At 62.1% G+C, this 54,946-nt stretch carries 59 protein-coding genes and 2 tRNA genes (1 of these 61 cut by a window edge); 26 read left to right on the top strand and 35 right to left on the bottom strand.

All coding sequences use genetic code 11. The annotated features are described in order from the left end of the window. Positions 1–349, bottom strand: partial view of an MBL fold metallo-hydrolase gene (locus ACSSVY_RS14445; protein WP_454270297.1) — the beginning only. Its footprint begins 563 nt before the window's first position; only the first 349 of its 912 coding nucleotides appear in the window; its start codon is at positions 347–349; the stop codon falls past the left edge of the window. Positions 350–388: 39 nt separating this feature from the next. On the opposite strand from ACSSVY_RS14445, the gene ACSSVY_RS14440 reads away from it, so the two are divergent. Beyond that, entirely contained in the window at positions 389–1,675 is a 1,287-nt protein-coding gene (locus tag ACSSVY_RS14440) for an ATP-binding protein (protein WP_454270295.1), read from the top strand. 123 nt (positions 1,676–1,798) lie between these two features. Here ACSSVY_RS14440 and ACSSVY_RS14435 read toward each other — a convergent pair whose 3' ends face one another. The 11 genes from ACSSVY_RS14435 to ACSSVY_RS14385 all read right to left on the bottom strand — a co-directional run bounded on the left by ACSSVY_RS14435 (position 1,799) and on the right by ACSSVY_RS14385 (position 13,828). Further along, on the bottom strand, positions 1,799–3,346 hold the full coding sequence (locus ACSSVY_RS14435) for a DEAD/DEAH box helicase (protein WP_454270293.1): 1,548 nt from the start codon (positions 3,344–3,346) through the stop codon (positions 1,799–1,801). A 197-nt stretch (positions 3,347–3,543) separates the two neighbouring features. Further along, positions 3,544–4,512, bottom strand: a complete 969-nt coding sequence (locus tag ACSSVY_RS14430; RefSeq protein WP_454270292.1) for a glycosyltransferase family 2 protein — start codon at positions 4,510–4,512, stop codon at positions 3,544–3,546. Between the two features lie 41 nt (positions 4,513–4,553). Next, complete coding sequence (locus ACSSVY_RS14425) at positions 4,554–4,997, bottom strand: MaoC family dehydratase (RefSeq protein WP_009819049.1); 444 nt, start codon at positions 4,995–4,997, stop codon at positions 4,554–4,556. A 100-nt stretch (positions 4,998–5,097) separates the two neighbouring features. Next, the gene (locus tag ACSSVY_RS14420; RefSeq protein WP_454270290.1) at positions 5,098–5,970 is read right to left on the bottom strand and encodes a TIGR01459 family HAD-type hydrolase; all 873 of its coding nucleotides are present in this window, start codon (positions 5,968–5,970) and stop codon (positions 5,098–5,100) included. 113 nt (positions 5,971–6,083) lie between these two features. After that, the gene (locus ACSSVY_RS14415) at positions 6,084–6,587 is read right to left on the bottom strand and encodes a flavin reductase family protein (RefSeq protein ID WP_454270288.1); all 504 of its coding nucleotides are present in this window, start codon (positions 6,585–6,587) and stop codon (positions 6,084–6,086) included. A gap of 193 nt (positions 6,588–6,780) precedes the next feature. Beyond that, positions 6,781–8,175: a TRAP transporter large permease gene (locus ACSSVY_RS14410; protein ID WP_454270287.1), complete on the bottom strand. Its 1,395-nt coding sequence runs from the start codon at positions 8,173–8,175 to the stop codon at positions 6,781–6,783. Then, positions 8,175–8,855 (bottom strand): TRAP transporter small permease, encoded by a 681-nt coding sequence (locus ACSSVY_RS14405; RefSeq protein ID WP_454270285.1) that lies wholly within the window; start codon positions 8,853–8,855, stop codon positions 8,175–8,177. Before ACSSVY_RS14405 ends, ACSSVY_RS14410 begins: the two co-directional genes overlap by 1 nt. 116 nt (positions 8,856–8,971) lie before the next feature. Beyond that, positions 8,972–9,973, bottom strand: a complete 1,002-nt coding sequence (locus tag ACSSVY_RS14400; RefSeq protein ID WP_454270283.1) for a DctP family TRAP transporter solute-binding subunit — start codon at positions 9,971–9,973, stop codon at positions 8,972–8,974. A gap of 252 nt (positions 9,974–10,225) precedes the next feature. Further along, the gene (locus ACSSVY_RS14395; protein ID WP_454270281.1) at positions 10,226–11,455 is read right to left on the bottom strand and encodes a sigma-54-dependent transcriptional regulator; all 1,230 of its coding nucleotides are present in this window, start codon (positions 11,453–11,455) and stop codon (positions 10,226–10,228) included. Next, on the bottom strand, positions 11,452–13,221 hold the full coding sequence (locus tag ACSSVY_RS14390; protein ID WP_454270279.1) for a sensor histidine kinase: 1,770 nt from the start codon (positions 13,219–13,221) through the stop codon (positions 11,452–11,454). Before ACSSVY_RS14390 ends, ACSSVY_RS14395 begins: the two co-directional genes overlap by 4 nt. A gap of 52 nt (positions 13,222–13,273) precedes the next feature. Continuing rightward, complete coding sequence (locus ACSSVY_RS14385) at positions 13,274–13,828, bottom strand: YqgE/AlgH family protein (protein WP_454270478.1); 555 nt, start codon at positions 13,826–13,828, stop codon at positions 13,274–13,276. A gap of 156 nt (positions 13,829–13,984) precedes the next feature. On the opposite strand from ACSSVY_RS14385, the gene ACSSVY_RS14380 reads away from it, so the two are divergent. After that, on the top strand, positions 13,985–14,794 hold the full coding sequence (locus tag ACSSVY_RS14380; protein WP_454270277.1) for a protein-disulfide reductase DsbD domain-containing protein: 810 nt from the start codon (positions 13,985–13,987) through the stop codon (positions 14,792–14,794). Positions 14,795–14,803: 9 nt separating this feature from the next. Here the strand turns inward: ACSSVY_RS14380 and ACSSVY_RS14375 are convergent, their stop codons facing one another. From ACSSVY_RS14375 to ACSSVY_RS14365, 3 genes are all read right to left on the bottom strand, one after another. After that, on the bottom strand, positions 14,804–15,634 hold the full coding sequence (locus tag ACSSVY_RS14375) for an arginyltransferase (protein WP_454270275.1): 831 nt from the start codon (positions 15,632–15,634) through the stop codon (positions 14,804–14,806). 87 nt (positions 15,635–15,721) lie between these two features. Then, positions 15,722–16,171 carry an RDD family protein gene (locus ACSSVY_RS14370; protein ID WP_009819038.1) on the bottom strand — a complete coding sequence of 150 codons (450 nt, stop codon included), beginning with the start codon at positions 16,169–16,171 and terminating at the stop codon, positions 15,722–15,724. 63 nt (positions 16,172–16,234) lie between these two features. Further along, positions 16,235–16,702, bottom strand: coding sequence for a YbaK/EbsC family protein (locus ACSSVY_RS14365; RefSeq protein ID WP_454270274.1), 468 nt, complete (start codon positions 16,700–16,702; stop codon positions 16,235–16,237). A gap of 79 nt (positions 16,703–16,781) precedes the next feature. On the opposite strand from ACSSVY_RS14365, the gene ACSSVY_RS14360 reads away from it, so the two are divergent. The 8 genes from ACSSVY_RS14360 (at position 16,782) to ACSSVY_RS14325 (ending at position 24,658) form a co-directional block, all read left to right on the top strand. After that, positions 16,782–19,568 (top strand): bifunctional [glutamine synthetase] adenylyltransferase/[glutamine synthetase]-adenylyl-L-tyrosine phosphorylase, encoded by a 2,787-nt coding sequence (locus ACSSVY_RS14360; protein ID WP_454270272.1) that lies wholly within the window; start codon positions 16,782–16,784, stop codon positions 19,566–19,568. A 3-nt stretch (positions 19,569–19,571) separates the two neighbouring features. Further along, positions 19,572–19,856 carry a hypothetical protein gene (locus ACSSVY_RS14355; protein ID WP_454270270.1) on the top strand — a complete coding sequence of 95 codons (285 nt, stop codon included), beginning with the start codon at positions 19,572–19,574 and terminating at the stop codon, positions 19,854–19,856. Positions 19,857–19,990: 134 nt separating this feature from the next. Then, entirely contained in the window at positions 19,991–20,620 is a 630-nt protein-coding gene (locus tag ACSSVY_RS14350) for a DUF6778 family protein (protein WP_454270268.1), read from the top strand. A 43-nt stretch (positions 20,621–20,663) separates the two neighbouring features. Continuing rightward, a complete protein-coding gene (locus ACSSVY_RS14345; protein WP_454270267.1) occupies positions 20,664–21,860 on the top strand; it encodes an RSP_2647 family RNA methyltransferase in 1,197 nt (398 codons plus the stop codon). Beyond that, the gene (locus ACSSVY_RS14340) at positions 21,857–22,402 is read left to right on the top strand and encodes an RSP_2648 family PIN domain-containing protein (protein WP_454270265.1); all 546 of its coding nucleotides are present in this window, start codon (positions 21,857–21,859) and stop codon (positions 22,400–22,402) included. The genes ACSSVY_RS14345 and ACSSVY_RS14340 overlap by 4 nt, the downstream gene beginning before the upstream one ends. Before the next feature lie 110 nt (positions 22,403–22,512). After that, complete coding sequence (locus tag ACSSVY_RS14335) at positions 22,513–22,827, top strand: hypothetical protein (protein WP_454270264.1); 315 nt, start codon at positions 22,513–22,515, stop codon at positions 22,825–22,827. A gap of 222 nt (positions 22,828–23,049) precedes the next feature. Next, a complete protein-coding gene (locus ACSSVY_RS14330; RefSeq protein ID WP_454270262.1) occupies positions 23,050–23,394 on the top strand; it encodes a hypothetical protein in 345 nt (114 codons plus the stop codon). A 76-nt stretch (positions 23,395–23,470) separates the two neighbouring features. Then, the gene (locus tag ACSSVY_RS14325; RefSeq protein ID WP_454270261.1) at positions 23,471–24,658 is read left to right on the top strand and encodes a PqqD family peptide modification chaperone; all 1,188 of its coding nucleotides are present in this window, start codon (positions 23,471–23,473) and stop codon (positions 24,656–24,658) included. On the opposite strand, the gene ACSSVY_RS14320 is transcribed toward ACSSVY_RS14325, so the two are convergent. The 4 genes from ACSSVY_RS14320 to ACSSVY_RS14305 form a co-directional block, all read right to left on the bottom strand. Further along, the gene (locus ACSSVY_RS14320) at positions 24,648–25,832 is read right to left on the bottom strand and encodes a vWA domain-containing protein (RefSeq protein WP_454270259.1); all 1,185 of its coding nucleotides are present in this window, start codon (positions 25,830–25,832) and stop codon (positions 24,648–24,650) included. The two genes, ACSSVY_RS14325 and ACSSVY_RS14320, sit on opposite strands and share 11 nt — an antisense overlap. A gap of 6 nt (positions 25,833–25,838) precedes the next feature. Then, a complete protein-coding gene (locus ACSSVY_RS14315; RefSeq protein ID WP_454270258.1) occupies positions 25,839–26,006 on the bottom strand; it encodes a hypothetical protein in 168 nt (55 codons plus the stop codon). A 3-nt stretch (positions 26,007–26,009) separates the two neighbouring features. Next, positions 26,010–27,383 (bottom strand): DUF2927 domain-containing protein, encoded by a 1,374-nt coding sequence (locus tag ACSSVY_RS14310; RefSeq protein ID WP_454270256.1) that lies wholly within the window; start codon positions 27,381–27,383, stop codon positions 26,010–26,012. Between the two features lie 279 nt (positions 27,384–27,662). Further along, positions 27,663–28,502, bottom strand: coding sequence for an AAA family ATPase (locus ACSSVY_RS14305; protein ID WP_454270254.1), 840 nt, complete (start codon positions 28,500–28,502; stop codon positions 27,663–27,665). Between the two features lie 158 nt (positions 28,503–28,660). On the opposite strand from ACSSVY_RS14305, the gene dksA reads away from it, so the two are divergent. Further along, entirely contained in the window at positions 28,661–29,116 is a 456-nt protein-coding gene (dksA, locus tag ACSSVY_RS14300) for an RNA polymerase-binding protein DksA (protein WP_454270252.1), read from the top strand. 91 nt (positions 29,117–29,207) lie between these two features. Then, a complete protein-coding gene (locus ACSSVY_RS14295) occupies positions 29,208–30,380 on the top strand; it encodes an FAD-dependent monooxygenase (RefSeq protein ID WP_454270477.1) in 1,173 nt (390 codons plus the stop codon). 80 nt (positions 30,381–30,460) lie between these two features. Here ACSSVY_RS14295 and xth read toward each other — a convergent pair whose 3' ends face one another. Together xth and ACSSVY_RS14285 are read right to left on the bottom strand one after the other, a co-directional pair. Beyond that, the gene (gene xth / locus ACSSVY_RS14290; protein ID WP_454270250.1) at positions 30,461–31,243 is read right to left on the bottom strand and encodes an exodeoxyribonuclease III; all 783 of its coding nucleotides are present in this window, start codon (positions 31,241–31,243) and stop codon (positions 30,461–30,463) included. A 61-nt stretch (positions 31,244–31,304) separates the two neighbouring features. Continuing rightward, entirely contained in the window at positions 31,305–31,628 is a 324-nt protein-coding gene (locus ACSSVY_RS14285; RefSeq protein ID WP_009819020.1) for a HesB/IscA family protein, read from the bottom strand. 78 nt (positions 31,629–31,706) lie between these two features. Here ACSSVY_RS14285 and ACSSVY_RS14280 point away from each other — a divergent pair, with 78 nt between their 5' ends. The 7 genes from ACSSVY_RS14280 (at position 31,707) to ACSSVY_RS14250 (ending at position 38,498) form a co-directional block, all read left to right on the top strand. Next, a complete protein-coding gene (locus tag ACSSVY_RS14280) occupies positions 31,707–32,876 on the top strand; it encodes a deoxyguanosinetriphosphate triphosphohydrolase (protein ID WP_454270249.1) in 1,170 nt (389 codons plus the stop codon). A gap of 101 nt (positions 32,877–32,977) precedes the next feature. Then, positions 32,978–34,723 (top strand): arginine--tRNA ligase, encoded by a 1,746-nt coding sequence (gene argS / locus ACSSVY_RS14275; protein WP_454270247.1) that lies wholly within the window; start codon positions 32,978–32,980, stop codon positions 34,721–34,723. A gap of 74 nt (positions 34,724–34,797) precedes the next feature. Continuing rightward, a complete protein-coding gene (locus ACSSVY_RS14270) occupies positions 34,798–35,742 on the top strand; it encodes an SPOR domain-containing protein (RefSeq protein ID WP_454270245.1) in 945 nt (314 codons plus the stop codon). Beyond that, positions 35,718–36,746, top strand: a complete 1,029-nt coding sequence (gene nagZ / locus ACSSVY_RS14265; protein ID WP_454270243.1) for a beta-N-acetylhexosaminidase — start codon at positions 35,718–35,720, stop codon at positions 36,744–36,746. Before ACSSVY_RS14270 ends, nagZ begins: the two co-directional genes overlap by 25 nt. After that, on the top strand, positions 36,739–37,527 hold the full coding sequence (locus tag ACSSVY_RS14260) for a segregation and condensation protein A (protein ID WP_454270242.1): 789 nt from the start codon (positions 36,739–36,741) through the stop codon (positions 37,525–37,527). Before nagZ ends, ACSSVY_RS14260 begins: the two co-directional genes overlap by 8 nt. Positions 37,528–37,531: 4 nt before the next feature. Next, positions 37,532–38,191: an SMC-Scp complex subunit ScpB gene (gene scpB, locus ACSSVY_RS14255; RefSeq protein WP_454270241.1), complete on the top strand. Its 660-nt coding sequence runs from the start codon at positions 37,532–37,534 to the stop codon at positions 38,189–38,191. Between the two features lie 130 nt (positions 38,192–38,321). Beyond that, positions 38,322–38,498, top strand: a complete 177-nt coding sequence (locus ACSSVY_RS14250; RefSeq protein WP_454270240.1) for a hypothetical protein — start codon at positions 38,322–38,324, stop codon at positions 38,496–38,498. Here the strand turns inward: ACSSVY_RS14250 and ACSSVY_RS14245 are convergent. The 8 genes from ACSSVY_RS14245 to ACSSVY_RS14210 all read right to left on the bottom strand — a co-directional run bounded on the left by ACSSVY_RS14245 (position 38,495) and on the right by ACSSVY_RS14210 (position 44,113). After that, the gene (locus ACSSVY_RS14245; RefSeq protein ID WP_454270239.1) at positions 38,495–39,568 is read right to left on the bottom strand and encodes a 2'-deoxycytidine 5'-triphosphate deaminase; all 1,074 of its coding nucleotides are present in this window, start codon (positions 39,566–39,568) and stop codon (positions 38,495–38,497) included. The two genes, ACSSVY_RS14250 and ACSSVY_RS14245, sit on opposite strands and share 4 nt — an antisense overlap. A 78-nt stretch (positions 39,569–39,646) precedes the next feature. Next, positions 39,647–39,723: transfer RNA gene (locus ACSSVY_RS14240), tRNA-Pro, on the bottom strand. Positions 39,724–39,790: 67 nt separating this feature from the next. Then, entirely contained in the window at positions 39,791–40,639 is an 849-nt protein-coding gene (locus tag ACSSVY_RS14235) for a MerR family transcriptional regulator (protein WP_454270238.1), read from the bottom strand. 14 nt (positions 40,640–40,653) lie between these two features. After that, entirely contained in the window at positions 40,654–40,998 is a 345-nt protein-coding gene (ihfA, locus tag ACSSVY_RS14230) for an integration host factor subunit alpha (RefSeq protein ID WP_296430493.1), read from the bottom strand. A gap of 68 nt (positions 40,999–41,066) precedes the next feature. Beyond that, a complete protein-coding gene (locus ACSSVY_RS14225; RefSeq protein ID WP_454270237.1) occupies positions 41,067–42,041 on the bottom strand; it encodes a beta-ketoacyl-ACP synthase III in 975 nt (324 codons plus the stop codon). Next, positions 42,038–43,156: a phosphate acyltransferase PlsX gene (gene plsX / locus ACSSVY_RS14220; RefSeq protein ID WP_454270236.1), complete on the bottom strand. Its 1,119-nt coding sequence runs from the start codon at positions 43,154–43,156 to the stop codon at positions 42,038–42,040. Before plsX ends, ACSSVY_RS14225 begins: the two co-directional genes overlap by 4 nt. 23 nt (positions 43,157–43,179) lie before the next feature. Beyond that, complete coding sequence (gene rpmF, locus ACSSVY_RS14215) at positions 43,180–43,386, bottom strand: 50S ribosomal protein L32 (RefSeq protein WP_008281050.1); 207 nt, start codon at positions 43,384–43,386, stop codon at positions 43,180–43,182. Positions 43,387–43,549: 163 nt separating this feature from the next. Then, positions 43,550–44,113, bottom strand: coding sequence for a YceD family protein (locus ACSSVY_RS14210; protein ID WP_454270235.1), 564 nt, complete (start codon positions 44,111–44,113; stop codon positions 43,550–43,552). A gap of 88 nt (positions 44,114–44,201) precedes the next feature. Here ACSSVY_RS14210 and ACSSVY_RS14205 point away from each other — a divergent pair, with 88 nt between their 5' ends. The 4 genes from ACSSVY_RS14205 to ACSSVY_RS14190 all read left to right on the top strand — a co-directional run bounded on the left by ACSSVY_RS14205 (position 44,202) and on the right by ACSSVY_RS14190 (position 48,158). After that, positions 44,202–44,657 (top strand): outer membrane protein assembly factor BamE, encoded by a 456-nt coding sequence (locus ACSSVY_RS14205; RefSeq protein WP_454270234.1) that lies wholly within the window; start codon positions 44,202–44,204, stop codon positions 44,655–44,657. 78 nt (positions 44,658–44,735) lie between these two features. After that, positions 44,736–45,473, top strand: coding sequence for a GNAT family N-acetyltransferase (locus ACSSVY_RS14200; protein ID WP_454270233.1), 738 nt, complete (start codon positions 44,736–44,738; stop codon positions 45,471–45,473). Positions 45,474–45,514: 41 nt separating this feature from the next. Continuing rightward, a complete protein-coding gene (locus ACSSVY_RS14195; protein ID WP_454270232.1) occupies positions 45,515–47,332 on the top strand; it encodes an ABC-F family ATP-binding cassette domain-containing protein in 1,818 nt (605 codons plus the stop codon). A 43-nt stretch (positions 47,333–47,375) separates the two neighbouring features. Further along, positions 47,376–48,158 (top strand): ion channel, encoded by a 783-nt coding sequence (locus ACSSVY_RS14190; protein ID WP_454270231.1) that lies wholly within the window; start codon positions 47,376–47,378, stop codon positions 48,156–48,158. Between the two features lie 7 nt (positions 48,159–48,165). Here the strand turns inward: ACSSVY_RS14190 and ACSSVY_RS14185 are convergent, their stop codons facing one another. The 4 genes from ACSSVY_RS14185 to ACSSVY_RS14170 form a co-directional block, all read right to left on the bottom strand. Next, entirely contained in the window at positions 48,166–48,921 is a 756-nt protein-coding gene (locus ACSSVY_RS14185) for an SDR family NAD(P)-dependent oxidoreductase (protein WP_454270230.1), read from the bottom strand. Between the two features lie 105 nt (positions 48,922–49,026). Further along, positions 49,027–50,079, bottom strand: a complete 1,053-nt coding sequence (locus ACSSVY_RS14180; RefSeq protein WP_454270229.1) for an AbrB family transcriptional regulator — start codon at positions 50,077–50,079, stop codon at positions 49,027–49,029. 44 nt (positions 50,080–50,123) lie between these two features. Next, positions 50,124–52,364 (bottom strand): xanthine dehydrogenase family protein molybdopterin-binding subunit, encoded by a 2,241-nt coding sequence (locus ACSSVY_RS14175; protein WP_454270228.1) that lies wholly within the window; start codon positions 52,362–52,364, stop codon positions 50,124–50,126. Between the two features lie 3 nt (positions 52,365–52,367). Beyond that, the gene (locus ACSSVY_RS14170) at positions 52,368–52,829 is read right to left on the bottom strand and encodes a (2Fe-2S)-binding protein (RefSeq protein ID WP_454270227.1); all 462 of its coding nucleotides are present in this window, start codon (positions 52,827–52,829) and stop codon (positions 52,368–52,370) included. Positions 52,830–52,942: 113 nt separating this feature from the next. Between ACSSVY_RS14170 and ACSSVY_RS14165 the strand changes: the two genes are divergently transcribed. Together ACSSVY_RS14165 and ACSSVY_RS14160 are read left to right on the top strand one after the other, a co-directional pair. After that, positions 52,943–53,842: a hypothetical protein gene (locus tag ACSSVY_RS14165; RefSeq protein ID WP_454270226.1), complete on the top strand. Its 900-nt coding sequence runs from the start codon at positions 52,943–52,945 to the stop codon at positions 53,840–53,842. A 66-nt stretch (positions 53,843–53,908) separates the two neighbouring features. Beyond that, a tRNA-Thr gene (locus tag ACSSVY_RS14160) sits at positions 53,909–53,984 on the top strand. 89 nt (positions 53,985–54,073) lie between these two features. Here ACSSVY_RS14160 and ACSSVY_RS14155 read toward each other — a convergent pair. Both ACSSVY_RS14155 and ACSSVY_RS14150 read right to left on the bottom strand, forming a co-directional pair. Further along, positions 54,074–54,247, bottom strand: coding sequence for a hypothetical protein (locus ACSSVY_RS14155; RefSeq protein WP_454270225.1), 174 nt, complete (start codon positions 54,245–54,247; stop codon positions 54,074–54,076). After that, positions 54,244–54,534: a hypothetical protein gene (locus ACSSVY_RS14150; protein WP_454270224.1), complete on the bottom strand. Its 291-nt coding sequence runs from the start codon at positions 54,532–54,534 to the stop codon at positions 54,244–54,246. Before ACSSVY_RS14150 ends, ACSSVY_RS14155 begins: the two co-directional genes overlap by 4 nt. Positions 54,535–54,620: 86 nt before the next feature. On the opposite strand from ACSSVY_RS14150, the gene ACSSVY_RS14145 reads away from it, so the two are divergent. Continuing rightward, a complete protein-coding gene (locus ACSSVY_RS14145; RefSeq protein ID WP_454270223.1) occupies positions 54,621–54,851 on the top strand; it encodes a helix-turn-helix domain-containing protein in 231 nt (76 codons plus the stop codon). Positions 54,852–54,946 lie beyond the last annotated feature (95 nt).

Raw genomic sequence — 54,946 nt, 5'->3', positions numbered from 1 at the left:
GGCGTTGCATCACAGAGCTCCGGCCAGCTCTTGCGTCGCCATAAGCGAAGACCGGTGCACCCGTTTCGTCCGAGAGACGCGCTGCCAAGGGCGAGTGATCGAGATGTGCGTGCGTGACGAGGATATGGCTGACGCTCTGTCCGGGGCCAATCGCACGCAGAATGGCCTGCAAATGCGCGGTATCATCTGGGCCAGGGTCGATTACGGCCAAGTGTCGGGTACCCAGCACGTAGGTATTAGTACCCCAAAACGTCATCGGTGACGGGTTGGGCGCAAGAATTCTCCGGAGGTCGCTCCCAAAATCTTGCGCTATGCCTACGGGGGGTCTTTTTTCTTGGTCCGTCTGCATGGCTCTTCCTTCTGGCAACCCACGCAGCTAGATTTAACCATGTCGGTTCGATGGCTCAAACCCTATATGCCCCGAAGCCTTTATGGGCGCGCGGTTCTTATCCTGCTTTTGCCGGTTATAACGCTGCTTTTGGTCGTATCTTTGGTATTTACACAAAGGCTCTTCGACGACGTCACACAGCAGATGGTAAAGACCGTGGCGCGAGAGATTCGGCTGGTGTTGGCCGAACCTGAGGGGAGCTCGGTTGCCGACATACTTGAGATCGAGCGGCGGCGCGTACCAATGTCAGAGATTCCTCTTGCAGATGAGTATGACTGGTTCGATCTGTCTGGGAATGTGGTCATCCGTGAGTTGCGAGAGTATTTCGATGATTTGGAACGCGTTTCATTGGCCGATAGCAGGTATGTCATCTTGTATTTTCAACGAGACGAGTCGGCTATCGAACTTGTATTCGACCGTCGTCGAGTATCAGCGCGCAGACCCTATCAAGTTCTTGTAAATCTTGCATTTTATGGGATTTTGATGACAGTTGTTTCGTATGTTTACATGCGCAAACAACTGCGGCCAATCACGCGCCTTGCAGAGGCGGCAGAGGCGTTTGGGCGCGGCCGGCATGTAGCCTACCGCCCGGCAGGTGCCATAGAGGTGCGCGCTGCGGGCAACGCGTTTCTTGATATGCGCGCTCGGTTGGAACGACAGATCGAACAACGCACCTTAATGCTGTCGGGCGTCAGCCACGACTTGCGCACCCCGTTGACCCGACTTCGGTTAGGCCTTGCGATGTTGGATCACGAAGAAGCCGCGCCAATGTTGCGCGATGTGGTGGATATGGAGAGATTGCTCGATGGCTTTTTGGCCTTTGCCCGTGGTGCGCATGAAGGCGAAGCTGAGCCCGTCGATCCAATTGATCTCGTGAGGCAAATTGTCGAGGATGCGCGACGGGCGCAGGTTCCTGTGACGCTGGTTGAGACGCGCGGAGAGGGAAATATTGCTCTGCGGCCAGCGAACATCCGAAGAGCTGTTGAAAATCTGATCAACAATGCTGTGCGCTATGGGTCGCGAGCCGAGGTTTCTGTCGTTATGACAGAAAAATCCCTGCGCATCCGGGTGGAAGATGATGGACCTGGTATTCCGCCTGATAGCCGGGGCGACGCCATCAAACCGTTTACGCGTCTGGAGCCTGCGCGCAATCAGAATCGTGGCATGGGAGTCGGCTTGGGTTTATCAATTGTTTTGGATGTGGCGCGGGCACATGGTGGTACGTTGCGATTGGGCGAAAGTGTGCGTTTGGGCGGCTTGTGCGCTGATATTGTGATCGCTCGGTGACGCGCAATCGGGACGGATCATAGTTCATTCTGAAATGAATCAAATTCGATGCAGACCATCCACACCATAGGTGGCGCTTGACGGGCCACCTATGCCGATAGAAAATCTTTTAATATAAGTAGGTTAGCTTGCGCGCCGCTCATCGAAGCTGAGTGCGATAAAGCTAGGCAGATGATCGCCCAAGCCCACAACACGAGGACCACCAGCTTGATCCTGCCGTCCACGACCACCGCTGTTCCCACCGCCTTGCCGCGGGCCTCGCTCTTGCGGGCGCTCGCTCTGGCGTTCTTGTGAACGTTCGGGTTGACTCTCTTGGCGAGGAGCCGGTCGTTCCGAGATTGTCGCGCGCTGCTCGGGTTTGACAGCCATCACTTCCGCGACAGGCTCTGCAGGATTTAGCGCGGGCAGGGGGGCGTTGTCGGACTTTCCTTTGCTGCGGCTCGCAGTACGCGACCGGCGGGGCTTGGCGGGGCGCTCGTCACTGCCTTGCGGAGGCTCTGCGTTGGTTGTCGGTGCGCCCAGGGTAACGGGGCTCTCAACCCGAGGAATTTCCTTTTGAAGCAAGGCTTCAACGCCTGCGAGGTTCTTTTCGTCACGCGGGTTACAGATCATCAACGCCTTGCCGGCGCGACCGGCGCGGCCGGTGCGGCCGATGCGGTGAACGTAGTCTTCGGCATGGCTGGGGACGTCAAAGTTGAAAACATGGCTGACGGCGGGGACATCGAGTCCACGCGCGGCGACATCCGATGCAATGAGAAAACGCAAGGTGCCAGCACGGAAGCCGTCAAGGGTGCGTGTGCGTTGGCTCTGTTCCAGATCGCCGTGGATGGGGGCTGCGTCATAACCGTATTTCATCAAGGACTTAGCGACCACATCTACATCAACCTTGCGGTTGCAGAAGATGATTGCATTGCTACAGGCCTCGCCTTCACGGTCAATCAATGCGCGCAGAAGCCTGCGCTTTTCGCTATCTGCGTTCTCGCGGCGTGTCGGCTTGAACATGACCACGCCCTGTTCGATGGTCTCGGACGCGGTGGCCTGTCGCGCAACCTCGACGCGGGCGGGGTTCGACAGGAAGGTATTGGTGATGCGCTCGATCTCAGGCGCCATCGTGGCCGAAAAGAAAAGCGTCTGGCGCGTGAAGGGTGTGAGGCTGAAAATCCGTTCAATATCAGGGATGAAACCCATGTCGAGCATGCGGTCGGCCTCGTCTACGACCATGATTTGGACACCGGTCAGCAAGAGCTTGCCACGCTCGAAATGATCGAGCAGGCGGCCCGGTGTAGCAATCAGAACATCCACGCCCTTGTCGATCAGTTTGTCCTGTTCCTTGAAGCTGACACCGCCGATAAGCAGCGCTTTTGTGAGCTTTAAGTGCTTGGAATATGTATTAAAATTCTCAGCCACCTGGGCTGCGAGTTCGCGTGTCGGGCACAGAACCAGACTGCGTGGCATCCGGGCGCGGGCGCGGCCGCGGGACAGCAGTGACAGCATCGGCAGCGTGAAGCTGGCGGTTTTGCCGGTGCCGGTTTGGGCGATCCCTAGGACGTCGCGGCCTTGCAGCGCGTGGGGGATGGCTTCGGCCTGAATGGGGGTCGGGGTCTCGTAACCAGCCTCTTCGATGGCTTTAAGGACCTTGGGATTCAGGTTCAGATCAGAAAATTTTGTCATGTGTATCCGTGGTTTACGGACACAATCCTGGCCCGTACGTCTGGCGCGGGTTCGGGCCCCTCATGGGCCTGTGGTTCTCCACATGGATGACCCGCTGCGCAGCACTTACCTGAGATCGGCGCCAGCGTCAATGCATCGCATTTTCTTGGCAACAATACCGGGGTTCAAACCGGAGATTATGATTTTAATGGAAACACTTACGCATGGTTTGGAAAGTGGCGCGCGCGTTTGGTGTCGAGGTCGAGAATGATCGAGTGCAGGTGTCCAAAAGAGGCAAGTCGATGTCGCAGATCCGGGGTGGCGGTGCAGACTTCGGTGAAGAAGCGACGGAGGGCCAGTTCACCGCCATCAGCCTCCAGCATCTGAAAAAACTCATGCATATTAAAGGCATAGCCGTCGGAGTGGGGGGCGGGCTTCAATTCGGCGCGATAAGAGCCTTGGGCGAGACGGTAGCGATAGGCGGCGAGCCAGTGATCCCATGTGGCTGCATGGTGATGGCAGAGACGCAGTTCATGTAATTCCTCAGCTTTGTCGTCCATCTCTTTGTTTATAAACGCATTGTGGATACGAAGACTGATATCGGGTAGGCCTGTGCGGACAAAGACCTTGCCTGCGACATGGCTGAGAAACCCGCCATTCAGGTAGGGGCCATAGGTGGGATAAATGGCGTTGGTTTGCGCCCGTCTTTCGGCCTGAGAGAGGGCGCAGGACTTGTAAGCTCTGTAAGGTTCGGCGTCGATTTTGTAAGGTTCAGGGGCGAGCGCCTCGACCGGGCGGACGCGGGCGCTGAGCCGGTTCGGCGCGACCCGCGCCAGACGGTCCGCGATGGGGATTTCGGACCAGAGGAATTCGTCGACGTCGATATGCGCCAGCCAATCGACCTGCGGGCGTTTGGTGAGGCAATGGGTGGCGTTGAGGCTCTGGCGCGGTTGGTGTTTCTCGGGGCGACCCTGACGCGACCTGCGCCGCCAGTAGTCATCATCACAGAGGATGACCCGGCATTTGGGATGGGCGCGCAGAACGGCCTCGGCCTGTGGGTCGGGGGCGTCGAGATAGACATGCACGCGGTGCGCGCCCAGATCGAGATGATGGGCGGCGAAAGTGAGGATGTCACGGGTGGGGGCCTTGATCGTGGCGACCACGCCCCAGGTGGGTGCTGCGTTCATGCGCGCAGAATGCTGTCAGCGCGTAGCGCGCGCAAGGGTCGTTAATCGAACTTGCGCGAGGGGGCGAGAACCGTGGCTTCGCCGATCAACACCTTTTTGCCATTCACCAGACAGCGGCAGTCGAGTTGCACGCGACGTTTGCCGTGGTCGATGCCGATCACTTCAACCTCGGCATGGACCATGTCGCCGGGGCGCACGGGAGCGAGGAATTTAAGGGTTTGACCCATGTAGACGGTGCCGTGTCCCGGAAGTTGCTCGCCGATCACCGCAGAGATGAGGCCAGCGGTCAGCATGCCATGCGCGATGCGTCCCTCGAAGATCGTGTCCTGAGCATAGGCGTCATCCAGATGCACCGGGTTTCGGTCAGTCGAGACTTCGGCAAACAGCTCGATGTCGCGGTCAGTCACGACTTTGCGCAGATGGCGGGTCATGCCCATCTCGATGTCTTCGATACAGATCGTGCCGCGCGGCATATTGTCCAACATTCGCCCCTCCAACAGGTTTGGTGCGTAATTATCAGGCTGTATTGTGCCTCAAGTTGGAATTTTATTACTTTGCGGATGCAGAAAGATCAAGTGTTTTCTCTCAGCGCAAGAATCCGATTGTGAAGGTGGGTGAGGATTTTTCCTTTGCAAGATAATCGGTTAGCGCTGATTCATCCGGTTGGTGCGACGTTTTGGTCTCAGTCGCGGCCAATCCGCCGGAGATGAAGAGAGAATCGATGTCCTCACCCATGGCACCGGCCACATCGGTATGCACCCCGTCGCCAATGGCGAGGATGCGGGCATTCTCGACATCGCGGCCAAGGGCCAAAAGGCGGCGGCGGGCGAGGTCATAGATGGGGGGATGCGGTTTGCCGAAATAAAGGCTCTCACCGCCCATTTCGGTATAGAGCCGGGCCAGAGCGCCCGCACACCATTCCCGCACCTCACCACGATCCACCACGATATCGGGATTGGCGCAGAGGAGTTTCAGGCCCTTCTGTTTGGCATAGAGGAACTGTGGGCGCATCTCGGCGGGATCGGCAAGCGGATCGAAGGGGCCGATGCAGACGATGCCTTCGGCCTCTTCCAAGGGCACGCGGGCGATGGGCACGGGGTTTTCGATGAGGTGCAGCGGATCGAAAAAGCGATCATCGAAGGGCTGACCGATGAACCAGACCTTTTCTCCGACCGCGCCCTGAAACATCGCAGCGCGGGCGCTGTCGCCGGAGGTGGCAATGCTATCCCATGCGTCGCGGGGTACGCCGAAGCCATCGAGTTGTTTTTCCACGCCGCCGCGCGCGCGGGGCGAGTTGGTGACGAGCACCACGGTGCCGCCGTCTGCACGGTAGGATTGAAGGGCGGCGACGGCCTCCGGCAGGGCGCGCACGCCGTCATGCACGCAGCCCCAAAGATCGACAAAGAGCGCGTCATACTCTGTGGAAATGTCGCTGAGGGCGGTGATGATGCGGGTCATGGGCGGCTCCTTGTCTGCGGTCGGTGGCTGAGGTCGGCGCAGATATGGCAGGGCGCGTGCGCTTTGGCCAGCGGCGGCGTTGAGTATTATGACCAAGAAAAAGCGGGGGCGCCTTAGAGCCCGTGCGGGCGCACGATGTGGTAATCGCCGCTGAGATAGGTGAGTGGCTTCTGTCCGGCGTTGGTGAGGGCCATGACGGTGCCGATGCAGATGGCGTGGCTGCCATGGGTGATGCGATCTGTGAGCCGGCAGGAGAAGGCGGTGGCGCGCGGCAGCACAGGGCCTTCGGGCCGGGGGGTGTAGTTGAGGCCGAGAAAGCGCTCGGCGGGATTGTCGGGCGACGGTCCGGCAAAGGCACGCGCCACTTCGACCGCATCCTCGGACAGGACATTGACGCAGAAGGCCGCATTCTCGATGACGCTGCGTGCGATCCGGCTGTCGGAGCGCAGGCAGATCAGGACCGAAGGCGGATCGGCGGAAAGCGAGGAAAAGGCGCTGACCGTGGCCCCCGCGAGGCCTGCCACCCCGTCCGTGGTCACGACGGTGACTGTCGCCGCCACCTGTCGCATGGCGGCGAGAAAGGCGTCGCGCTCAACGCTGAGGGTGTCTGAAGTCACGCGCGTCTCTCCTGTCGGGGTCCGGGGTCTTTGGGTAACGCCGAAATGTGGCGGGGTAAAGGAAATCCCGTGCCCGGGGATCAGGTAGCGTGGTGTTACCTGCTTTCAAACCGCACCGGCGACGGGACATGAAAAAACCACGCAAGCCGGGGCCTGCGTGGTCAGGGGGACGGTTGGTCCGTCCTTGGTGTGTCTATTTTATGATGGTCTCTGGACCCATGACCGCATTGGGCAGGACGGTCGAAATCCAGGGCACATAGGTGATGATGATCAGGAACACGAAGAGCACGGCGAGGAAGGGCAGGGCGGCGCGCACCACCGCCATCATCGGCATGCCGGCCACGCCGGAGGTCACGAAGAGGTTGAGACCGACGGGGGGCGTGATCATGCCGATTTCCATGTTCACCACCATGATGATGCCAAGGTGAATGGGGTCGATGCCCAGTTCGATGGCGATGGGAAAGACGAGCGGGGCGACGATCACCAAAAGGCCCGACGGTTCCATGAACTGTCCGCCGATGAGCAGGATCACGTTGACCACGATGAGGAAAGTCACAGGCCCCAGTCCCGCGCCGAGCATGGCGTTGGCGATGTGTTGGGGGATCTGTTCCTCGGTCAGCACATGTTTGAGGATGAGCGCGTTGGCGATCACGAACATGAGCATCACGGTCAGTTTGCCCGCATCGAGCAGCGTCTTGCGGGTGTCACGGTGGAAGAAGGCGGTGACGAGCGCCGTGGGGCGTTGGAGGAGCGTGAGCGGGGCTTGCCCGTCGCCACGCGCCAGCGGGCCCATGTCGCGGTAGATGAAGGACGCGACGAAGAAGGCGTAGACTGCGGCGACCGCCGCCGCCTCGGTCGGGGTGAAGATCGCGCCGGTGAGGCCAGGGATGCCATAGATCCCCACCATGATGATGACGATCAGCAAGAGGCCCCAAGCCGCGTCGCGGAAGCTGTCGAAAATCTCGCGCCAGCCGCGCCATTCGCCCTGTGGCATGTTCTTGATCTTGGCGATGACATAGATGGTGATCATCAACATCGAACCCGCCAGAAGCCCTGGCAGAACGCCGGCGAGGAACATCCGACCCACCGAGACATCGGTGGCGCTGGCGTAGACCACCATGACGATAGAGGGAGGAATGAGGATGCCAAGCGTGCCCGCGTTACAGATTACGCCAGCGGCGAATTCCTTGGTGTAGCCCATCTGGCGCATGGCGGCTATGACGATTGTGCCGATGGCGACCACAGTGGCGGGTGACGAGCCCGAGAGGGCGGCGAACATCATGCAGGCCAGCACCCCGGCGATGGCGAGGCCGCCGGGCAGGTGCCCGACGCAGGCGATGGCAAAGCGGATGATGCGTTGCGCCACGCCGCCGGTGGACATGAAGGAGGACGCCAGCACGAAGAACGGGATCGCGAGCAGAGTGTAGTGACCGACGAAGGCGTTGAGCAGCGTGCCCGCAATCGAGGCCAGAGAGGTGTCGGAATAGATCAGCATGAAGAGCGTGGAACTGAGACCGAGCGAGATGGCGATTGGCACGCCGATCAGCATCAGGCCGACAACCATGGTGAAGAGCAGGGCGACATCCATCAGTTGTGCCCTCCATCGGCGTTACGCGCATGGGCGGCGCGGAGTTCCTCGATCTCGTCTTCGACCTCGTGGCTGGCAATCAGGCGGTCGCTCTTGCCGGTCCAGATGGCGATGGCGGCTTGGGTAAAGCGCAGCACGAGCAGGAAGGCCGAGAGCGGCAGCACGAGATAGGGCACCACTTTGGGCAATTTCTTGTAGGTGTCGCCGTAGTTGATCAGGTCTTCGAGAAAGCGGAAGACGGAGAGCATGGGCACGTCCTGTACCTCGTAAAAGCTCTGGGAGCGGGCGGTGGTGTCAAAGCCGGTCGGAACCCAGCGCCCGGAGGTGGGGGGCAGGTCGGCGAAGACCGCCCAATAGTCATAGCACCCCTTGAGGAGCAGCAGCGAGAACGCAAGGCAGGACGCGACCGCAAGCAGGCCCACGAGGCGCCGCGCGGGGACCGAGAGCAGGTTGATCACGGCGTCAACGCCCAGATGCGCATGTTTTTTGACCGCGTAGGAGGCGCCCAAGAGGACGAGCCAACCGAACATGAACACGGTCAGTTCGAGCGCCCAGAGAATATTCATGTTGAACACATATCGCGCGACGACATTGGCAAAGGTTAACAACGTCATCATTCCCAGGAGCGCGGCGATCACCGTCTCCTCGATATGGTCGATTAGCCCAGTCTTGTGCTGCATCGTCCCATTCCCAAATTTTCTGAGTGTGTCGCACTTCGGGCGGGTCATTCAAAAACCCGCCCGATGCGCCTAGCGGTCCGCCCGGCAGAGGGGCGGGCCGCACAATTCAAGCCGGATCAGGAGCTTTCGTTCGACGCCACAGCGGCGTCGATGTTCTGCTGACCGACATCTTCCTTGAACTGCTCCCAAACCGGTTTCATGGCTTCAACCCATTTGTTGCGCTGTTCCGGGGTCAGTTGCCGCACCACGCCACCGGCGTCGACGATGGCCTGTTTGGCCTCTTCATCAACCCGGGTGGACTCGGCGTTACGCAGAGTGGTCACCTCAGCCACGATGGTCAGGAACTGGTCGCGAACATCGGCATCTAGGCTATCGAGGAAATCGACGCTGGCCACGACGAGATAGTCGATGATGCCATGGTTGGTCTCGGTGGTGCCGTCCTGCACCTCAAAGAACTTTTGCCCGTAGATGTTGGACCAGGTGTTTTCCTGGCCGTCCACAACGCCCTGCTGAAGCGCGCCGTAGACCTCGGAAAACGCCATTTTCTGCGGGCTGCCGCCGATGGCTTCCATCTGAGCGACCAGCACGTCAGAGGACTGCACACGGAATTTCAAGCCGTTGGCATCCGAGGGTTCGATCAGGGGCTTGTTGGCCGACATCTGCTTCATGCCATTGTGCCAATAGGCCAGACCCTGAAGGCCGCGGCGCTGCATCGAATCGAGCATTGCCTGTCCAGTCTCGGAGGCCTGAAAGCGGTCAACGGCTGCCACGTCGGTGAAGAGGAAGGGCAGGTCGAAGAGACTGAATTGCGTGGTGAACTTCTCAAACTTCGAGAGCGAGGGCGCGGCGAGTTGCACATCGCCCTGAAGCATCGCCTCAAGCACCTTGTCATCGTCATAGAGGGTGGAGTTGGGGAACACCTCCATGCACATCTTGCCGTTCATTTCCTCGTTGACGCGGGTTTGCAGCAAGGAGGCGGCGATGCCTTTGGGGTGCTTGTCGGTGTTGGTGACGTGGCTGAACTTGACGACGATTTCGCCATCTTCGCAGGACGCCATGGCGGCGCCTGCGCCTACGGTCAGGGCCAATGCCGAGACGGCAGCGGTCAGGAATTTCATGTGGGTCTCCTCCCAAGTGGTCATGTTTTGGACTGCGCCCAAGCGGGGCACGGTGGTGACATGGTGAGAGAAAGCGGTTTCCCGCTCAAGGATTTGTATGATTCCTGAGCGTGATGCCTGTTTTATGACGGATTTACAGAGGGTTGTGCGGCATTATCGGGGTAGCGGGTTTGCGCTCTGTGCATGGCTTGTGCGAAATTTCGCACAGGCAATTCGGACGTTGTGCGGAATTTCGCACAGATTCCGTCGGGTTCAGCGCCGGTAATCCTCGGGGCGAATCCCGTATCGTGTCAGCTTGTCGTAGAAGGTCTTGCGCGGCAGTTTGAGCGCCTGCGCCGCCTGTGCCGCGCGCCCGTTCTGACGCCCCAAGGCGGCGATCAGGAGCGAGCGTTCAACCCGCGCCATCTGTTCGGCCAATCCCAGTTCGGCCGCCTCTGCGGCGCTGTCGGGCATGCCCAGCACAAAGCGCATGGCCGCAGACATGAGGGAGCGGGCATTGCCCGGCCAATCCTGCGCCATCAGCGCCGCCAGATGGTCCGGACCGATTTCGGGGGCGGAGAGTCCGGCCTGTTCGGCGGCTTGCGCGACATAGTGGCGAAAGAGCACGGGGATATCCTCGGGGCGTTCCGAGAGCGCGGGGATGCGGACGCGCATGACCTCGAGCCGGTAGTAGAGATCGGCATTGAAGCGGCCGGCGCGCGCCGCCTCTTCGAGATCGGCGGTGCTGCCAGCGATGAGCCGTGTCTCGGAGCCGGATTCCATCCGGTCGAGGAGGGCATATTGGCTGTCCATCGGCAGGGCCGGGATTTCGTCCAGAAAGAGCGTGCCGCCGTGTGCCTCGTGCAGGGCCGTATCGAGGTCGCGGGGGTCGAGCCGGGCCGCCGCACGTTTCACAAAGGAGCCACCGGCGCGCGGTGACATCAGATGAATGACCTCGGCCACCTTGGAGACACCCGCGCCCGGCGGGCCGATCACCAGCACTTCGGTGCCTGTGCGGGCCGCCTGCCGCACGGTCTGGCGCATGTCCTCGGCGATGCGCGAGGTGCCAAAGAGCATCCGCGCCGCCGGATCACCGGTTTCAAGCTGGGCCTTGAGTCGGCGGTTTTCCAGCACCAGCGCGCGGTTCTTCAAGGCGCGGTCCAACACGGGGATGAGGGCATCGGGCGCGCAGGGCTTTTCGAGGAAATCAAAGGCCCCCTGACCCATCGCCTTGACGGCCATGGGAATGTCGCCCTCGCCGGTGAGCAGGATCACCGGCAGTTCGTCATCAAGCGCGCGGGTATGGGCCAGCAGGTGAAAGCCGTCGCGCCCCGGCATGCGGATGTCCGAGAGGATCACACCTGCGAAATCGCGGCTGATGTGATCCTTGGCCTCGATGAAGGAGCCGGCGGCGCGCACGGAGTATTCAGCCAGGTCCAAGGTCTGACAGAGGGCCTCGCGGACGGGTTTGTCATCATCGACCACCAGAACCTTGCGGATCATGCGGCACCTTTCTTGACTTGGGCGTGGTCCGTCCATGGCTCCAATGCCACGGTGAATTCCGCGCCGGTTTCGGTGTTGCGGCCTGTGATCTGTCCACCGAAACTCTGAACAAGCCCGTAAGAGATCGACAGGCCAAGTCCCATGCCTTCGCCATCGCCCACGAGTTTGGTGGAATAGAAGGGGTCGAAGATCTTTTCCGGTTCCTGAATGCCGGGGCCGGTGTCGCGCACGCAGAGGGTGACGGGGGCACCGGGGATGAGGGTGAGGGTGAGGCGTTTGTCGGTGCTCTTGGCCATGGCGTCGGCGGCATTGGTGATGAGATTGACCATCACCTGACCCAGCCGCACCTCGCCGCCGCGCACCCAGACGGGGGCGGGGGGCGTCTGCCAGTCGAGGGTGATGGCATCGGCCGTGAGGCGTGCGCTGGTCATCTCGAGGGCGGTGTCGATCACGCGGGCCATGTCGACGCGGCCCATCGGTTCGTTTTCATTGCGCACGAAGGCGCGCAGGTTGCGGATGATACGGCTCATGCGGTGGGCCATCTCGTCGATGCGGCTGAGGTTCTCGGCGGCGCGGTCGGGTTCCCCGCGGTGCAGGAACGCGCCGCCATTGGCAGCGAATTGGCGGATCGCCATCAGGGGCTGGTTGAGTTCGTGGCTGATGCCCGCGCTCATCTTGCCCAGGGCGCTGAGCTTGCCCGCCTGCACCAGTTCGGCCTGCGCGCGTTTGAGGGCGGCCTCGGCCTCTTGGCGCTCGCGGATTTCGTGGCGCAGTGCAAGATTGGTGCGGGTGAGGGTGGCGGTGCGCTCGGCCACGCGCCCCTCAAGCTGGGCATTGGCGCGGGCGAGCGTTCGGCGGCGTTCCTGTGCGAGATAGAGCAGCGCGCCAAAGAAGAGGAGCACGCCCGCCACCGCGCCCGCCTGAAGCCCCGCGATGCGGCGGGCGGGGGCGACATTCACCAGCGCTGCACCGGTCATGCCGATGCGCGGCAGGGTCTGGCTGACCTGAAGGGCGCGGCGTGGCAGATAGGGGCCAAGGTCGATCTGCCAGATTTCATACCCGGTCGTGAGGCTGCGGGAAAAGGGGATGGGTGCGCCATTGAGGGGGACCAGCACCGTGTCTTGGGGCACCTTGCGCCAGCCCAAAAGTTCCGAGCGGTTGGACATGAAGACCCGCCCGCGGTCGTCGACCAGAAACACCGCCGTTTGCAGCCCGCGCCATCCGAATTCGACATTCTCGGCGTCAGCAATGGCGACGAGCGCGCCGCGCACCTTGCCATCGGAGCCGAATGAAGGAGCGGCGAAGTGAAACAGCCGCTCGGTGCCATCGGCGCTCATGGTATGGGCAGTTCCAAGCGCGCCGTCCATGGCGCGCAGGAATGGCGCGGACGTGGCCAGCCCCTCGGGCAGGCGCGTGCCGGTGCCCGCCAGCAGATTGCCGCCCCGGTCGACGTAATAGAGCCCGGCGGCACCGGTGCGGTCGGCGGAGGCGGTGAGCAGGCGGCGGGCGGCGGAATCCTGATGCCGGGCATCGGGGCGGTTCAGGGCGGTCAAGGTGGGATGATCGGCCAGCGCCACCGCCTGATCCCGGTAGCGTTGGAGGTCCGACACAAGCCCGCCCAGCACCAGCGCCATATCGGCGCTGCCGCGTCGCGCCAGATCGGAGAGCGCTGCGCGATAGCCATAATGCCAGAGCGTGCCGCTGATCAGGACGACCATCAGCAGGAAGGGCGCGACAATCACGATGAGGGGCGACTTGGGAAACATGGCGTGCAATCTACCAGCGCCCCCAGGCTGTTGACCAGCGGGAATACCTGTTTCAGGCGTGCCCGGCCTCGGATGAGAGCATCAGGGGTGAGATGCCCAATCGGGTGAGCGCCGTTTCCCATTTGGCCGCGTCGGGCGTGTCAAACACCAATTGTGAGTCGGCATCACAGGTGAGCCAGCCGTTTTGCGCCAGTTCGGATTCGAGCTGCCCCGGCCCCCAGCCCGAATAGCCGAGCGCCAGCAGCGCGCGTGCGGGGCCTGCGCCGCGGGCCATATCCTCTAGAATGTCGAGCGTGGCGGTCATCGCGAAGTCATCGTTCACGTCGAGCGAAGAGATGGGTGACCGATAGCCCGGGTCATGCAGGACAAAGCCGCGCCCATGTTCAACCGGGCCACCGAAATGTACCGGCAGGTTGCGAGTCTGGCGGGTGTGGGAAATCGAGAGTTGCTCGAGAAGGTCGCGCATTCTGAGATCCTGCGTCGGTTTGTTGACGATCAGGCCCATCGCTCCGTCTGAGGAATAGGCGCAGAGCAGCACGACGGAATGCGCAAAGCGCGGATCGCCCATGCCGGGCATGGCGATGAGCAATTTCCCTGTCAGATCCATATCCGGGTGGGCATGTGTCACGGGCGGCCTCTGTGCTGTCCTCCCTTGAAAATGGGGTGAGCGGGCAAGGGGTGCAAGCAATCTCTTCACAGTCTGGCAAGAATTCTCGCTCGATTGTGAGTTGGCAATTGGCGCAGAATACCCCATTTCAAAGTCATGATAAAATCTATCGCTCTCTTTTTCATGGCAAGCCTGTGGCTCGTCCTGCCTCTCGACCGGGCGCGGGCGCAGGACAATATGGTGAGTGTCAGTGTCTTGCCGGGATGGCAGATGGCTGATGGCACCCATATTGCGGCGCTCAAATTCGTGCTGGCGGATGGGTGGAAGACCTATTGGCGTGCGCCCGGAGAGGCGGGGATTCCGCCGCAGTTCGATTGGCGCGGGTCAGCGAATCTGGCGCGGGCCGAGATCGAGTGGCCCACGCCAAAGCAGACCGTGACCAATGGCATGCGCACCATTGGATATGAGCATGTCTTGGTTTTGCCCGTACGCCTGACACCGGCGCGTGTTGGGCAACCGATCACATTGAGCGCGGAGATGGACATTGGGGTTTGCAGCGATATTTGCGTGCCAATGAGCCTGTCAGTGTCGCAGCGATTGGACGGGGTCGCGAAGCAACCCGATCCGCAGATCGCAGCGGCCTTGGCTGCGCGGCCCTATACGCAGTCCGAGGCGGGCGTGGGGCGCGTGGTGTGCAAGGTGTCGCCGATCGAAGGGGGCGTTCATCTGGTGGCCGAAGTCGATGTCTCTGCGATGGGATCGCAGGAATTGGTCGTGGTCGAGACCGGCAATCCCGCTCTGTGGGTGACACAGGCGACACATGAGCGACGCGGCAACCGTCTGCGGGCCGAGATGGATATATTTCACGCGGAGGGCCGTGGGTTCATGCTTGATCGAGGTGGCCTGCGGCTTACGATACTGAGCACGGGCGATGCGGTGGATATTCAGGGCTGTCCGGCGGGATAGGGGCGGTCTCTAGACCGAGCGCGCGCGCAGCGGGCGGCCATCGGGCAGCGAGATATTGGCCACCTGCTCGGAAATCGGATCATTGACCAGAGGATGCGCCTGCGCGCGGAACTCTTGGGGGTCGCGCATTTTCTGCCAGCGGTTGCCGACATAGACTTCGAGCCCGGTGAAGGCGGCCTTGTATCCCATTTTCGAACTGCCGGGCACCCAATAGCCCAAGTAAACATAAGGCAGGCCGTTTTCGCGTGCGATTTCGATGTGATCGAGGATCACATAGGTGCCAAGCGACTCGCGGGTGCGGTCAGGCTCGTAGAAGGAGTAGACCATGCTGACCCCGTCATCGAGAATGTCGGTGAGGCACACGGCGATCAGCGCGCCGGTCTCGGCCTCGGTATATTCCACGACGCGTGTGCGGATCGGGGTTTCCTCGACCATTGCGGCGAATTCGAACGTATCCATATCAGCCATGCCGCCAGTCGCGTGGCGGCTTTCGAGGTAGCGGCGAAAGAGGCTGTATTGATCCTCGGTTGCCCAAGGTGAGGTGGCGCGGCGTCTCAGGCCCTCGTTGCGGCGCAGGGTGCGGCGCTGGCTCTTGGAGGTGGTGAACTCTGCCACGTTGATCCGTGCCGAAAGGCAGGCGGCGCAATCGGCGCAGGACGGGCGGTAGAGCACGTTTTGCGAGCGTCGAAAGCCTTGTTTGGAGAGCCCGTCATTCAGACGCTGCGCGCCCTCGCCTTGCAGGGCGGTGAACAGCTTGCGCTCCATCCGGCCCGGCAAATACGGGCAGGGTTGCGGTGCCGTCACATAGAATTGGGGCGCGATGGGAAGTGTGTGCCGCATGGTCGATCCGCTGTCTGTCTTAGGCGGACGATAACAATGATATCGGCCCCCGCCAAGGGGCTTGTCACGGCTGCGTTACACAGCGCGCTATGCGGCGGCGCGGCGGTTGATCGCGACTGATCCAAGCACCCGGTCGGTGAGGCCCTGCGCACGGTCACCGGTAAGCATGAGCACGACTGATACGACTTGAAGAATAGGAATGGCGAAGGAAACCGTGAGGCCAAGGGTGTGCAGAAAAGCCTGCGAAAGATCAAAGCGCGCACCTGTGGCGTCGCGGAACTCGATGGCCGTGAGGCGCATGCCCCAAGTGGCAGAGCCGCGCGCAATGGTCGCGACGCGGTATGCAAAGCCCACCACGGCCATGAGAATAGGAAAGAAGAAGAGGCCGGTGAACGCCGTGAAGGGCACAATCAGCAGGCTGATCCCTATGATCACGACCGTATCCACGACAAAGGCCACAAGCCGTTTGACCGGCACATCGGCGTAGAACTCCGGTTGGGTGTCTGGGTTGGGCAGATGCCAGCTTGTGTCGGTCATGGTCGTGATACGGGTCCTTGTTGAGCCCTCAAGGTTGGGGGCGTGGGCGCGGTTTGCAAGGGGTCAGGTGGTGAAATCCGCCAGATCGCCACCGCTGAGGCGCAAGAGGTCCCGAGGATCTATGCCGAAGAGGTGGCGCGGTGTACCGGCGGCGGCCCAGACCTGTGGAAAGGTCAGGAGATGCGGATCAAAGAATGCGCGTGGAGCGATGAGATGGCCCAAAGGCGAGACGCCACCGATGGCAAAGCCGGTTTGCGCGCGGATGAGGGCGGCGTCGGCCTTGCCCAGAGGTTCGTCTGCCAGCGTGGAGGCGCGGGTATCGCACACGCGGTTGGCGCCAGAGGTGACAAAGAGCAGCGCCGCGCCGCTGGTCTCGCCGCGAAACATGATGGATTTGGCGATCTGCGCGATGTCACAGCCCACGAGGTCGGCGGCCATCTGCGCCGTCGTGGCGTCGCCGATCTCAACCGGTGTGATGTCGAGCCCGGCGGCTTGCAGGGCCATGGTCACGCGTTTGAGGCTCTTGCTCATGATCTTCTCCGGATTTTTTCACAGTATTTCAGGCGCGTGGGGCATTGACCAGCCTTGCGCGGCTTGTATCACTCGGACCATGAGTTTTAGCAATCGCCTGACCCGCCTGCCATATGCCTTTGATCCTGCCGAGGGAGAGGAGGCGCGTGCCGCCTTGCCCGACCTTGACCCCAAGCTGTCGGATCTGGTGGCGGGGGCGGCGGGGTGCAGTCCGTTTCTCAAATCGCTGATCCTGCAAGAGGCGGGGTGGCTGGAGAGGGCATTTGACGATCCTGAAGCGGCCTTGGCCGAACTCTTTGCGGCGTTGAAGGATACCCCGGCGGAGCGTCTGGGGTCTGCGTTGCGCGAGGGCAAGCGGCGGGTGGCGCTGATCACCGGGCTGGCCGATCTGGGGGGCGTTTGGCCCTTGGAAGGGGTGACGGGCCATTTGACGGATTTTGCCGATCTGGCCTGTGATCTGGCGCTGAAAGCGGCACTGGCGGCAGAAATCAAGCGCGGCAAACTGCCGGGGATGTCCGAGGCGGATATTGCCACGGGTGCCGGGATGGTGGTGCTGGCGATGGGCAAGATGGGCGCGCATGAGCTGAATTACAGCTCTGATATAGACCTCATTTGTCTCTTTGATGAAACGCGGCTGGAGCGTGAGGATTTCCACGAGGCGCGCGCGTCGTATGTGCGGGCCACGCGCAAGATGTCGGCCATGCTGAACGACCGCACCGCCGAGGGGTATGTGTTTCGCACCGATCTGCGGCTGCGCCCTGATTCGGGCGTCACACCCGTTTGCATGGCGATGGCGGCGGCAGAGACCTATTACGAGAGCCTAGGGCGCACATGGGAGCGGGCGGCCTATATCAAGGCGCGGCCCTGTGCGGGGGATATCGAGGCGGGAGCGCGGTTTCTGCGCACGCTCAAGCCCTTTGTCTGGCGCAAGCATCTGGATTTTGCCGCCATCGAGGATGCCCATAACATGCGGCTGGCCATTCGCGAGCATAAGGGGCTGGGCGGCACGCTCTGCCTTGAGGGGCATAACATGAAGCTGGGGCGCGGCGGGATTCGCGAGATCGAGTTCTTTACGCAGACCCGGCAGTTGATCGCGGGCGGGCGCGATGCCGATCTGCGGGTGCGAGGCACGGTCGAGGGGCTGGCGCGGCTGGCCGAGAAAGGCTGGGTGCCGGAGGCGGCGGCGGACACGTTGACGGGGCATTACCGCTTTCACCGCGAGGTCGAACACCGGGTGCAGATGTTGCGCGATGCACAGACGCATTTGCTGCCCAATTCGGCGGAGGAGTTTGATCGGCTGGCAGCCTTTATGGGGCGAGAGACGGCCGAGTTGCGCGCCGAGATCGTGGCGCGGCTGACCGAGGTGCATGATCTGATCGAAGGGTTTTTTCGCCCCGAAGAAGCGCCCGCGACGCCCGAGGCGGCAGAGGCGCTCAATGGCGATGTGATTGCCCGCTGGCCGAGTTATCCGGCGCTGCGGTCTGATCGGGCGGTGCAGATTTTCAAGCGGCTGAAGCCGGATATTCTGGGGCGGCTGGCGCGCACAGCGCATCCCAATGAGGCCTTGTTGGCCTTTGATGGGTTTTTGTCGGGCCTGCCCGCCGGGGTACAGGTGTTTGCGCTTTTTGAGGCCAATCCGCAGTTGATTGATTTGCTGGTGGATATTGTCGGCACGGCACCGGCCCTTGCGGCGCATCTGTCGCGCAATGCGGGCGTATTCGATGCGGTGATTGCGGGTGATTTCTTTGCCGAGTGGCCGGGGCAGGCGGCGCTGGAGGCGGAGTTGACGGCGCGGCTGGCGGCGGAGAGTGACTATGAGCGCGCGCTCGACGCGGCGCGGCGTTGGCGCAAGGAATGGCACTTCCGGATTGGGGTGCATCATCTGCGTGGGTTGACCGGGGCGGATGCCGCCGCGCGGAAGTACGCGGATCTTGCCGGGGCGGTGATTGCAGGCGTCTGGCCGATGGTGGTGGCGCAATTCGCTGAGAAGCATGGGGCACCGCCGGGACGGGGGGCTGTGGTATTGGGCATGGGATCGTTGGGGGCGGCGCGGCTGAACGCGGGCTCTGATCTTGATCTGATCGTGATTTACGATGCGGCGGAGTCCGAAGGCTCAGACGGGCGCAGGCCTCTGGCAGCACGCCCTTATTATGCGCGGCTGACACAGGCGATGATCACGGCGTTGACGGCACCGATGGCCGAAGGACGGCTCTATGAGGTCGACATGCGGCTCCGCCCGTCGGGCAATCAGGGGCCGGTGGCGACAAGCTGGCCAAGTTTCCAGAGCTATCAGCAGAATGAGGCCTGGACCTGGGAGCATCTGGCGCTGACGCGGGCGCGAGTGATCACCGGCGAGGCAGAGTTGGCACGCGATGTCGAGGCGTTCCGTGAGCGGTTGATTGCGGAGAAGGGCGACCCCGAGTCCGTTTTGGAGGCCGTGGCCGAGATGCGCGCGCGGGTCGCGAGTGCCAAGGCGCCGGCCGGACCTTGGGATGCCAAGCTGGGGCCGGGGCGGCTCTTGGAATTGGAGTTGATGGCGCAGGCGGGCAACCTGATGGCGGGGCAAGCCGCGCGCGATGTGGCGGCAGGCCTTGAGGCCGGTGTCGCAATCGGTTGGCTGAGTGACGGGGATGGCGCAGCACTGTCAGAGGCTTATGCGCTTTGCTGGCGGTTGCAGATGGTGGCGCGGTTGATCAGTGACAAACCGCTTGATCCGGAGCGCATGGGCGAGGGCGGCGCGGCATTTCTGCTGCGCGAGACAGGTCAGGAGGATCTGGGCATGTTGCAGGACCGGCTGGAGACACGCTGCCGCCGGGCGGCGTCGGTGATGGATGCGGCGCTGATGCGTCTGCCCAAGGGGTGCTGAGATATGGCGCGTGATCCGTTGGACCCCAAAGGGCTGATTTACGAATCCTACCGGATTGACGGCATCACTGATCCGGAATGCCGGTCGGTTTTCCTCGATTGGGCGCTGTCGCTGCCTGCGGGGCAGGAGGTGCCGGGAGCGCTTGCCGAGATGATCGTGCGCTATGGGACAGATCATCCCGAGCATCCGATGACGCAGGTTCTGCGCGAAGGTACGGTCAGCGCGGGTCCGGCGCGCAGGCGGGGTGGCTGGCGGTCACGGCCGCGTGGGTCTGATGGCACATCTTAGGATAGCCTGTTGCCGTTATGTAATGCGCCTTTGCTCGGACGGTTGACACGGTAAAACACTGAGTTTGTCTCAAATGCGCCCTAATCGGGCGTCATCCATAGGGTGCGACACGAAGCAGGCCCATGGAGGAAGACATGAGCAAACTGAAATTGATGGCTGCGATGATGCTGGGATTGGGTCTGTCGGCCTGTGGCAGCGCGGATACGGCCACCCGCAATGCGCCGCTCGAGGCACCCGCGCTGCGGGCCGCACCGATTTCGTTGAATGTGCAGCAAATTCGGGTCAGTGTTCCCAAATCGCTCAAAGCCTCTGAGGCCAACAGCTATTACCCGATGGGTGATATCGTCTGGCGCGAGGATGCGCCGGGAGATCGCCATGCTCAGGTCAAGACGATCATGGAAGAGGCTCTGGCGACTGGCGTGGCAGGATTGCAGCCCGGCACGATCCCGGTGGTTCTCGATGTCGAGGTGACGCGGTTCCACGCGTTGAGCGAGAAGGCGCGGTACACCATTGGCGGTATGCATACGATCCACTTTGCCATGACCCTCCGCAATCCGGTGACGGGTGAGGCTTACGGCGCGCCGAAACCGGTCAAGGTCAGCTTCAAGGCGCTTGGAGGAAGTGCAGCGGTTGCCGCCGAGCAACGCGGCATCACGCAGAAAGTTCGGATCTCTGAGCGTTTGGCCAGTGTGATCCAGACCGAATTGGGCATGCCCGTGCGCACGGACGCCGATCAGGTCGCGGCGCTGAGCGTGACCGAGTAAATCTGATCTTTTCCACAGACAGCAATGGGCGTAAGGGGACGGTATGACACCGTCCCCTTATCCTGTGATCCGCCTCCGCCCGAATGTCGAGCCGCGCGCCATCCGTCATGGTGCGCCTTGGGTATTCGATAATGAAATCGTGACCGACCGGCGCACCAAGGCGCTGCAGGCGGGCACTATCGCCATCTTGGAGGATGCCGAACGCGCGCCTCTGGGGCTGGTGGCGGTCAATATGGCCTCAAAAATCATGGCGCGGATGATGGAGCGCGATGTGAGCGTTGCCATTGACCGCGACTGGCTGGTGGCGCGTCTGACCCGTGCCCATGAGATGCGCGCGCGGCTGCATGACGCGCCGTATTACCGGCTGGTGCATGCCGAGGCGGATGGGTTGCCCGGTGTGGTGATCGACCGCTTTGACGATATTGCGGTCATTCAGCCCAATGCGGCCTGGGCCGAGGCGATGCTGGCCGATCTGGTGTCGGCTGTACAAGAGGTCACGGGCGTGGGCACCGTGCTCAAGAACGCTGGCGGCCGGGCGCGGGGTCTGGAAGGGCTCGACGATCAGAGCGCGGTTCTGGTGGGCGAGGCCCCGACTGCACCTGTGCCGGTGGCGATGAACGGGGCCATCTATATGGCCGATCTCCTGGGGGGGCAGAAGACCGGGCTTTTCTATGACCAACGCCCCAACCATGCCTTTGCGGCGCGGTTGTCCAAGGGCGCGCGGGTCTTGGATATGTTCAGCCATGTGGGCGGGTTTTCTCTGGCGGCCTTGGCGTCGGGTGCGGACCACGCTTTGGCGGTTGATGGGTCAGAGCCTGCTTTGAGCCTGGCTGCCGACGGGGCGGCCCGGATGGGGGCCTCGGAGCGGTTCACCACGCGGCGCGGCGATGCGTTCGACGTCATGGAGGCGTTGGCCGCCGAGGGCGCGCAATTCGACGTGGTGATCTGCGATCCGCCTGCCTTTGCGCCGACCAAACAGGCGATGGAAAAGGGGCTGCGCGCCTATGAGCGGGTGGCGCGGTTGGCGACCCCGTTGGTGGCTCCGGGCGGCTATCTGATCTTGTGTTCCTGTTCGCATGCGGCGGATTTGAGCAAGTTTCGCTCGGCCTGCACGCGTGGCATTGGGCGCGCGGGCCGCATGGGACAGTTGATCCATACAGGATTTGCCGGGCCGGATCACCCCTTGCACCCAAATCTGGCCGAGTCGGGCTATCTCAAGGCGCTGTTTTACCGCCTATGAAGGTGCTCTTGGACACTTGCGTCATCTACCCCACGGTGATGCGCGAGATGATCCTTGGCGTGGCTGAGGCCGGAGCCTTCACGCCGCTCTGGTCCGAGCGCATCCTAGGCGAATGGCGGCGCGCGGTGGTCAAGTTGGGACCGGAGGCCGAGGCGCAGGCGGCAGGCGAGGCCGCAGTGATGACGGCACGGTGGCCGGGGGCCTGTGTCAGCTATGCGCCCTCTCTCGAGGCGCGGCTGTGGCTGCCGGACCCGGCTGATACGCATGTGTTGGCAGCCGCGATTGCCGGGTCGGCCGATGGAATCCTCACGTTGAATGCGCGCGATTTTCCCCGCAACACGCTGGCGGAAGAGGGGTTGTGGCGGGCTGATCCCGATGCGTTTCTGCACGGTATCTGGCGGGCACAGCCGGAGATAGTGGCGGATGTGGCGCAGGTGGTTCTGGACAAGGCGCGGCATCTGTCGGCGGGCAGTTGGGAGATGCGCCCGCTCTTGAAAAAGGCGGGGTTGCCGCGTTTGGCGAAGGCGCTCGGGTCCGTTTGACGGACGGGTGCGCAAAAAATTCACGGGTTCGCGGAATAAACCCTGATCCTCGGCGTTTATCTTATGTCCGCCCACGCGGCGGTGTTCAGGTAAATGAGAGGAGAACGATCATGACAGAGATCAATAGCATGGTCCTCACACGGCGGCGGGCCTTGGCGCGATTGGGGCTGGTGACCGGGCTGGCCTATATGGCGCCGGTGATGATGCATCTGAGCGCGGCGCATGCCTCGGGTGCCGGTGGGGATGGCGGCGGTGGTGACGGCGGCGGCGGATCAGGCGGTGGGGGGTCCGGTGGCGGTGCCTCTGGCGGTGGGGCCTCTGGTGGTGGCGCTGGCGGTTCTGGCGGTGGTGCCAGCGGTGGGCGCGGCTCTGGCCCATCTGGGCGTGGGGCGGATGGCCGTGGGTCCGGTCCCTCGGGACGGTGACGACGAGCACGCGCGGCGTTTGCGACGCTGCGCGTGGCGTTTGCCTGATCCGCTCATGTCTTGCCCAAGTGTCGGAACGCGAGCCCGTCCGATGTCGGCAAAACCTCGCGCATCCTGCTTGCCAGAGAAGAATAGCAGGTCATTTGCGGTAAATTGCAACGTAGAACGTCGTCCATTTATTGGCACTTTGCGTCAACAGGAAACACGCGACAGGAGAATGACATGACACAGGAAGATAGGGTACAGGAAGATACAAAGGCTCTGACGCGGCGGCGGTTGTTGACGCGATTGGGTCTGGCGACCGGGTTGGCGTATGTCGCCCCGGTGATGATGCATCTTGGGGCAGCGCATGCCTCGGGGGCCAGTGGGCGTGGATCACGCGGCTCGCGGGGGTCTGGAGCCTCTGGGCGAGGGTATCATCGGAACGGGTATTATTACGAGCGGGGGTCCAAGAGAGGCTCTTATGGCTCGGGGCCGTCAGGCAGGGGCCGCCGTGATCGCGTAAGCACGGGTCAGGTGGTCGATCAGATCATCGGCACGTTGGATGATCTGGGGGCGTTGCGCTGAGATGCGCGTGGAGCCGCCGCATTTGAGGTCGCTCGGGCCGCGTCGATGGGCGGCGCCGGGCAGGACCAAGACCCGGTTGAGCTGTGCCGAAGCGCCGCAGGTGGTGGAGCTTTGCGGGGCAGAGGCGGTGGGCCGCGCGTTGGACACGGTGATGCCGGATTGGGGTCTGCGGGCGGTGAAAGACCCGGTGCCGCCCGGTGCCCCCGTGACGGTGATCACGGATACGGCGCCCAAGGGCTATAGTTTTCAATCCTGGTGGTCGCGAACGCCGCTAACAACGCTGGGCCTCGCCGGGGCGAGTTGTGGCGTCGTGGCGGATCTGGTGCAGAGCTATTGCGATGCGCGGCCAGACACGCTTGGGCTGCATTGCGGGGCGGTTGAGGTGGGCGGGCATCTCCTAGCCTTTACCGGGCCGTTCCGGGCGGGCAAGACGACACTGGTCACTCGGTTGGCGGCGGAGCCGGGCGTGCGGCTCTTTTGCGACGATGTGCTGCCGGTGCGGCCGGACGGGCAGGCGGTGGCGCTTGGGATTCAGCCGCGCCTGCGGCTACCGTTGCCAGACGGCGTGTCGGATGGGTTTCGCCGCTATGTTGCGGATCATCTGACGGTGCAGGACGGTCGCTATGGGTATGTCGAGAGTCCCGAACAGGCGCGCACCGGCACGATGGCCCCTTTGGCGGCGTTGATTGTGCTCAGGCGCGAGGAGGGTGCGCGGGCGCGGTTTCACCGGATGCGGTCGGCAGAGGCCGCAGCGCATCTGATCCGCCAGAACATTGCCGATCCCGGTGAGGCAGAGGCGCATTATGATCGGCTGACCGCTCTCGTTGCGGGGCTCTTTTGCGTGACGCTGGTCTATTCCGATCTGGAGGAGGCGGTGGCGCAGGTCCACCGCGCCTTTGGTGCGGGGCATCTGCCGGCGCCGGATCTCGAGATCGACGCGCCCTTGCCGCCAGACCCGATCGAAGACGATGTGTCGCGGGCCGATCTGTCGGGGGTCTATTGCCGCTCGGCGGAGGTGAGCGCGCGTGAGATCGGTGAAGATGTGTTTCTCTGGCAAATGGAGGGGCGCAATTTCTTTCGTTTGAATCCGGTGGCTGGCGCGGTGTGGGATTTGCTGGAAGAGCCCGCGACGGGCCATGAGATTGCCGCGACGTTGATGGACGTGTTTGCCGATACCCCGGCAGAGATCATCGCGGCGGATCTGTCAGCCCTCTTGGGGCAGCTATCGGCGCGTGGATTGGTGAAGACGTCAATCAGCGGATGAGCGTGCGCATGCCTTGATCAAGACCTGCAAGGGTCATGGGCACCATGCGATCCTCAAAAACCTCTCGGATCATCTGGATGGATTGCGTATAGTCCCATTCGCCCCGAGGCACTGGGTTGATCCAGAGGTGATTGGGCCATTGGCTGCGGGCGCGATTGAGCCAGACCTGTCCCGCCTCGGCGTTCCAATGTTCATTGGCACCGCCGGGATAGGCGATTTCATAGGGCGACATGCTGGCATCGCCGACGAAGATGCATTTGTAATCTGCGCCATAGGTGCGCAGTACCTCTTGGGTCGGGGTCTGGGCATTCCAGCGACGGGTATTGTCGCGCCACACACCCTCATAGAGGCAGTTGTGGAAATAGTAGTATTCAAGGTGTTTGAACTCAGCGCGGGCGGCGCTGAACAACTCTTCCACCACCTTGATATGCGGGTCCATTGAGCCACCGACGTCGAGAAAGAGCAGCACCTTGACTGCGTTGCGCCGCTCTGGCCGGGTTTGCACATCGAGATAACCATGTTCGGCGGTGGCGCGGATGGTGCCGTCGAGATCGAGCTCTTCGGCGGCCCCGTCGCGTGCCCATTTGCGCAGGCGTTTGAGCGCCACTTTGATGTTGCGGGTGCCAAGTTCGACCGAGTCGTCGAGATTGCGGAATTCACGCTTGTCCCAGACCTTGACCGCGCGGCGGTGGCGGCTCTGGTCTTGGCCAATCCTGACACCTTCGGGGTTGTAGCCATAGGCCCCAAAGGGCGAGGTGCCAGCGGTGCCGATCCATTTCGAACCGCCCTGATGGCGGCCTTGCTGGTCCTTGAGGCGCTCGCGCAGGGTTTCCATCAGCTTGTCAAAACCACCGATCGCCTCGATTTCGGCGCGTTCTTCGGCGGTCAGATGCTTTTCAGTGAGTTTTTGCAGCCATTCGGCGGGCAGGTCGACGGCATCGAGCACGTCTTGGGCGCTGACGGCCTCAAGCCCGGAAAAGCTGGCGGAAAAGGCCTGATCGAAGCGGTCGATATGGCGCTCGTCTTTGACCATCGCGGTGCGGGCAAGGTAATAGAAGCCCTCGACGTCATAGGTGACCAGGCCGCGACCCATCGCCTCGAGAAAGGTCAGGTATTCGCGCAAACTGACCGGCAGGCCCGCGCGTCTGAGGTTCTCGAAGAACGGCAGGAACATCGCGGATCAGAGCACGCTGCGGTGGATGATCAGCGTAAGGAAAAGACCCAGAAGGGCGAAAATCAGCGCTAAAACAAAGGCATACTGGAGGATGTCCGCCAATTTTCCTTTGCGTCGCCACGCCATGAGCGCGCCGGTCAGCGCGCCCAGAATTGCCCCGATGATAACAATCATGCCTTACCCGTTTGGTCCTTTGAGCGGGCTGAGCGCGCCGACTTCGCGCAGTTTGGCGCGCACCGCCCAATCCGCGCCGTACCCGTAACGCGCCCAGCCGAGACTGTCCAGCCTGACGGCGCGCGCCTCGGAGACGCGGCCCGAGAGATCGAGCGCCTCGGCGCGCAGCATCATCAGCGTGGCCAGAAGGGCGGCGTTCTCGGCGCGCTCTGCCGTGGCAATATGCGGTCCAAGCAGCATGAGGGCATCCTCGTCGCGCCCCTGCGAGACCGCATAGGCGGCCAATTGGGCGGCGGCAAAGGCGCGGTGCAACTCGGTGCCGGGGTTGGCGTCATAGAATCGCTCGGCCGCGACAAACTGATCCTGTGCAAAGTCCGGATCGGTGGATTGGGTGATGCGTCCGAGCGCAAAGTGGCTGAAGGCGCGGCGGTGGTCGGTCCAACCGACGGCCTGCGCGATGCGGACGGCGTCCATCGCGGCGGTGCGACGCTCCATCTGGCGGGCACCCGGCCCGAGAGCGGTCTGGATGGCATCAATCCAAGCGCGCGGGGTGGACCCCGAAAACCGCGGTGCGAGACCGTCGCCGCCGGGGTTGAGACGCGACAGGATGCCGGGAAGACGCTCTTCGACCTCGCGGCGGGTCATGCCTGCGCGCAGTTCGGGAGCATAAAAGGCGCGCAGCACCAGCATGTCAAACCCGGTCAGGACCGCATGGACATTGTCATCGTTAAAGACGCTGTCGGAGAGGCGGTAAAGGTCGTTGAGCGGTCCAAGCGCCTGCGCCAGCTCTTCGTGCAGGCAATCGCGCACCTCTTGGGGGCTGGTGTCATTGGGCACGAAAATTGCGATCGTCTCGCGGCGTCTGAGTTGGCTCCAATCCGTGACACGGGAATTGCGGGCCGCGCGATACTGTGAGAGGCGGGTTATATTGGGCACGACGAAACAGGCCGCCTTGGGCAAGCTGCGCTGAATGGCGTCGCGGCTCACGGCCTCGATGGTGATGTTTGCCGGGCCTTCGGTGACGCGGGAAATGTTCATCCCGGCCTCGGTTTGTAGGCGGTGCAGCAGGCGATTGAGGTCCGAGATCAGGGTGATCGGTGGCGCGCCGGTGACGCGGACCGTGATTGGTCCCTCAAAGCGCGAGAAGTGTTGCAACATCCGACCCGATTCAAGCTGGAAGCCGAGATCCAGGATGTCACGCTGGATGTCACGATTAGAGCGCTGCGCCGGCACAGGGCGCGGTGCGGAAAACGCCTTCATCGGAGGCATGCCGGTCTCTTGCGGCATGGCGGCGCGTGACGCGGGTTCGTTATAGCTATAATTACCGGGCACGCAGGCGCCGAGCATCAGGCAGATTGGCAGGATTACACGACGCATCAGGCCCCCGTATCGTTTTCGGTCACAACAGACACCGCCGTCGGAATAACGGGGGCCAATCGCCGGTGGGGGCGGGCAAAGCAAAACGCGGTCGTCGTCTCAGCGAACCGCGCCTTTTCTCTGCCACGGCCTTAGCCGGGTTGGGGGCAGAATTCCTGTTCATCCTGTTCCGCGTAAGGAGCATTTGAGGCAAAATTGTGGCACCCACATTTTACCACGAATGCCGATACATGTCACGGTTGTTTTTCTTTGTAAATCAGATACCTGACTTGCTTGACCTTACCGCTGACGGCGCGCCATGAAGGCGAGGCGTTCGAAGAGATGCACATCCTGCTCGTTCTTGAGCAAGGCACCGTGCAGTTTCGGGAGAGCATCGGCCCCGTCGCGCCGCAAGTCTTCGGGCGAGAGATCCTCGGCGAGGATGAGTTTGAGCCAGTCCAGAACCTCGGAGGTGGAAGGTTTCTTCTTGAGGCCCGGCTGGTCGCGAATCTCAAAGAACTGGGTGAGGGCGGTCGTGAGCAGCGCGGTCTTGATGCCGGGGTGATGCACTTCGATGATCCGCTTTAGGGTCTCGGGATCGGGAAAGCGGATGTAATGAAAGAAGCAGCGGCGCAGAAACGCATCGGGCAATTCTTTCTCGTTGTTCGAGGTGATGATGATGACCGGGCGATGGCGGGCACGGATCGTCTCGCCGGTCTCATAGACGTGGAATTCCATGCGGTCGAGTTCTTGCAAGAGGTCATTGGGAAACTCGATATCGGCCTTGTCCACTTCGTCGATGAGCAGCACCACCTTTTCATCCGAGGCAAAGGCCTCCCAAAGTTTGCCGCGTTTGATGTAGTTGCCAACGTCATGCACCCGCGCCTCGCCCAACTGGCTGTCGCGCAGGCGGCTGACGGCGTCGTATTCATAGAGCCCCTGTTGTGCCTTGGTGGTGGATTTGATGTTCCACTCGATGAGGCGCAAACCGAGCGCGCCTGCCACCTGCCGGGCCAGTTCGGTCTTGCCTGTGCCGGGTTCGCCCTTGACCAGCAGGGGGCGTTCCAGCGTGACGGCGGCATTGACCGCGACGGTCAGGTCATCAGTCGCGACATAGGCATCGGTGCCTTTGAATTTCATCGGTTTTTTAATCCTCTTGCAGCGCAATCGCGCAGTGTTCCGCGCTAAACTAGACCGTTCGACAATTCACATCAATGCCGCGTGATTGCCTAGTGACATTCTATGAAGTGGCGTGTAGATCACCGCGCATGGGGCGCCGAATGTCTGAGGAGTTCATTATGCCAGACACTGGCTTTGATGAGGGGATCGAGATGAAAGCGGAAGTATTTCTGCCCAATGATTACCAACCTGCCGAGGATGAGCCGTTCATGAACGCTCGGCAGATGGAGTATTTCCGGCGCAAGCTGATGGCCTGGCGATTGGAGCTGCTGGAAGGCAGCCGGGAGACAATCGAAGGGTTGCAAGACGGCACGCGGGCAATTCCCGATGTTGCAGACCGCGCCAGCGAGGAAACCGACCGGGCTCTGGAACTACGAACGCGGGATCGTCAGCGCAAGCTGGTGTCCAAGATTGATGCGGCGCTGCGCCGGATCGAGGACGGCGAATACGGCTATTGTGAAATGACCGGCGAGCCGATCAGCCTCAAGCGGTTGGATGCGCGGCCCATTGCCACGATGACGCTTGAAGCGCAGGAACGCCATGAACGGCGCGAAAAGGTGCATCGCGACGACTAGACGAGCAAGGGGTTACAGGCCCGGGATGAAATTTGATCTAAATGACGCGCCGGGACTTTCCTCCCGGCGCGTTTCGTATCAAGACATGCGCATGACGTTGGACGGGCTGAGCATAGCGGTCATCGGGGCCGGAATTGGTGGGTTGGCTGTGGCCCGCGCCCTTTGCCTGCGCGGTGCGGATGTAACGCTGCTGGAGCAGGCCCCCGAGATCAGCGAAGTGGGGGCGGGATTGCAGATCAGCCCCAACGGATTCGCGGTCTTGCGCGCGCTCGGGCTGGAGGAGGTGTTGCAGGCGCGTTCGGTGCAGGCACAGGCGGTCAGCCTGCGCGATTATCGTGGCGGAGAGGTGCTGCGGCTCGATCTGACGACGCTGGAGCGGCCGGAGTATCATTTCATTCACCGTGCGGATCTGATTGACAGTCTTGCCGATGGTGCGCGCGCTGCGGGCGTTAAACTGCGGCTGATGCAACGGGTGGCGGCAGTCGAGGATGGTGCGCGACCCGTGGTGCGGATGGCCAATGGATCGAGCCTCGATGTGGATCTGGTGATCGGAGCGGATGGGTTGCATTCGGTGGTGCGGCGCGCGCTCAACGGCACGGTGGCGCCGTTCTTTACCCGGCAGGTGGCGTGGCGGGCGGTGGTACCCAACCTTTGGGGGCGCGGTCCCGAGGCGCAGGTGCATATGGGGCCGATGCGCCATGTGGTCAGCTATCCGCTGCGCGGTGGCACGTTGCTCAATCTGGTTGCGGTGCAGGAACGGGCCGCCTGGACCGAAGAAAGCTGGAGTCAAACGGATGATCCGTTGGCGTTGCGGGCGGCCTTTGGCGATTTCGGGTCAGAGGTTCAGGCGATGTTGGCGGCGGTTGAAGAGGTGCATCTCTGGGGCTTGTTCCGGCATCCGGTGGCGCGGGTCTGGCAGCGCGACGGATTGGCGGTCTTGGGCGATGCCGCGCATCCCACCTTGCCGTTTATGGCGCAGGGGGCGTCGATGGCGCTCGAGGATGCCTGGGTGCTGGTCGATGCCTTGAGCGAGGCCGAGGGGCTGGCGGAGGGCTTGGGCCGGTATCAGGAGAGGCGCGAGGCGCGGGTGCGCCGGGTGGTCGAGGCGGCCAATCGCAATGCGTGGAAATACCACCTGAGCTTTCCACCGCTCAGATGGGCCGCGCATACCGCGCTGCGGGCAGGGGGGGCCTTTGCCCCTGACCGAATGATACGACAGTTTGACTGGCTGTATGGGCATGATGTGACGCGCAAGGCGGGGTGAGGGGGGCACCTCAGAGGCGCGGGTCGCATGCCAAATGACCGCTCAAGATCAATTCCAACGACTTGCCGTAGCGACGGATTTCAGGCGTCGATTTCTACCCACAACGGAACATGATCTGAGGGTTTGTCTCGGGCGCGGATTTCCTTGTCGATGCCACAGTCAGTCAGCAAATCCGCCGCTTGCGGGCTGAGCAGAAAGTGGTCAATACGGATGCCGTCATTCTTGTTCCAAGCCCCGGCCTGATAATCCCAGAAGGTGTAATGCCCCGGACCCTGCACCCGCGCGCGGAACGCTTCGGTGAAGCCCAGATTGAGGATGCGGCGAAAGGCGGCGCGGCTCTCGGGGAGGGCGAGCGCATCCTCGCGCCACGCGTCGGGGCGGGCCGCGTCCTCATCCTGCGGGATGATGTTGTAATCGCCGCCCATCAGGACCGGCTCTTCGCTGGCGAGAAGATCGCGCGCGCGGGCCTGCAGGCGTTCCATCCAAGCGAGTTTATAATCGTATTTTGGTCCCGGCGTCGGGTTGCCATTGGGTAGGTAAAGACCGCAGAGGCGCAGCGCGCGGCGGTCTCCCATGACGGTCGCCTCGATCCAGCGGGCCTGTTCGTCCGTGTCGTCACCGGGCAGGCCGCGCGTCACATCTTCGAGCGGGCGTTTCGAGAGGATCGCCACGCCGTTAAAGCCCTTTTGCCCGTGGGTTTCGACGTTGTAGCCGAGATCCTCGAAGATTTCGCGCGGAAAGCCGTCATCGACGGATTTGATCTCTTGCAGGAGGGCCACATCGGGGGCGGCCTCATCAAGCCAAGCGGGCAGGGCGTCGATCCGGGCCTTGATGCCGTTGATGTTGAACGTGGCGATTTTCATGGCGCGGCCCCGTGTTGTCGTTTGATCCTCTATCGCGCAGGGGCGCGGGGGTGACAAGCGGTCACATCGAGAACGAGGTGCCGCAACCGCAGGAGGAGGAAGCATTTGGATTGTCGATCACAAAGCGCGCGCCGATCAATTCTTCGCTGAAATCAATCGTCGCCCCGGACAAGAAGGGCAGGGATACGGAATCCACGACCACTTTTTGCCCCTCACCTTCGAGAATCAGGTCGTCCGCCGCAGGTTGATCCAGCCGGATTTCGTATTGAAACCCGGAGCAGCCGCCGCCCTCAACCGCGACGCGGAGGGCCTGTCCCTGATCCCCCGCGCCGATTTCGGCGAGGCGGGCAAAGGCGCGATGGGTCACCTTGGGCGGAAGTTGCATGGCGGGCTCCGGGGTGTTTTACGTTTCGGTTCAACTGCAATATATGGTCCATGGCCTCTGGCGACAAGGATATCCCGCATGACCGCTCTTTATGCCTCTGATCCCACGGCGATCCGGGGGCGTTTGGTACCTGAAGAGGAGAGTGTTTTTCGCTCACCCTTTCAGCGCGATCGCGACCGGATCATCCATTCCAGTGCGTTTCGGCGGCTCAAGCACAAGACACAGGTTTTTGTCGCGCATGAGGGCGATTATTTCCGCACGCGGCTCACGCATTCCATCGAGGTGGCGCAGGTTGCGCGCACGATTGCCGGGGCGCTCGAACTGAATGACGAGCTGACCGAAGCGGTGGCGCTGGCGCATGATCTCGGGCACCCGCCCTTTGCCCATGCGGGCGAGGATACACTGAATGCGCTGATGGCGCCCTACGGCGGGTTCGATCACAACGCGCAGGCGGTGCGGATCGTGACCGCGATGGAGCGGCATTATGCCGCGTTCGACGGGCTCAACCTGACATGGGAGACGCTGGAGGGGCTGGCCAAGCATAATGGGCCTGTAGCCGGGCCGCTGCCCTATGCGCTGGCGGAGTACAACGCGCGGCATGATCTGGAGTTGCACACCCACGCCAGCGCCGAGGCGCAGGTGGCCGCGCTCTCGGATGACATCGCCTATAACAATCACGACCTGCATGACGGGCTGCGCGCGCGGCTGTTCACCGATGAGGAGATTGCGAGCCTGCCCATCGTGGGCGACTGTTATGCCGAGGTGGACCGGCTCTATCCGGGGCTGGACGCCAAGAGGCGTCGGCATGAGGCCTTGCGCCGGGTGTTCGGGGTGATGGTGGGCGACGTGATCGACTGTTCGCGCGCGGCCCTGACACATGCGCGACCTGAAACGGTGGCTGAGGTGCGCCATATCGGGCGACCGGTGATCCGGTTTTCGGACGGATTGTGGGCGGATCTCAAGGCGATACGCGGCTTTCTCTTTGCCCGCATGTACCGCGCGCCCGAGGTCATTGCGATGCGCGACCATGTGCATGTCGTGGTGAGTGACCTCTTTCCGCATTACCTGCATGCGCCGCAGCACCTGCCGGAGGAATGGCGCAAGGATGTGGCGCAGGCTGAAGATGAAACGGCTCTCGCCCGGTTGGTGAGTGATTACATCGCTGGCATGACGGATCGTTTCGCGCTTCAGGAACACGCGCGGCTGACGGGCAATCCCGATCTGATTGCGGACAGAGAGGGGCTTTAGCGCGTTGCGATCCGGTCTTTGGTCCAAGGGTGGGCAAGGCTTGTGATTGACGCGCCTCTCGCCGTTGAGTAACCCACCGCAATGCAGCAAGGAAAGCTTTTATGAACCTCTTTACCGATATGCGTGCCCTCGTCGTGGAAACGCTGGCCGCGATGCAGGCCGGGGGCCAATTGCCGGAAGGGCTGGATCTGGCCAATGTCACGGTCGAGCCGCCGCGTGATGCGGCACATGGTGATATGGCGACCAACGCGGCGATGGTGCTGGCAAAGCCTGCGGGCCTCAAGCCGCGCGAGATTGCAGAAGCGCTTGCGGCGCGGCTGGGCGATGATCCCCGCATCGAGCATGTCGAGGTGGCAGGTCCGGGGTTTCTCAATCTGCGGCTCTCACCGCTACTCTGGCAAAACGTGGCGCGCGCAGCGTTGCAGCAGGGCGTCACGTTCGGGCGCTCGACCATGGGACAAGGGCGCCGCGTCAACGTGGAGTTTGTCAGCGCCAACCCCACGGGGCCGCTGCACGTGGGCCATACGCGGGGGGCTGTGTTTGGTGACGCTCTCGCGAGCCTTTTGGATTTCGTGGGCTATGAGGTCACGCGCGAATATTACATCAACGATGGTGGCGCGCAGGTCGATGTGCTCGCACGGTCGGTCTATCTGCGGTATCTTGAGGCGCATGGGCAGGCGGTGGCCTTTGCCGATGGCACCTATCCCGGGGATTATCTGATCGACGTGGGTGAGGCGCTCAAGGCGGAGGTGGGCGATGCCTATGTCGGGCAGCCCGAGGATGTCTGGCTGGAGCCGATCCGGGATTTTTCCACCGATCGGATGATGGCGCTGATCCGCGAGGATCTGGCAGCGCTTGGCGTCGAGATGGACGTATTCTATTCGGAAAAGTCGCTTTATGGTACGGGCCTCATTGAGGCGGCGATTGAGGATTTACGCGGTAAGGGCCTGATCTATCGCGGCGTGCTGGAGCCGCCCAAGGGCAAGATGCCCGAGGATTGGGAGCCGCGCGAACAGACGCTATTCAAATCCACCGAACATGGCGACGATGTGGACCGCCCGATCATGAAATCGGATGGTGGCTGGACCTATTTCGCGCCCGATATTGCCTATCACTACGACAAGATCAGCCGGGGGTTTGACCTCTTGATCGACGTGTTTGGTGCCGATCATGGCGGCTATGTCAAGCGGATGAAGGCGGCGGTGTCGGCGCTGTCGAATGGCCGGGTGCCGGTCGATATCAAGCTCTGCCAACTGGTCAAGCTCTTCAAGAATGGTGAACCGTTCAAGATGTCGAAGCGCGCGGGCACCTTTGTCACGCTGCGCGATGTGGTGGATCAGGTGGGGGCCGATGTGACCCGCTTTGTGATGCTGACGCGCAAGAACGATGCGCCCTTGGATTTCGATTTCGACAAGGTGTTGGAGCAATCCAAGGACAATCCGGTGTTCTATGTGCAATATGCCAATGCGCGGGTGAATTCGGTGCTGCGCAAGGCTGCGGAGGCCGGGATCGCGGTGGATGATGCCACGCTGGCGCAAGCCGATCTCTCTGGCTTGACCCACGAGGCAGAGTTGAACGTCGCACGCAAGATCGCCGAATGGCCGCGTCTGGTCGAGATTGCCGGGCGCACCAATGAGCCGCATCGCGTGGCGTTTTATCTCTATGATCTGGCGTCGGATCTGCATGCCCTCTGGAACCGGGGCAATGACGATGGGTCGTTGCGGTTCATTCAAGAGGGCGATGTGGCCACATCGCAGGCGAAAATCGCCCTTGCGCGTGCTGTAACCGTTGTTATTTCCGCAGGTCTTGGTATTCTTGGGGTCACTCCGGCGGAAGAGATGCGCTAACGCACCAAGCCGGGGGTGAGGCAGAACAGTACATCCCCGGCGACCATGTATCGCCGGAGAGCAAGAGGCGGACCATGGCAGATATGCACTATGCACGGCCCGAAGCGGGGCCTGAGCGGACGAGTTTCATTGTCAGGCTGACCAATCTGACTGGCGCGGCGTTGTCGATCGCGCTGATCGCGGGCGTGGGCGTCTGGGGATACAAGATGGTCATGCGCGATGTGTCCGGCGTGCCCGTGGTGCGCGCGGCTGAAGGCCCAATGCGGGAGGCCCCCGCCGATCCCGGTGGCGATGCGGCTGCGCATCAGGGTTTGGCGGTCAATGCGGTGGCCGCAGAGGGGATTGCGGCGGCCCCGGCGGATCGACTGGTTTTGGCCCCGCCACCGCTTGAATTGTCGCTGGACGATGTTGCGCCACTTACCCAAGTGGCGGAGGAGGAGGCCGCGGAACGGCCCACGGCTGAGGCAGCGGAGAGCGATCCAAGCGCCGCGCCGGAACAGTTGCGCAATGCCTCTATTCTGGCGCTTGCAGATCAAATCGCGGCCGGTGCGTCGCCGATGGCCCCGTTGGAAGAAGAGGTCACTGGCCCGGAGGCGGTTGATGCCCCGGAGGGTGAGGCCGAGGTGGCTGTGGTGGACACCGCGAGCGCGGTGACGCGCCCGCGCGCGCGACCGGCCTCGTTGACCTCGGTTCCCGAGGCGATTGCGCTTGCAGTGGCGGCGGCACAGTCTGTCCCGTCGGATGAGGTGGATGCCGACACGATCCCGCTTGGCACGCGGCTGGCGCAGTTGGGGGCCTTTGATTCGGCAGAGGTGGCGCGCGCGGAATGGGACCGGCTGGCGGGGCGGTTCGGTGATTTTCTAGACGGAAAACAACGGGTTATCCAGCGCGCCGAGAGCGGCGGACGCACGTTCTACCGGCTGCGGGCCATGGGATTTGCCGATTTGGGCGATGCACGGCGGTTCTGTTCGGCGCTGGTTGCGGAACGCGCCGAATGTATCCCGGTGGTCACGCGGTGACGCGGTTTGGGGCGACGATCCTCGACTCGGAGGGTCTGCGACTGACGGTAGATGAAAAGGCGCTGTTTCGCGATACGCGCCCGTTTGGATTCATCCTCTTTGCCCGCAATATCGACAGCCCGGATCAAGTGCGCGCGCTGTGCTCTGAGATGCGCGAGGCTGCGGGGCATGAGGCGATGATCACGATTGATCAGGAAGGGGGCCGTGTGCAGCGTCTGCGCGCGCCGCTCTGGCGGGAGTGGCCCGCGGCGTTGGATCAGGCCGAGGCGGCAGGCGCGGGCGCGGCGGAAGCGATGTATCTGCGCTATCGCTTGATTGCGGCGGAGTTGCACGCGCTTGGGATCGACAGCAATTGCGCACCGCTGGTGGATGTGGCGGGGCCTGCGACGCATCCGTTCCTGCGCAATCGCTGCTATGGCACTGATCCCCATACGGTCGCAACCTTGGGACGTGCGGTGGCGAATGGTCTTCTGGACGGGGGCGTATTGCCGGTGGTGAAGCATATCCCCGGACATGGCCGCGCCGAGGCCGACAGCCACCATGATCTGCCGGTGGTGACAGCTGTGAAGAGTGACCTGCAAGCCACGGATTTTGCACCGTTTAAGGCATTGAATGACCTGCCGCTCGGGATGACCGCGCATCTGGTTTATACCGCGATTGATGACGCACCTGCGACGCTGTCCGCGCCGATGATGCGGGTGATCCGGGATGAGATCGGCTTTGACGGGCTGATCATGACCGATGACATTTCGATGAAGGCGCTGAGGGGGACGCTGCCGGAGCTGTCGCGTGCGGCACTCGAGGCTGGCTGTGATGTGATCCTGCATTGCAACGGCACGCTGCCTGAACGGACGACGGTGGCCGAGGCGGCGGGTGAGATGACCGATGCCGCGCAGACCCGCGCGGAGCGGGCGCTGACATGGCGCGAGACCCCCCAAGAGATTGACATTTCCGCCCTCTCGGCACAGCTTGATGCGCTGATGGGCGGGTGTTCGCATGGTTGAGGACGATTTCGACAGGGACGAGAGGCCGGTCAATGTGGCCGAGCGGCTGGCGGCTGAGGCGCTGATTGTCGATGTGGATGGGTTTGAGGGGCCGCTGGACCTGCTCCTGACGCTGAGTCGGACGCAGAAAGTGGATCTGCGCAAGATTTCGGTGCTGGAACTGGCGCGGCAATATCTGGCCTTTGTCGAGCAAGCCAAGGCGCTGCGGCTGGAATTGGCGGCGGATTATCTGGTGATGGCGGCCTGGCTCGCCTTTCTCAAATCGCGGTTGTTATTGCCGCCTGACCCGACGGAGGACGGGCCGTCGGGCGAGGATCTGGCGGCGCATCTGGCCTTTCAATTGGAGCGGTTACAGGCGATGCGCGATTGCGCGGCGCGCCTCATGGGGCGCGACCGGCTGGGGCGCGATTTCTTTGCGCGCGGTATTCCCGAGGATGTGGCGCGGCTGCGGCGTGTGACCTATACGGCGACGCTGCTTGATCTCATGCAGGGCTATGCAAGGATCAGGACGCGCGACGAATTCCGGCCCTTTGTGATGGATCGTGACGCGCTGTTCACGATGGAGCAGGCATTGGAGCGGATGCGGGGGCTGATTGGCTTTGCCGGCACCTGGACGGATATCGTGAGCTATTTACCGGAGGGATTTACCTCTGATCCCGGACGTCGCCGTTCGGCCACGGCCTCGACCTTTGCCGCGGCATTGGAATTGGTCAAAGAGGGACGGGCGGAACTGCGGCAAGCGGAGGTTTTCGCGCCCATCGAGCTCAGGCGCAAGGATTAAGAGCATGTCAGAAGTATCGGAAGAAAAAGAGCAAAGTCTGTTCAAGGCACCTCCTCTTGCAGAGCAGGAACGGATGATTGAAGCGATGCTCTTTGCGAGCGCCGAACCGCTTACGACGCGTGACATGGCCGAACGGATGCCGCATGGCTGCGACCCCGCAGAAGCGCTCGTTCATCTGCGCAAGCGGTATGAGGGGCGCGGTGTCCGAGTGGTCAAGGCGGGGGATGCCTGGGCCATCCGCACGGCACCTGATCTGGGCTATCTGATGAGTCGTGAGACCATTGAGAGTCGCAAGCTGAGCCGGGCCGCGATCGAGACCTTGGCGATCATCGCCTATCACCAACCCGTGACGCGCGCCGAGATCGAGGAAATTCGCGGTGTGGCAGTCAGCCGGGGGACGGTGGATCAACTGCTGGAAATGGAATGGATCCGGTTCGGGCGGCGCAAGATGACGCCGGGACGCCCGGTGACATTTGTCGTCACGCAGGAGTTTCTGGATCACTTCGGGCTGGAGAGCGCGCGCGATCTGCCGGGGCTCAAGGAATTGCGCGCCGCTGGCCTCTTGGACAATCGCCCGCCGCCGGGAACGATGCCGACGATGGGCAGCGAGGACGGTGACGAGGACGAGGGCGCGCCGGGGCAGAACGAGTTGTTCGAGGATTGAGGGTGCTGGATGGTCGGCGCCTCCGGCGAGTGTATTTGGGCCAAGAAAAAGAAAAACACGCCCGGTCTGCCCTGAAATTGGCAAGTTTCAGGGTTATGTCGGTGCAAGAGGCAGCAAGAGGAGTGGTGCGATGAACGCCAATCAGATGATCAACATGGTGGTTCGCATGATCCTGCAAAGGGTGATGCGCGGCGGTATGACGGCGGTGAGCAAGAAGATGAGCGGCGGCGATGACGCGGCGGCACGCAAGACCGTGCAGCGTGGGCGGCAGGTGATGAAGATCGGCCGCAAGATGGGGCGCTTTTAAGCCTTGAAATGCTTGGAGAGTTTCAGGCCCTGACCCTGATAGTTTGACGCTATGCCGGCACCGTAGAGCTGATCGGGCACGCGGTCCATGTGTTCATAGACCAAGCGTCCGACAATCTGGCCATGTTCCAACACGAAAGGCGCCTCGTGGCAGCGCACTTCGAGCACGCCGCGAGAGCCGGTGCCCCCTGCGGCAGCATGGCCAAAGCCGGGATCGAAGAAACCTGCGTAATGCACCCGGAATTCACCCACCATGGCCACATAGGGGGCCATTTCGGCGGCGCATTCGGGGGGGATATGCACCGCCTCGCGGCTTACCAAAATGTAAAAGGCACCGGGATCGAGGATGATCTGGCCGTTGTCGGAATGCACCTCTTCCCAATAGGCGGCGGGATCGTAATGGCCGATCCGGTCAAGGTCGATCACGCCGGTGTGCGGCTTGGCGCGGTAGCCAACCAGCGTGCCGGTGGCAGGGCGCAGATCGACGGAAAAGCCAAGCCCCTCGTCGATCATGGCTGTCCCATCCACCAGAGGCGTTTGGGCGTGGAGCGTGCGCAGGGCGTCATCCGAGAGCACGGCCTGACCTGCGCGAAAGCGGATCTGGTTGAGACGCATGCCGGGGCGCACCAGCACGGAAAAGGAGCGCGGGCAAATCTCGGCATAGAGGGGACCGGCATAGCCGGGGGCCACGCGGTCAAACTCGACCCCGCTGTCGGTTATGAGGCGGGTCAAGAGATCGAGCCGACCGGTTGAGGACTTGGCATTGGCAACGGCCTGTACGCCCAGGGGAAGGGCGAGCGATTCCATCAAGGGGACTACGTAAACGCAGCCTTTTTCCAGCACCGCCCCGGCGTCGAGGTCAATGCGGTGCATTTCAAACTCGGCCAGCCTGTCGGCGACGGTGCGCTCGGTTCCGGTGAGAAACGAGGCCCGCACACGGTAGGCCATCTGACCGAGACGCAAGTCAAGGCTGGCAGGCTGGATCTGTTCGGGCAGGATTGCGGGTGTGCCGGACAGGGTGCCGGTGTCGATCATGGCGTGGATTTGTTGGCTGGAAAGAACCCCGGTCATCTTTGCCCCCTCTTTTTGCGCCCCGCATTCTGGTCAGGGTGCCCGAGGGGCCGAGGCGGGCGGAATCGTCGGTAAATTTGGTCGGGCTAGCAGGACTTGAACCTGCGACCTTCCGTCCCCCAGACGGACGCGCTACCAGGCTGCGCTATAGCCCGACGATGGGCTGTTCATAGCGATTTTGTCCGCAGGGGCAAGAGGGAAATCCCGAAATTGCGCAGGGATTTACCGGTCTTTGGCGTGAGAGGCCGCATGCGCCCGGAGAGCTGCGACGAGCGGGGCAAGGCGGCGGGCCAATTCCGGGGATACGGGCCGGGGCAGGGTGCTGAGCACGGTCAGAAGACCGGGGGCGGCGGCGAGGGCGTCGCTCGGATCTGCGGGGAGATCGGGTTCTGTGAAGGGCTCTGGCGGGGTGGTGGTGTCGGCTTCCACAGGCTCCGTGGCCTCTGGCGTCTGGACCGGGACAGGCGCGGAGAGAGGGAGGTCAGCCGGCTCGGCTGCGGGTTCTGGTTCTGGTTCGTGTGCTGATACGGGTTCGTCCTCTGCCGTGACAGGCTCTGGCTCGGCGTCACGGTTGGCGGAGTGCTCGGTCGGTTCGGCCCGCGCGTGATCTGCCGTCTGGGAGCCATCGCTCTCATCTTCGACCGCTTCCGGAAGATCATCAATCGCGTCTGCAGGCCCGGAATCCGGCTCCGGCTCTTGGTGTCCGGGATGTGCGAATGTCAGCACGTCGGCGGGGCGAGCGGGTGCCGTTTCGACATCGAGTGCAATGCCGCTGATCTCGCCCGTGGACTCGTCGTCCAAGGGCGGCGACAGTCCGCATACGTGTTGAATACCGTTCTCGCGGAGATATTTTTGCGCGCCCTTGATGGTCATGCCCTGATCATGCAGGAGCGCTTTGATGCCACCAATCAGGGTCATGTCTGCCGGACGGTAATAGCGTCTTCCACCGGCGCGCTTGACCGGCTTGATCTGGGTGAACTTGCTTTCCCAGAACCGCAGCACATGCGCCGGCACCTCAAGCCAATCCGCGACTTCGCTTATGGTTCTAAAGGCGTCGGCGGCTTTGCCCATGGGCGGCGATATCCTCAGCTCTTGGTGCCGTCGGCGACGCGGTCTTTCATCAGGTGGGAGGGGCGAAAGGTCAGCACCCGGCGTGGGTTGATCGGCACTTCTTCGCCAGTTTTGGGATTGCGGCCGACGCGGGCCGTCTTGTCGCGCACCGAGAAGGTGCCGAAAGATGAGATCTTGACCTGCTCTCCGCGCACAAGGGCGTCGGACATATGGTCAAGAACGCTCTCGACCAATTGCGCCGCGTCATTGCGCGACAGCCCAACCTCGCGGAAAACGGCCTCGCTCAAATCCATCCGTGTTAATGTCTTGTCGGTCATCACATCCCCGCGATTTTTTTCATTACATTGCGGCGAAGAAATTTCCGAGTCAATCTCAACCACTTACAGGCAGCGGTTAACCCGCGCCTTTTCGCGCATTTTGGTGAGATTCACCAGCGTAGGGCCACGGCACCCCAGGCCAGACCCCCGCCAATTGCCTCAGCAAGCAGCAAATCGCCCTGTTTGATCTTGCCGGAGGCCACCCCGACGGAGAGCGCCAAGGGGATCGAGGCGGCAGAGGTGTTGCCGTGGTCCTGCACGGTGACGATGACGCGGTCCATCGGCAGGCCCAGTTTCTTGGCCGTGCCCTGAATGATGCGGATGTTGGCCTGATGTGGGACGATCCAGTCGACATCGGCACCGGTCAGCCCGATTTTTTCGAGTGCGGCCTCGGCGGTCGACGCGAGTTTCTCGACCGCCTGACGGAAGAGGGGGTTGCCCTGCATGCGCAGTTTGCCCGCCTCGCCGGTGGTTGAAACACCGCCATCGACATAAAGCATATCGCGATAGCGACCGTCGGAATTGAGGTCGGAGGACAGGATTCCGCGATCGGCGGAGGTGCCGGTGCCCTCATCTGCCGCAAGCACCAATGCGCCTGCGCCGTCGCCAAAAAGCACACAGGTCGAGCGGTCCGTCCAATCCATGATGCGGCTGAAGGTCTCTGCGCCGATCACCAATACGCGCTGCGCCTGACCTGAGAGGATGAGCGCGTTGGCAGTGGTGAGCGCATAGATGAAGCCTGCGCAAACAGCCTGAATGTCAAAGCCGAAGCCACGTGTCATGCCAAGCTCTTTTTGCACCATCGTGGCCACAGAGGGAAATGTCAGGTCTGGTGTCGATGTCGCTACAACGATCCCGTCAATGTCATCGGCGACAAGGCCCGCATTCGTGAGGGCTGCGCGCGCGGCGCGCACGGCGAGATCTGATGTGGGTTGCCCATCGGCGGCAAAATGACGGCGTTCGATGCCGGAGCGGGTGCGAATCCACTCATCCGAGGTCTCCAGAGTCTTTTCGAATTCCGAGTTGGGAACGATGCGGTCTGGTAGATAATGCCCGATACCTTGGACGACGGAGCGCAGTGTCATTCAGTTTCAGCCTCTGGTTGGGGCTCTGTTTGGAGATCTGAGGGGGCATCCTGATCCAGCAGCGCCGCAGAGGCAACCCGCGCCGCCAGCTTGTCGGAAAAGCCCGATTGTGCCAGCTCGAACGCCAGTTTGATTGCGGAGGATACGCCCATGGAATCGGCCGCGCCATGAGATTTGACCACGGTGCCGTTGAGCCCGAGGAACACGCCGCCATTGGCGCGGCGCGGGTCAATCCGCTTTTTCAGGCGAGCGAGCGAGGTATAGGCCAGCACGGAGGCCAGGCGCGACAGCAGCGAATAGGCAAAGGCCTCGCGCAGCAGGTCGGCAATCAGTTTGGCGATGCCTTCGCCGGTCTTGAGGGCCACGTTGCCGGTGAAACCGTCGGTGACGATCACATCACATTTGGTGCCGGGCAGGTCGCGCCCTTCGACAAATCCGACGAAATCGAAATCCGCAATCCGGGCGTTGGCGGCGATGAGGTCGTAGGCCTCTTTAAGTTCGGCGCGGCCTTTGTGCTCTTCGGTGCCGACATTGAGCAGGCCGATCCGAGGGCGCGCAAGGCCGAAGCCGTTGCGCGCATAGGAGGCCCCCATAAGGGCGTATTGCATCAGATCCTTGGCATCTGCGCGAATATCTGCGCCGCCGTCCAGCATGATATTGTGCTTTTGCGGATTCTTGGAGGGCCACATGACCGCGATGGCGGGGCGGTAGATGCCTGGCAGCTTGCGCAGTCGCAGCACTGACATGAGCATCAGCGCGCCCGTATTGCCGCAGGAGACACAGACCGTCGCCTCGCCCATGCGGACCGATTCGAGCGCGGACCACATCGAGGTCTCACGCCCGTGGCGCACCACATGTGACGGCTTGTCTTCCATCGTGACAACTTCGGGCGCGTGCCGGATTTCGCATCGCTCGGAGAGGCCACGACGTTTGGAGATCAGGCGCTCCAATTCCTCGCGGGGGCCATGAACGATAAACCCGATCTTGGGGTTTTTGGACGCAGAATCGGCAATGCCGGCGACAATAGTCGCCGGCCCCTGATCCCCGCCCATGGCGTCAATCGAGATGATGGTGCGTCCTGCACCCGCCTTGGAATGGTCCGTGCGAGCGGTCATGCAGCAAATCGCCTATCGCGGCTTCAGGCCGCGTCGTCTTCCAGGTCGATCTCTTCCACCAGCGCCACGACCTCGCGGTCGGCATAGTGTCCGCACGCGGAGCACACATGATGCGGGCGCTTCAGTTCGCCGCAGTTGGTGCATTCGTTCGGATTGCCTGCAACCAGCGCGTCATGGGCGCGGCGATTGTTGCGGCGCGATTTCGATACTTTGTTCTGTTGGACGGCCATGTCGCAACCTCAATTCCTGTGGGCCGATATGGCCCTGTTTCACGGGTGTTCGCGGCTCATAGTATGTTACGAGCCGCCGGTTCAACCCCAAATTCCGGTGAGAGCGGGAAAATACAGAGATTTAATGCCGGGGCAAGCGATTCTTGGGGTCAGCGTGAGGCGATCAGTCGTCATTTCCCTCTTGCAGCTTGTTTCTCAGGCTGGCGAGGGCGGCAAAGGGCTTGGTCTCTTCGTCCTGCATGGGGGCAACCCCTTCCTCGGCGATTGCGAGGCTGCCGAGTTCGGCACCATCGCGGCGCGGATAGGGGGGCAGCGCCAGTGCCAAGGCCTCGATCATCACGCGAGAGAGGTCGATTTCGGCACCCAAGGGTTCAAACGCGTCATCCTCGGGCATCTCGATCTCCGCCCCGGGTTCCACCGGGTCGCGATCGGCCTCTGGCGAAAAGCGTCGGATGACTTTCTCATCAATGCGTGTCTGCACAGGCTCGAGCGTGACCACGCAGGACTGGATCACGGTTGCACCCAGGTCGGCCTGCAACAACCAATCCTTGCGCCCCTCGGCGCTCAGCGTGCCGCGAAAGCGCAATTTGCGCAGACCGAGCAGATCGAGTTCCGCGGAGATCGCTTCTGTCTGCGCCGTGTCAGACACCAGATCAAACGTCACGGGCCGGCGGGTCGAAAGGTCAGCCACGCGAATAACTTGGGTCTTTTGCGGGTGTTGTGACATCTTTCCCCTCGCTTCCATTCTTGAAACATTGCATCACCTTGCTGTAAGCGGGATAAAAGCCGCAGGCGGCCAAGACAAGAGGGCAGAAATGACAGCGATCCGAAACCGAGTGGTCAGCGCCTTGGCGCTTTGCTGTCTTATTGTCGCAACCGGCTGTTCAGCCACCTACCGCAATCACGGCTATGTGCCGCCCGACGAAGACCTGCAAAGCCTCGTGGTGGGGGTGGATACCCGTGCCACCGTGGACGATGTCGTTGGGCCGCCATCTTTGTCAGGCGTGCTGGCGGATGGTGATTATTATTATGTGCGCAGCCGGGTGCGTGAATATGGCATGTTCCGCCCACAGGTCGTGGAGCGTCGGGTTCTGGCAATTTCGTTCAATGACGATGACTCCATCGCAAATATCGAAGAGTTCGGGCTTGAGGACGGTCAAGTCGTGCCGCTCGCGCGGCGTGTGACGGATTCGTCTGTGATCAAGAATGGCTTCCTCCGCCAGATCCTGAGCAATATCGGCAATCTCAACCCCGCCTCCGCGTTCGAGTAAAACAGGTCATGCCGCTGTCGCAGCTTGCGTGCTAGAGCGACCGGGACTAGGGTCGCTCAGCGCAGACGGGGTCGCGGTATGGCAGGGCTTGGCAATCAGCGGTATCAGGCACGGATCGGCACCACGCCCGAGGATCGCCACGCCGCACAGCGGTTGCGGGCGCGGGCCTTTCTGGGCGAGGCCGAGGGGCTGGATCGCGATTCGTTCGACGATATCTGCACCCATGTTCTGATCGAAGACGGTGCGAGCGGTCCTTTGGTTTGTTGCTTCCGGATGCTGATGCTGACCGGCGGTTCTGAGGTCGCGCAGAGCTACTCTGCGCAGTTCTATGAATTGTCCGCGCTGGCCGGATTTGAGGGCAAGATGGCCGAGATGGGCCGGTTCTGTATCGCGCCCGGCCTGAACGATCCCGATATCCTGAGAGTGGCCTGGGCGGCGATGACGCGATTTGTCGATGAGAACGGCATTGAGATGCTGTTTGGCTGTTCCTCGTTTCAAGGAACCGAAACGGACACCTATCTCGATGCCTTTGCCATGCTGCGGGAGCGGCATCTGGCGCCGCGACGCTGGTGGCCGCAGGTCAAGGCTCCGAGCGTGTTTCGCTTTGCGCAGCGGCTGCGGCGGCACAAACCGGATGTGAAATTGGCGATGCGGCATATGCCGCCTCTGTTGCGCACCTATTTGATGATGGGGGGGTGGGTGAGCGACCATGCGGTCATCGACCGGCATCTCAACACGCTGCATGTGTTTACCGGCGTTGAGATCGGCGCTATTCCGGCCACGCGCAAACGACTGCTGCGCGCGCTTGCAGGCTGAGGTCCCTTGACGCTGCCGGGGCGGCAGGATAGCCCGCGCCCATGGCACGCGCACCTCTTTTACAACTCACCGACATTTCGCTCACCTTCGGGGGTGAGCCAGTGTTTCACGATCTCTCACTTGTGGTGCAACCCGGCGACCGGGTGGCGCTTGTGGGGCGCAACGGGTCTGGAAAATCCACGCTGATGAAGGTGATGGCCGGTCTGGTCGAGCCGGATCGCGGTGTGCGGGTTGTCACACCGGGCATCAGCGTGGGCTATATGGAACAAGAGCCTGACATGGTCGGGTTCACCACGCTGGGGGACTATGCCGCGAGTGAATTGGACCCGGCCGAGACATACCGAGTTGAGATGGCGGGCGAGGGGCTGAAGTTTGATCCGGCACGCCCGGTCAGCACTGCTTCGGGCGGTGAACGGCGGCGCGCGGCTCTGGCCAAGCTGATGGCTGAGGCCCCCGATCTGATGCTGCTCGATGAGCCGACAAACCATCTCGATATCGAGGCGATTGCCTGGCTCGAAACCGAGTTGCGCGAGACCCGTAAAGGCTTTGTCTTGATCAGCCATGACCGCGCTTTTTTACGTGAACTGACGCGCGCAACACTCTGGATTGACAGGGGAATGACGCGGAGGCAGGAAAAGGGCTTCGAGCACTTTGAAGTCTGGCGTGACAAGATCTGGGAAGATGAGGATCAGCAGCGGCACAAGCTGGATCGCAAGATCAAGTCTGAGGGGCGTTGGGCTGTTGAAGGGATCAGCGCGCGACGCAAGCGCAATCAGGGTCGGGTGCGCGCCCTTGCCGAATTGCGCGCGGAGCGCAGCAGTCAGATCAGGCGTCAGGGCACGGCAGCGATGGCGCTTGAGGCGGGTCCGTCTTCGGGGCGGAAAGTTATCGAGGCTCTCGATATTTCAAAGGCTTATGGCGACAAGCTCATCTTGGATAAGTTCAGCATCAAAATCCTGCGCGGTGATCGGGTGGCCTTTGTTGGCCCCAATGGCGTGGGCAAGACGACGCTGCTCAAAATGCTGCTCAAAGAAATTGAACCTGATACCGGAACGGTCAGCCAAGGCACCAATCTGATGCCTGCGGTGTTCGATCAGGCGCGGGCACAACTGGACCCGGAAATGAGTCTCTGGGAAAGCCTGACAGGCGATGCCGATATGCGGGTATCGGGACAGGCGGATCAGGTGCTGGTGCGCGGTCAACCCCGGCATGTGGTTGGTTATCTCAAGGATTTCCTGTTTGACGAGCGGCAGATGCGCGCGCCGGTCAAGTCGTTGTCGGGGGGAGAGAAGGCTCGGCTTCTACTGGCCAAACTGATGGCGCGCGAAAGTAACCTGCTGGTCTTGGACGAACCGACCAACGATCTGGATATCGAGACGCTCGATCTCTTGCAGGAGCTGCTTGACGATTACGACGGCACTGTTCTGCTGGTCAGCCATGATCGCGATTTTCTTGACCGGGTGGCGACCAAGACAATCGCCATGGAGGGGGATGGTCACGCCATCACCTATGCTGGGGGCTGGTCGGATTACCGGGCGCAGCGCTTGGCGGATGTCACAGAGGAGTCGGCTAAAAAATCTGAAAGAACAGATAGTAAAAAGCCGGAGTTAAAGCAGTCAAAACCCGCCGCGACGCGCCTCAGTTTTACTGAAAAACACCGGTTCGAGGAACTGCCGGCGGTGATCGAACGCCTTGGTGCCGAGATTGGTAAGCTCGAAGATCTTTTGGCCGATCCGGCGCTTTTTACGCGCGAACCGATCAAATTCAAAAAGGCCACGGAGGCCTTGACGGCGCGGCAAGCGGCCTTGGCTGATGCCGAGGAGGAGTGGTTGGCGTTGGCAGAGCGGGCAGAAGGCTGATTTCTGCTGTAGTCCGACACCTGTCGCCGCTAAGGTGCGTTTCATGACCGCGACGGACGACAGAATGAAGGAACGTGTCAGGCGACTCTATGAAGGGCGCAGCACGCGCGCGACCCGTTTTCGCTATGCGCTGCTGATCTTTGACGCGTTGAGCATTCTGTTCTTTCTGGCAACGGCCACCTTGACGCTCAATCCGACGCTTATCGTCGCGGATGTCGTCGTTGCGCTCATCATCCTTGGCGATTTCCTCTGTCGCCTGTGGATTGCCGAGAAACGCTTGCGCCACCTGCGCCAGATCTATGTGCTGGTTGATATGATTGTTCTGGCTTCGCTCATTGTGGCGCCGTTTCTGGGGCAGGGCTGGGCCGCGCTGCGGCTCTTGCGCGCGCTGCGACTCGTGCATTCTTACCATCTGCTGCGTGATCTGCGCCGCGATGTGCGGTTTTTCCGTCGCCATGAGGATCCGATCGTGGCGGCAGTGAACCTTTTGGTGTTCATTTTTACCATGACGGCGCTGGTCTTGCTGTTGCGCGGGGGCAAGGAGCCGGGGCTGGAGACCTATGTCGATGCGCTCTACTTCACGGTGACGACGCTGACCACCACGGGATTTGGCGATATCATCATGACCACGGGCATCGGGCGGCTCTTGGCGGTTGGGATCATGGTGGTGGGGGTTGGTCTGTTTCTCGGACTGGCGCGGGCCATCTTCATGCCCTCCAAAGTGCGCTACAAATGCGAGGGCTGTGGCCTGTTGCGGCATGACCCTGATGCCATCCACTGCAAGCATTGTGGCCGTGAGGTCCGGATCGAGACTGAGGGCGCATAGCTGCGCGTCACTGCATCCGCAGCGCCCCATCAAGGCGGATCACCTCGCCGTTGAGATAGCCGCATTCGAGGATGAAGGTCGCGAGCCGGGCATATTCCGCCGGATCGCCGAGGCGTTTGGGGAATGTCACCTCTGCCGCCAGACTGTCCTGCACCTCTTGCGGCAGGCCGCGCAGCATCGGCGTGGCAAAGGTGCCGGGGGCGATGGCCATGACGCGGATGCCCTCGCGCGCCAGATCGCGGGCCATGGGCAGCGAGAGGCCGACGATCCCCCCCTTGGAGGCGGCATAGGCGGCCTGACCCTTTTGCCCGTCAAAGGCGGCGATGGAGGCGGTGTTGATGATCACACCGCGCGCGCCATCCGCATCGGGGGTGTTATGCGCCATCTCCGCCGCCGCAAGCCGCGCGACATTGAAAGATCCGATAAGGTTGATGTCGAGCGTGCGCCGAAAGAGGTCGAGTGGGTGGGGGCCATCGCGGCCCAGCACCTTGGCGCCGGTGGCGATGCCTGCGCAATTGATTGCCGCCGTGATCCGGCCCATGGCGGATTTGGCCGCTGCGATGGCGGCTGACACTGACGCCTCATCGGTGACATCGGTTGTCACGAATGACGCGCCGATTTCGGCGGCGATGGCCTCTCCTCGCTCCGAATCGCGGTCAAGGAGCGTGATTGCGGCGCCCATGGCGCGGAAATGGCGGGCTGTCGCCTCGCCCAGACCAGAAGCACCGCCGGTGATGATCGCGGCCGTTTCGTCAATGCGCATGCTGTCCTCGCTTGAGTTAAATGAACATATGTTCAAATATTGGGTGTGATCCCTGCTGTCAAAGACTGTCTTAGGCTTTTTCTTGGCCCAATTACTCGACTCCGTTCACCCTTGGCGCTGTCGCAAGCGGGTGATCACCCCGAGCGTCAGCACGGTGAGCACGATGCGGTAGATGTGGTGGATCGTCACAAAGGCGGGATTCGCCTGAAGGCTGAGGGCGACCAGCGCCATTTCGGTGACGCCGCCGGGAGCGAGGGTGATGAGGAGCACATCCACCGCCTCGCCCGTCATCTCATGCAGGGCGAGAGCCAGCCCGACGCCGAGGGTCAGCATCGCGCCCACCGCCGCCATCGCAAGCGCAGCCCCACGCAGCAACAGGCCGCGGCTAAGCCCGGTGAAACGCATGCCGAGCGCCGTTCCAAGCACGATTTGTGCCATATTTACAAGCCATTGTGGAATATCAAAGCTGAGCCAGCCCGTGAGCGAGAGCGCCGCCGCAAGGGCCATCGGCCCGGTCATCTGCCCGGCGGGCAGGCGCAGCACATGGCCCAGCCCCAAGCCCCCCAACCCCGCCAGCACGATCAGCGGCAGGTCGGACCATGGCACATCGGGGCGGGCCATGGTCATGCCCGCTGAGCTACCCACCGGTGCCCCCAGCCAGAGCGACAGGCCAAGGGGCAGGGCCGTGACCACAACGATAATGCGCAGGAATTGCTGCATCATCAGGCGGGTCACGTCGGCACCTGCCGCCTCGCCCAGTTCGATGCTCTCATAGAGCCCGCCGGGGGTGCTGGCGTAAAAGGCGGTGGTGGGGTCATAGCCGCCAAGATGGCGAAAGATCGTATAGCCCATGGCATGTGCCAGACCGACAAAAAGCGTGACTGCGCCGAAGGTTAGCGCGTAGTGATGCGCCTCGGTAAAGAGGGCTGGGGTCACTTGCGCGCCGATCATAAGGCCGATGATGGCGATGAACATCAAGCGCAGTTTCTGCGGAAAACGGTAGCCTGTGGGCAGGCGTTCAGGCAGGGCGGTGGCGATGAGGGCCGAGATGGCCAGCGGACCCAGCATAAAAGGCAAGGGCAGACCAATGGCTTGGCCAACAAAGCCCGAAAGAGTGGACAGGGCCAAGAGAAGAAGGGTGGTTGCAAAGATCGGCATGGCGCCCGTTCAAGCACCGGGCGCGGGCGGGGGCAAGAGGGGGATCAGAGGAATGTGACGAATTTGTCAAAGGGCATTTCGCGCAGGCGTTGACCTGTGGCTGCGAAGATGGCGTTGGCCAAGGCGGGGGCGGCGGGGGGCACGGGCGGCTCACCGATGCCCTTGATGTTGTCACCGTTTTCCAACCCGCGCACAGTGATTTCGGGGCATTGGAAGAGGCGAAGCGATTGAAATGTATCAAAATTACTCTGCTCTGCCGCGCCGCCCGCATAGGTGATCTGGGCGTGCATCGCATGGCCCAAACCAAAGAGAACGCCGCCCTTGACCAGCCCGTCAAAGTTGATCGGATCAAGGATGCGGCCTACGTCGGCGGCGACGAAGACGCGGTCGAGGCGGAGGCCGTTTTCGGTGTTCGTGACCTCGACCACTTGCGCGCAGGGCACGCCGAAGGAGAGGCAGAACGCGACGCCGCGCCCCTGACCGCGGGCAAGGGGGCTGCCCCAGTTTGACATCTCGCCGACTGCTTCCAGCACCTGCCGCGAAGGGGCGTCAGTGCAGAGGCGCAAGCGCTCGGCCAGTGGATCGGCCCCGGCGGCGTGGATCAATTCGTCGAGCAGACAGTCATGGAAAAACCCGTTGGAGGACGCCCCGACCGAGCGCCAGGACGAGATCGGCGCCAATTCGGGCGCGCGGTAGCCGGTGACGCGATAGTGAGGAATATCAAAGGGTTGATCCCATGCCCCGGCCACGATTTGCAGGTCCGGCCCCGGCGCGGGGATGCTTTGGCGGCCCATTTGTGAGGCGAGGATCGAAGGCATGGCGATGCCCAGATCATAGGCCGCGACCTGTCCATTCTCGACCCGGCCCCGCCCGCGCGCCATCGCGATCTGGCGGGGAAAGTCGTGGGTCATGTCCTCTTCGCGGGAATAGGTCAGTTTCACGGGCCGCCCCGGCAATTCCATTGCGATGCGGGTGGCGTGGCGCGTCACCTCATCCTCGAGCCGGTGACCAAAGCTGCCGCCGATCATCAGGGCGTGGATGTGGATGGCGTCGGGTGTAAGGTTTGTAAGGTTTGCCACGTTATTTTGTACAAAGCGCGGCACCTGGGTGCCGGTCCAGATATCGACCCGCTCGGGCGTGTAGAGGACGGTGGCGTTGAGCGGTTCGAGCGGCGCATGGGCGAGGTAGGGCGCGCGGTATTCGACCGTCAGATCGGTGCCATCGGAGAGGGCGGTGTCGATATCACCCGCGTCGCGGAACTGGCTGTCTTGCCGGTCGGGGGTAAAGCTGTCGGAGAGGCTCTGCCAATGGGCGTCCATCTCGGGCGGAATTTGGGCGGAGCCCCATTCGACCGGGATGGCGGCGACCGCCTGCATCGCGCGCCATGTGGTGTCGGCGATGACGGCAACGCCGTCGGGCAGGGCCACGACGGTGATCACGCCGCGCATGGCGAGGGCGGGGGCGGGATCATGGCTGAGCCGTGCGCCGCCGATCGCAGGGTTCAGGCGGAGGGCGGCATGGGCCATGTCGGGGAGGCTCACGTCGATGCCGTAGGTTTGCGTGCCGGTCGATTTGGCGACGATGTCGATCCGCTGCATCGGCTGGCCGAGGAGACGCCAGTCGGAGGGCGCGCGCAGGGTCACATCGGTGACAGGATCGGTGGTCGCGGCCTCGGCGGCGAGGCTTTGGTAACTGAGGCGCGTGCCATCGGGCAGGATCACCGCGCCGCGTTCGGTTCTTAAATCGGTTACGGAGAGGGTATGCAGCCGGGCGGCGGTGGCCTTGAGCGTTTCGCGGGCCACGGCCCCGGCGTGGCGGAGTTTGTCAAAACCATCAGGGACGGTGGTGGAGCCGCCGGTGATCTGCATGCCGAGAAATTTCATTGGCGCATCGGCAAGGCTGCGCACGGTTTCAGCAAGCCAGCTCTCGTCGGTGGCGCGGAAGGGCACGGCATCGCCTGCAAGGGCGGTGTTGTAATAGGCAGGGCTGGGGGGGCCGGGATCGGTCTTGATCTGGTCGAGGTCTACGTCAAGCTCCTCGGCAATCAGCGCCGCTTGCACAGATGTTGCCCCTTGGCCCTTGTCGGCGCGGGGGGTGATGAGGGTGATCGCCTCAGAGGTGATCAGCACATAGGGCGTGAGGGCTGCTGCCCCCTCGGGCAGGTCGGTGAGGAGCGGGTTGGCGTAGGGCGTCTTATACCGCCAGACACCAAAGGCCACACCGCCCGCGATGGCGACAGAGCCGATGAGAAATGTGCGGCGGGCGATGGTTTTGACGCGGCCCATGGATCACGCGCCCCTGAGGCTGCGGGCGGCGGTTTTCACGGCCTCGCGGATACGGGGATAGGTGCCGCAGCGGCAGAGATTGCCGGATAGGGCGTCGTCAATCTCGGTGTCGGTGGGATTGGGTGTCTCGGACAAGAGGCTTGCGGCCTGCATGATCTGGCCGGACTGGCAATAGCCGCATTGCGCCACCTGATGTGTGATCCATGCGGATTGCACCGGATGCGGCGCGTCGGGCGTGCCCAGCCCCTCGATGGTGGTCACTGGCCCCGAGACATCGCCCACCGCCACCTGACAGGATCGCGTGGCCACCCCGTCGATATGCACAGTGCAGGCGCCACATTGGGCGATACCGCAGCCATATTTCACCCCCGTGAGGCCCAGAATATCGCGCAGCGCCCAGAGGAGCGGCATGTCGGGTTCGAGATCCTCCAGAGAATGGTTGGTGCCGTTGACGGTGAGTTGCACACGCAGCCCTTTTTTGCAGCCTTTCGGACAATAATAAACCGATCAGTTCAGTTGTCCAGATGGCATGGCAATTGCTGTTTCACTCGGGCGCAAAGACCGTATAGTAGGGGCCTATGAAGCAAAAAACCGGGAAACGGATGCAGGTCGTCATTCACGCAGGAGCCCATCACACCGATGACGACAGGTTGATCAATTGCCTGTCCGCCAATCGAGAGATGCTGGCTGACCACGGCACCAATGTGCCTGATCCGCAACGCTATCGCCGTTTGGTGCGGGATATTCTGCACCAGGCCCAGGATTCCGGGCTGGCACCGGATGCACGCGACATTCTGGTTGATGCCATCAGCAATGAGGGGGCGGTGGATCGTCTTGTTCTGTCCAATCCGGGATTCTTCGGCACGCCCAAGATGGCGGTAGGCGGCGGGACCTTTTACGGCGCGGCCGAGCATCGGCTCAATCTCTTTCGGCAACTCTTTCCCGACGATCAGATCGAGTTGTTTCTTGGAGTGGTCAATCCGGCGACCTTCTTGCCGCCGCTGCTCAGACAGACCGAATTCGAGACGATCGAGGCCTTGTTGCGTGGCTATGACGTGGCGCATCTGAGGTGGTCGGAGCTTGTCACCCGGATTCGCACCCATCATCCGGATATTCCCGTCACCGTCTGGTGCAATGAGGATACGCCGCTGATCTGGAGCCAGGTCGTGCGTGAATTGGCTGGAATTGACCCCACGGTGCAATTTGAAGGCGAGTTCAGCCTGATGGAAGAGATTATGACGCCGGCAGGTCTCGAGCGGTTTCGCGGCTATGTGGCGGCCCATCCGGGCATGACCGAAGTGCAGAAGCGCCGGGTCGTTGCCGCGTTTCTGGATAAGTTTGCCGATGAGGCAGCCATCGAGGAAGAGCTGGACGTGCCCGGCTGGACCGATGCTGTGGTGGGCACGCTGACCGAGCTCTATGACGAAGACATGTTCACAGTCCAGCGCATGCAGGGCGTTCAGGTCATTACCCCGTGAAGCGGGGGCAATTGAGTGAGAATTTCGCTTGCAGTGCCGAGACAGCTTGTCTAATCAGGCGCGCAAGCCCCTATAGCTCAGCTGGTAGAGCAACTGATTTGTAATCAGTAGGTCCGCGGTTCGAGTCCGTGTGGGGGCACCATTTTACACAATTAAAACAATAGACTATAGGTATCGCCGGTGAAGTCTAGACCAACTATTTTGACGTTGTCACTGGATTTGTCACTGCATTTAAGAACCAAAAAAGACGAAGCGAATCGAACCCAGTCTTTGTCGAAATGTTGATGCCGTCATCCGCCTCGCAGCACTTGGCAGGCGAAATATCTTTGGGCCAGTCTGCGGCTTGGTGCAGGCATCGAGCCCTTCGGCCATGAAGTCCAGGCCGCTGCTTTCGAGCCTGCTCATCGGCCAGTCCCCTCGATTTGACCGCGCGCTTCAGCGATTTCCTCGAGCGTCAAGGTGTCTGCCATGCCGCCGTGCCCTGCCCATTCAATGTCATGTGCTTCGCAGGTTTCCATCAGCTTGCACTGTGTTGCGGCAATCAGAGCGAAAAGGCTTTCAGTCTCGGGTGAGTTCGGCAGTCTTGCAGCCTCGGCCATCTGCTCGACGGCGCGCAGTATTGCGCACGCTTGGTATAGCCTCTCCGAGGTTCTTTCGTGATTACAGCGAACGTGCTCGGGAATGTTCGTCATTGTCTCAGACTCCTTTTGTGGTATTACACCATTAATGCAACACTGCATCAATAACGCATACTGCATCAGAAGTGCAAGGTATAATTATGACGCCAGAACAATGCCGCGCCGCCCGTGCAATGCTGGCGATGTCCCAAGGCGATCTCGCAAGCTCCACGGGTGTTGCGAAGCGTACCATTGCGGGCTTTGAAATGGGACAGAGTACTCCTTATTCGCGCACCATCGCCGCGCTCCGCGCCGCCCTCGAATCCGCCGGGGTCGAGTTCATCGCAGAGAATGGAGGCGGAGCAGGCGTCCGATTGCGCAAGAATATCTGACTAGGCAGCGCACCCATAAATTTCTGTTCTTTGGCATAGGCTTGTGATTCATTTCCCCCCAAACAGCATGGGGGAGAAGAAACATGGCGCGGTCG

The organism is Roseovarius sp. MBR-51 (genome assembly GCF_053628575.1).
Note: the sequence above shows the minus strand (reverse complement) of the source record. Positions and strands in the feature narration are given on the sequence as shown.

Coding starts and splice junctions, on each gene's coding strand:
- ACSSVY_RS14440 (WP_454270295.1), top strand. CDS start 389: ATGTCGGTTCGATGGCTCAAACCCTATATGCCCCGAAGCCTTTATGGG.
- ACSSVY_RS14435 (WP_454270293.1), bottom strand. CDS start 3,346: ATGACAAAATTTTCTGATCTGAACCTGAATCCCAAGGTCCTTAAAGCC.
- ACSSVY_RS14430 (WP_454270292.1), bottom strand. CDS start 4,512: ATGAACGCAGCACCCACCTGGGGCGTGGTCGCCACGATCAAGGCCCCC.
- ACSSVY_RS14425 (WP_009819049.1), bottom strand. CDS start 4,997: ATGTTGGACAATATGCCGCGCGGCACGATCTGTATCGAAGACATCGAG.
- ACSSVY_RS14420 (WP_454270290.1), bottom strand. CDS start 5,970: ATGACCCGCATCATCACCGCCCTCAGCGACATTTCCACAGAGTATGAC.
- ACSSVY_RS14410 (WP_454270287.1), bottom strand. CDS start 8,175: ATGGATGTCGCCCTGCTCTTCACCATGGTTGTCGGCCTGATGCTGATC.
- ACSSVY_RS14405 (WP_454270285.1), bottom strand. CDS start 8,855: ATGCAGCACAAGACTGGGCTAATCGACCATATCGAGGAGACGGTGATC.
- ACSSVY_RS14400 (WP_454270283.1), bottom strand. CDS start 9,973: ATGAAATTCCTGACCGCTGCCGTCTCGGCATTGGCCCTGACCGTAGGC.
- ACSSVY_RS14395 (WP_454270281.1), bottom strand. CDS start 11,455: ATGATCCGCAAGGTTCTGGTGGTCGATGATGACAAACCCGTCCGCGAG.
- ACSSVY_RS14390 (WP_454270279.1), bottom strand. CDS start 13,221: ATGTTTCCCAAGTCGCCCCTCATCGTGATTGTCGCGCCCTTCCTGCTG.
- ACSSVY_RS14385 (WP_454270478.1), bottom strand. CDS start 13,828: ATGGATCTGACAGGGAAATTGCTCATCGCCATGCCCGGCATGGGCGAT.
- ACSSVY_RS14380 (WP_454270277.1), top strand. CDS start 13,985: ATGATAAAATCTATCGCTCTCTTTTTCATGGCAAGCCTGTGGCTCGTC.
- ACSSVY_RS14375 (WP_454270275.1), bottom strand. CDS start 15,634: ATGCGGCACACACTTCCCATCGCGCCCCAATTCTATGTGACGGCACCG.
- ACSSVY_RS14370 (WP_009819038.1), bottom strand. CDS start 16,171: ATGACCGACACAAGCTGGCATCTGCCCAACCCAGACACCCAACCGGAG.
- ACSSVY_RS14365 (WP_454270274.1), bottom strand. CDS start 16,702: ATGAGCAAGAGCCTCAAACGCGTGACCATGGCCCTGCAAGCCGCCGGG.
- ACSSVY_RS14360 (WP_454270272.1), top strand. CDS start 16,782: ATGAGTTTTAGCAATCGCCTGACCCGCCTGCCATATGCCTTTGATCCT.
- ACSSVY_RS14355 (WP_454270270.1), top strand. CDS start 19,572: ATGGCGCGTGATCCGTTGGACCCCAAAGGGCTGATTTACGAATCCTAC.
- ACSSVY_RS14350 (WP_454270268.1), top strand. CDS start 19,991: ATGAGCAAACTGAAATTGATGGCTGCGATGATGCTGGGATTGGGTCTG.
- ACSSVY_RS14345 (WP_454270267.1), top strand. CDS start 20,664: ATGACACCGTCCCCTTATCCTGTGATCCGCCTCCGCCCGAATGTCGAG.
- ACSSVY_RS14340 (WP_454270265.1), top strand. CDS start 21,857: ATGAAGGTGCTCTTGGACACTTGCGTCATCTACCCCACGGTGATGCGC.
- ACSSVY_RS14335 (WP_454270264.1), top strand. CDS start 22,513: ATGACAGAGATCAATAGCATGGTCCTCACACGGCGGCGGGCCTTGGCG.
- ACSSVY_RS14330 (WP_454270262.1), top strand. CDS start 23,050: ATGACACAGGAAGATAGGGTACAGGAAGATACAAAGGCTCTGACGCGG.
- ACSSVY_RS14320 (WP_454270259.1), bottom strand. CDS start 25,832: ATGTTCCTGCCGTTCTTCGAGAACCTCAGACGCGCGGGCCTGCCGGTC.
- ACSSVY_RS14315 (WP_454270258.1), bottom strand. CDS start 26,006: ATGATTGTTATCATCGGGGCAATTCTGGGCGCGCTGACCGGCGCGCTC.
- ACSSVY_RS14310 (WP_454270256.1), bottom strand. CDS start 27,383: ATGCGTCGTGTAATCCTGCCAATCTGCCTGATGCTCGGCGCCTGCGTG.
- ACSSVY_RS14305 (WP_454270254.1), bottom strand. CDS start 28,502: ATGAAATTCAAAGGCACCGATGCCTATGTCGCGACTGATGACCTGACC.
- dksA (WP_454270252.1), top strand. CDS start 28,661: ATGCCAGACACTGGCTTTGATGAGGGGATCGAGATGAAAGCGGAAGTA.
- ACSSVY_RS14295 (WP_454270477.1), top strand. CDS start 29,208: ATGACGTTGGACGGGCTGAGCATAGCGGTCATCGGGGCCGGAATTGGT.
- xth (WP_454270250.1), bottom strand. CDS start 31,243: ATGAAAATCGCCACGTTCAACATCAACGGCATCAAGGCCCGGATCGAC.
- ACSSVY_RS14285 (WP_009819020.1), bottom strand. CDS start 31,628: ATGCAACTTCCGCCCAAGGTGACCCATCGCGCCTTTGCCCGCCTCGCC.
- ACSSVY_RS14280 (WP_454270249.1), top strand. CDS start 31,707: ATGACCGCTCTTTATGCCTCTGATCCCACGGCGATCCGGGGGCGTTTG.
- argS (WP_454270247.1), top strand. CDS start 32,978: ATGAACCTCTTTACCGATATGCGTGCCCTCGTCGTGGAAACGCTGGCC.
- ACSSVY_RS14270 (WP_454270245.1), top strand. CDS start 34,798: ATGGCAGATATGCACTATGCACGGCCCGAAGCGGGGCCTGAGCGGACG.
- nagZ (WP_454270243.1), top strand. CDS start 35,718: ATGTATCCCGGTGGTCACGCGGTGACGCGGTTTGGGGCGACGATCCTC.
- ACSSVY_RS14260 (WP_454270242.1), top strand. CDS start 36,739: ATGGTTGAGGACGATTTCGACAGGGACGAGAGGCCGGTCAATGTGGCC.
- scpB (WP_454270241.1), top strand. CDS start 37,532: ATGTCAGAAGTATCGGAAGAAAAAGAGCAAAGTCTGTTCAAGGCACCT.
- ACSSVY_RS14250 (WP_454270240.1), top strand. CDS start 38,322: ATGAACGCCAATCAGATGATCAACATGGTGGTTCGCATGATCCTGCAA.
- ACSSVY_RS14245 (WP_454270239.1), bottom strand. CDS start 39,568: ATGACCGGGGTTCTTTCCAGCCAACAAATCCACGCCATGATCGACACC.
- ACSSVY_RS14235 (WP_454270238.1), bottom strand. CDS start 40,639: ATGGGCAAAGCCGCCGACGCCTTTAGAACCATAAGCGAAGTCGCGGAT.
- ACSSVY_RS14225 (WP_454270237.1), bottom strand. CDS start 42,041: ATGACACTGCGCTCCGTCGTCCAAGGTATCGGGCATTATCTACCAGAC.
- plsX (WP_454270236.1), bottom strand. CDS start 43,156: ATGACCGCTCGCACGGACCATTCCAAGGCGGGTGCAGGACGCACCATC.
- rpmF (WP_008281050.1), bottom strand. CDS start 43,386: ATGGCCGTCCAACAGAACAAAGTATCGAAATCGCGCCGCAACAATCGC.
- ACSSVY_RS14210 (WP_454270235.1), bottom strand. CDS start 44,113: ATGTCACAACACCCGCAAAAGACCCAAGTTATTCGCGTGGCTGACCTT.
- ACSSVY_RS14205 (WP_454270234.1), top strand. CDS start 44,202: ATGACAGCGATCCGAAACCGAGTGGTCAGCGCCTTGGCGCTTTGCTGT.
- ACSSVY_RS14200 (WP_454270233.1), top strand. CDS start 44,736: ATGGCAGGGCTTGGCAATCAGCGGTATCAGGCACGGATCGGCACCACG.
- ACSSVY_RS14195 (WP_454270232.1), top strand. CDS start 45,515: ATGGCACGCGCACCTCTTTTACAACTCACCGACATTTCGCTCACCTTC.
- ACSSVY_RS14190 (WP_454270231.1), top strand. CDS start 47,376: ATGACCGCGACGGACGACAGAATGAAGGAACGTGTCAGGCGACTCTAT.
- ACSSVY_RS14185 (WP_454270230.1), bottom strand. CDS start 48,921: ATGCGCATTGACGAAACGGCCGCGATCATCACCGGCGGTGCTTCTGGT.
- ACSSVY_RS14180 (WP_454270229.1), bottom strand. CDS start 50,079: ATGCCGATCTTTGCAACCACCCTTCTTCTCTTGGCCCTGTCCACTCTT.
- ACSSVY_RS14175 (WP_454270228.1), bottom strand. CDS start 52,364: ATGGGCCGCGTCAAAACCATCGCCCGCCGCACATTTCTCATCGGCTCT.
- ACSSVY_RS14165 (WP_454270226.1), top strand. CDS start 52,943: ATGAAGCAAAAAACCGGGAAACGGATGCAGGTCGTCATTCACGCAGGA.
- ACSSVY_RS14155 (WP_454270225.1), bottom strand. CDS start 54,247: ATGAGCAGGCTCGAAAGCAGCGGCCTGGACTTCATGGCCGAAGGGCTC.
- ACSSVY_RS14150 (WP_454270224.1), bottom strand. CDS start 54,534: ATGACGAACATTCCCGAGCACGTTCGCTGTAATCACGAAAGAACCTCG.
- ACSSVY_RS14145 (WP_454270223.1), top strand. CDS start 54,621: ATGACGCCAGAACAATGCCGCGCCGCCCGTGCAATGCTGGCGATGTCC.